Origin of the sequence: Arthrobacter sp. ZGTC212 (assembly GCF_002929255.1) — a bacterium.
In the GTDB taxonomy this organism is placed as follows: Bacteria; Actinomycetota; Actinomycetes; order Actinomycetales; family Micrococcaceae; genus Arthrobacter_B; species Arthrobacter_B sunyaminii.
This window is the reverse complement of record NZ_PJIJ01000004.1, coordinates 1-57671: the sequence shown is the minus strand read 5'-3', so window position 1 is coordinate 57671 and position 57671 is coordinate 1. Positions and strand designations below refer to the sequence as shown.

Below are 57671 nucleotides of genomic sequence, written 5' to 3'. Positions count from 1 at the left end.
TGCGATCAGAAATAGTGCGGCTAGTACCAGGATCGATAGAAGTTCAATAGACATTTACACTTCTCCCACGTCGTTGAGGGTCGCCATGATCCATATGCCGCGACAGGTCGCACAGCCCTGGGAGCCGCGATCTTTGATGTCCGGAAGGAACACGCCGTTGGGGGAGAGTATGGAGAGGCGGACAGCGTCGCGTCAAGGACCCGCAAATAGGCTGCCTGGTCCATTTCGCGGCGGGCCAACGCATCGGAATCCTGGTTAAAGACGATGCTGGACGGGGTTGGACCCCACTGCTAACGTTCACCCATGCGATAAAAAAATTCCATTCAGAAGCTTGGCCGAGGGCGCAGTGAAGCGCCATCTTGGAGGACGGCAGCATGGAAACTTCTCGACCCAGGGCCACAAGCGGCCGCCACTATTTGCAGATTCCCGGACCAACAAACTGTCCCGATGAAGTGTTGAGGGCCATTGCGGCGCCCACCATCGATCACCGCGGCCCGGACTTTCAAGAGCTCGGGCGGCATATTCTCTCGGCCATCGGCCCGGTGTTCGGAACAACGCAGCCGGTCATTATTTATCCGGCCTCGGGGACAGGAGCCTGGGAAGCAGCACTCGTCAATACCCTCAGCCCGGGAGACCGCGTCCTGTGTTTCGAGACCGGCCATTTTTCGGCGCTGTGGAAGAAAATGGCAGAGGAGCTGGGCCTGGTTGTTGAACTGGTACCCGGGGACTGGCGCCACGGCATAGATCCCGCGGTTGTTGAAGAAAGACTCTCGGCGGACCGGGAACATGAGATTCAGGCCGTCTGCTGTGTGCACAACGAAACCTCCACCGGAGTGACCAGCCGGATTGCCGAGGTACGGGCGGCAATGGACGCCGCATCACATCCGGCTTTGCTGCTGGTGGACACCATTTCCTCCCTTGGCGCGATCGACTACCGGCACGATGAGTGGGGTGTGGACGTCACCATCTCCGGGTCGCAAAAAGGGTTGATGCTTCCCCCGGGGCTGAGCTTCAATGCGGTCAGCGCCAAGGCACTCAGAGCCAGGGAAACGGCAGGGTTGCCCAAGTCCTTCTGGGACTGGCTGCCCATCCTGGCAGCAAACGAAAACGGGTTTTGGCCGTACACGCCCTCCACGAATCTCCTTTACGGACTCAAAGTTGCGCTGCGCATGCTTGCTGACGAGGGTCTGGAGAACGTGTTTGCCCGGCATCAGCGGCATGCCCGGGCAACACGGGCGGCGGTGGAAGCCTGGGGGCTGGAAGTACTGTGCCAGGATCCGCGCGAATATTCCGGATCTCTGACGGCGGTCCTGGTCCCGGACGGCTTCAATGCCGATGATCTCCGAGCCACTATCCTGGACCGCTTTGATATGTCCCTCGGAGCGGGACTGTCCAAGCTGAGCGGCAAGGTATTCCGGATCGGGCATCTTGGCGCCTTCGAGGACCTGACACTGATCGGCACGCTGGGAGGAGTGCAGATGGGCCTGAACCTCAGCGGAATACCCATCAAGCAGGACGGATTGGAAGCAGCCATGGCTGTCCTGGAACAGGGTTAATAAAGACAGCGCAAGGTCCGGGACACCGGTACAGGCGGCAACGAAGCCGCGGAAGCGAGGCACGTCAGTATGACCACCACTGAAATTTCGGCTGTGGACGCGGCGCTGCCCGCCGGGTTCGCCGAAGAACTCACGCAGGCACTGACCGGAGAGGTGGCCTTCGACGATTACAGCCGGCACATGTTCTCGCGGGACGCCAGCATGTACACCATGCGCCCGGTGGCCGTTGTTTATCCGGTGGACGGGCACGATGTAGCCGAAACCGTCAGGATTGCCACCGCCTACGGCATCCAGGTGACTGCACGGGGGGCGGGAACAAGCCTGGCGGGGCAGACGGTGGGCGCCGGCATCATTGTGGACCATTCACGCCATATGAACCGCATCCTCAGTATTGATCCTGTTGCCCGGACGGCCCGGGTGGAAGTGGGGGCGGTCCAAGATGATTTGAACCGCGCCGCTGCGCCGTACGGGCTGATGTTCGGGCCTGATACTTCCACCAGCAACCGGGCAACGATTGGCGGGATGCTTGGCAACAACTCAGCCGGTTCCGGCTCGCTGCGCTACGGCATGACGATTGACCACATTCGAAGCATGGACGTGGTGCTCGCGGACGGGACCACTGCCAGGCTGGAACCCGTCGACGGAGAAGAGCGGATCCGTCGGGCAGCAGCGCAGACAAGGGAAGGCGAAATCTACCGCCGGCTGCCTGAGATCCTGGAAGAGAATGCCGAGGCCATTGCCTCCGGCTTCCCGCCTTTCTGGCGCCGGGCCAGCGGATACCGGCTCGACCGCCTGTCCCTGGACGATTTCAACCTGGCCAAATTTGTTGTGGGCTCGGAAGGAACCCTCGTCATTGCAACGCAGGTAGAAGTGGATCTGGTGCCCAAGCCCCGCCACACCGTCTATGCGGTGGGGCACTTCGCCACCACCCAGGAAGCAATCGAAGCCACCGCGGACTCGCTGAGCTGCGAACCCGCGCAGGTGGAACTGATGGACAAGACGATTCTGGATCTGTCCCGCCAAAAGATCGAGTACTCGAACCTGGGCCGAACGCTGCAGGGGGATCCTGCAGCCCTTCTTTTCGTTTCTTTCACCGGAGACGACAAGGAAGAGATAACCGGACGGCTGGAAGCGCTGATTTCGCTGTGGGAAAGGAACGGCCGGGGTTATGCAACGCTGAAACTTGTCACGGCGGCGGAACAGGCGGACCTGCTCAAGGTGCGCAAGTCCAGCCTCGGCCTGCTGATGGCTGCCAGCGAAGGGTCCAACCGTCCGCTGGCTTTCGTCGAGGACACCGCCGTGCCGCCCGAGCGCTTGGCGGAGTACACCGCGAGGTTTGCCCAAATCCTGGATCAGCATCAGATGAGGGCCGGTTTCTACGGTCACTGCTCTGTGGGATGCCTGCACATCCGGCCCTTTGTCGATCTGGCCAAACCAGACGAAGTCCTGCGCATGAGGGCAGTTGCCGTGGAGGTCAAGAACCTCGTGAAGGAGTTTGGCGGAGTGAACTCCAGCGAGCACGGCGACGGCCTTGCCCGCAGTGAATTCAACCGGGAAATTTTCGGCGACCGGCTCTACGAGGCCATGCGGGAAGTGAAGCGGGTCTTTGATCCCGGGAACATCATGAACCCCGGGAAGATCGTTGACGCCCCGAGCATGACGGACAATCTGCGCGATGCGATGTTGCCGGCTGCCGTCGGTTTCCGGACCCGTTTGGACTTCGAAGTGGTTGGAGGCATGCGGGGCGCCGCCGACCGCTGCATGAACATCGGTCTGTGCCGCAAGAGCACCACCGGGGCCATGTGTCCCTCATATATTGCAACCAGGGAAGAAGAGCATTCCACCAGGGGCCGGGCCAATGCCCTCGTCAAGGCACTCTCGGAGCCGGATCCCAAGGCAGCCCTTGGCGACGAGCGGCTGCACGAGGTCCTGGACCTCTGCCTGATGTGCAAGGCCTGCAAAGCTGAATGCCCGTTGGGCGTGGACATGGCCAAGCTCAAAAGCGAAACCCTCTCCCACTACCATGAGCTCCACGGGGTTCCGCTGCGGACGCGGATCTTTGGAGCCATCCGCACCCTGAACAAGCTCGGCTCGGCGTTTGCGCCTGTTTCCAACCTTCCCGGACGTATTCCGCTGCTGCGCGCCGTCATGGAACGCACCGTGGGGATAGCCGCCGCCCGGCCGCTGCCGCACTACCGGTTCATGAACCTCATCCGCTGGTACCGGCGAACCGGACGGCTTGCCGAGCCCGGCAGCCAGGGCACGATCAGTTTCCTGGCCGACTCCTTCACGACCTATTCGGAACCGCACATCGGGCAGGCAGCGGTCAGGCTGCTGCAGGCTTCCGGCTGGAACGTGGAATTGGCCAGCACGGGTTGCTGCGGCAGGTCGGCGCTGTCCAAGGGGCTCGTCGACGAAGCCAAGGCGAAAGCGGCCGCGATGGCAAGGGACCTGAACAGCACCGGGTCTCAGGAATCCCCAATCGTCGGATGCGAGCCTTCATGCCTCTTCACGCTCAGGGATGAGCACGTCACGATGCTGCCGCAGGATGCCAACGTCCAGGCGGTGGCCAAGAGGGTGAGGCAGATCGAGGAGCTGCTGACCGAAGCCATCGATGACGGGCGCCTGGTACTGGCCGAAGATTCCTGGCTCGCCGGGCGGACCATCCTCTACCAGGGGCACTGCCACCAAAAAGCGGAAGTGGGAACAGCCGCCACCATGGCCATGCTGCGGCGCATTCCCGGAGTTACAGTGACGGATTTGGACGCAGGCTGCTGCGGCATGGCCGGTTCCTTCGGCTACGAGTCCGAACACTATGCCGTATCCCTCAAGGTCGGCGAGGACCGCCTGTTCCCGGCAATTAGGGAAGCGGGAGAGGACACGGTGGTTGCGGCAACCGGAACGTCCTGCCGCGAGCAGATCTTTCACGGCACCCAGCGCTCAGCCTGGCACCCGCTGGAGCTTCTTCAGGAGGCATTGTCGAGCAGCACCGGGGAGGGCCGCAGTGCGGATCATTCGGTACGTTGAAGGGAACGGACAGCCGCAGTCCGGAGTCCTCGCGGACGGAACGGTGTACGAGCTGGTTGGCGGGTGGGAAAATCCTTCTGCCGGGCGAAGAAGGGCGGCGGAAGCGGACATTCAGTTACTGAACCCGTGCACCCCCGGCATCATCATCTGCGCCGGGGGAAACTACCGCAGCCAGCTGGCCGAACTCGGTAAGCCGGTGCCGGATGAGCCGCCCATCTTCCTGAAGGGGATCAACACGCTTGCCGGTCCCGGGGATGCCATATTGCATCCCAGGGAGCTGGACCGGCTGGAATATGAAGGCGAACTCGCCGTCGTCCTGGGCCGCACGGCCCGGAACGTGCGGGCGGCCGACTACCGGGACTATGTCCTCGGGTATACCTGCGCCAATGATGTCACCGCCAGCAACTGGCGGGCAGACGGGCAGTGGACCCGTGCCAAGAGCCTCGACACTTTCTGTCCCATGGGGCCCTGGATCGAAACCGGGATCTCCGGCGAGTCACTGCGCCTGCAGACACGCCTCAACTCTGAAACCGTTCAGGACTGCCAAACCTCCGACATGGTGTTTGGCGTGGGTGAACTCCTCGAATGGATTACCCGGTGGATTACGCTGCAGCCCGGGGACGTTTTGTTGACGGCAAGCCCCGCCGGAGTGGGACAGATGAAGCCCGGAGACACCGTGGAGGTTGAAGTTGACGGTATAGGCGTGCTGACCAATACGGTGGCCTGGCGGACCTAGAAAACAAAAAAACCCCCGGTTTCCCGGGGGTTTTAGCGCGGAGACGGGGAGATTTGAACTCCCGGTGGGCTTTAGGCCCACACTTCATTAGCAGTGAAGCCCATTCGGCCGCTCTGGCACGTCTCCAATTACCCTCTGGTAGCTTCCGCTGCCAGCCTGACAAGACTACCCATAAGGGCCCGGTAAGAGCAAAACGTCCCGGCCCGGAGAGCCCCGCGCCGCCGGTTGGTTAGGCCGTGCCGGCCCGGTGCAGGCGGCCCGTCAGGGCTTCCCACAGGAACTCATAGGACATGGCGTGCATGCGCGCCGCCTGGCGGTTGTCGGATGCGCCGGCGTGGCCGCCTTCCAGTGCCTCGTGGAACCAGACCTGCTCTACTCCCATCGCTTTCATGCGGGCTGCCATTTTCCGCGCCTGCACCGGGCCCACCCGGTCGTCACTGGTGGCCGTCCAGATCAGCGTGGGCGGATAATCGGCGTCGTCCTTGAGCAGGTGATAGGGCGAAAAAGTCTTAACAAACTCCCACTGCTTCGGATCATCCGGATCGCCGTACTCGGCAATCCAGGAGTACCCGGCGGACAGCTTGGTGTAGCGGCGCATATCCAGCAGCGGCACCCCGCAGGAAACAGCCCCAAAGAGGTGCGGATAGGTGGTGAGCATGTTGCCGACCAGGAGCCCGCCGTTGCTGCGTCCGGTGCAGCCCAGGCGTGCCAGGGAGCTCACGCCGCGGTCGATCAGGTCCTGCGCCACCGCCGCGAAATCCTCGTAGGCCCGGTGCCGGTGTTCCTGCAGCGCCGCGCGGTGCCATTCGGGGCCGTATTCGCCGCCGCCGCGGATGTTCGCCAGTACATAAACGCCCGCGCGCTTTATCCCGGATTCATCGGTGAAGCTGCGTTCCAGCCAGCCGCGGCCCACCATTCCGCTATAAGCGGGGGTGAGAGCCTGTTCGAAGCCGCCGTACCCGTTGAGCAGCGTGGGATTGCCGCCGTCGAGCACCAGGTCCTTGGGCCCCACCTGAAAGTAGGGCACCCGGGTTCCGTCAGCGGAGACGGCAAAGTGCTGTTCAACGGTGCAGGAGGAGGCGTCAAAGAACGACGGCGATTCCTTCACCACCGCTGCCCCGCCGCCTTCAGCCTGGCCGAGGGTTCCGCGTGAGAGCGTGGACGGGGTGAGGAATCCGGTGCTGATCAGCCAGTAGTCATTGCCGGCTTCCTCGTCCTCGTCATCCACGGCATAGGCATCAACACTGTGCAGCGGCGGGCAGGCGTCCAGGGCCGACGCCGTCCAGCCGTTGGCCGGATCCAACACCGAGATCTGCGAAGAAACATCATGCAGCAGGTTCAGCAGCAGGTAGTCCCGGGTCCAGCTCCAGGACTGCAGCGACGTGGCCGGGTCCGGAGTGAACAGCGTGAGAAGATCCCGGCTGCCGGCCAGGAAGACATCAAGATCCGCCGCCAGCAGGGACCCGGCAGGGTGGACGGTTTCGCCCAGCTGCCAGTCCGTGCGGGGACGCAGCACCAGCCACTGCCGGTGCACGTCCACGTTCACGTCCAGCGGCACGTCCAAACGGACCCACTGGTCACCGCGGCGCAGGAAGGTGGAGCTGTTGTAAAAGTCCACGATGTCCACCGCCAGGTCCCGCTCAAAACCGGGCGTCTGGTCGTGCGCCACCACCGCCATCATGTGGTCTTCAGGCACCTCGAAATAGGGAAGGGCATCGGCGAGCTCCATCCCGCGGCGCAGAATCCGGCTGGTCCGCGGATAGGAGGAGCTGGTCATGGACCCGGGGCCAAAGTCGGTGCCGACGTAGAGCTCATCCGGCCCGGCCCAGCTGATGCGGTTTTTCGCCGCAGGAATGTCAAAGCCCCCGGGAACAAAGGCGCGGTCGACGACGTCGAACTCCCGGTAGCGGGCGGCGTCACCGCCGTCCGGGGAGAGAGCCACCAGCGCCCGGCGGTACGGGCCGCCGTCAGTGGGGCGCAGGAACGCCGAACCGCCCCAGACCCACTCCATGTTCTCGGCGAGGCTGAGCTCGTCCACGTCCAGCAGGATTTCCCACTCCGGATTGTCGGTGCAGTAGTTTTCCCACGTGGTGCGGCGCCACAAACCCTTGGGATGCTCGGCGTCGCGCCAGAAGTTGTAGTAATGCCCGCCCCGCTTGGTTGCCATCGGTATCCGGTCGGTGGAGTCCAGGACTTCGAGCAGACGTTTCTCGGTGTCCTCGAAGCCCGTTTCGGAGAGCAGGTCCTCGGTGACCTTGTTCTCCGAGCGCACCCAGTCCAGTTGCTTGTCGCCGTAGATGTCCTCCAGCCACAGAAACTCATCATCAGCGAAGGGACCGGGCAGGTCAGGAGTCGAGGAAGTCATGTGCCCATCCTAGGGGCGGATGCCACAGGCAGCGGCTAGCCTTCGGGCCGGACAGCCATTTGTCCGCCCCGCCGAAAAGGTGAACCTACCGGTTAGATACTCTTGAAGCATGATCAATACCACGCAGAGCTTCCAACTGGCCGTGATCGGAGCGGGCCCGCGGGGGATCTCTGTTGTGGAACGTACGCTGGCCCGGTACCTGGCGCTGCCGGAACCGAGCCGGCCTGCCCTGAAAATCCGGGTCATCGATCCGTTCAATCCCGGTCCGGGCCATGTCTGGCGCACAGGCCAGTCCCGGCTGTTCCTGATGAACACGCCCTGCCTCTTTCCCACCGTGGTTCCGGCCGGCGCCACCGCCGATGAGCTGGCGGCATCGCCGTCGGGCCTGTCCTTCGACCAGTGGCGGATACTGATGACGGATCCGGGCGCCGGCACGGAGCTGCCTGCTGCCGACCGGGACGAACTGGCGCAGCTGACACCAGGCGCTTTTCCCAGCCGCGCAGTGTACGGCCGGTACCTCGAATGGACCTTCGCCCGGTTGCAGGAAGCGGCGCTCGCAGCCGGCGTGGAACTGGCCCACGTCCGCTCCGAAGTCCTCAGCCTCACGAGGCCGGAAACCGGTGCGGGCTGGGTGCTTGAGGTGGCAGGCGAAGACAAGCTGAACGCAGACGCCGTCGTGCTCGCACTCGGCCACCTTCCGGCAGCCCTGAGCGCGGATCAGGATCGGCTGCGTGATGCCGCGGACCGCCACAACCTGCGCTACCTGCCGCCCGCAGTTCCTTCCGACGTTGATTTCAGTGTGTTTCCCGCCGGCGAGCCCGTACTTGTCCGCGGCCTCGGACTGAACTTCTTCGACATCATGATTCAGGTGACCACCGGCCGCGGCGGACGCTTCCTGCCCAGCGGACTGCCTGCGGGCCGGGCGCTTCGCTATGAGCCCAGCGGGCGTGAACCGGTCCTGGTGGCAGCCTCGCGGCGGGGAACCCCGTACCGGGCTAAGGCGCGGCTGGACTCTTACGTGCCGCGCAGCGTTCACCTGCGGTACTTCACTGAAGAAGCCGCAGCAGCCTTCAGGCAGCAGGGAATCCTGCCCGGCTTCGACCATGATCTCTGGCCGCTGCTGCACCGCGACGCCGTTTGGGCCTACTACTCCACACTTGCCCGGGTGGCGGCGGACGAGCTGCTGGAACCCGCAGAGCTGTTCCTCGAAGAGCTCCGCGCGGCCCTCGATCTTCCCGGTACCGAATGGGATTCGGTCAAGGAAAAAGTTCTGGACCGCTTCGTGCCGGCGGACCGGCGCACCAACCTGGAAGCTTTGGCCCAGCCGCTGGGCAGGCGCCCCTACCGCGGCGCGCATGATCTGGACAACGCCGTCCTGGCCTATTTGGAGGACGACGCCGCCGGTTCCGCGGCAGGGGAGGACGATCCCCTGAAAATGGCGATTGGCGCCCTGAACGCCGGACGCACGCTGCTGAAATCCATAGTGGCCGACGGCGGACTGGCCGATGCATCCTGGCTTTCCGAACTGCGCGGCTGGTTTGAGCCGCTGGTGGAAGGGCTCGCGAGCGGACCTCCACCAGAGCGGATCGAACAGCTGGCCGCTCTGGTGCGGGCCGGCGTCGTGCACTTCGTGGGTCCGGACCCGCGCTTTGACATCGACGAAGCGCGCGGTGTGTTCACCGGTTCCTCGCCATGGTCCGGCACGGAATACGCTGCCAGGACGCTGGTGGAAGCGATGATGCCGCCCAACCGCGTGGACCGGAACATCTCCCCGCTGCTCGGCGGGATGCTGCGCGACGGACTGGTGCGGCCCAAGGTCATGATGGCGGCGGACGGAACGGCTGTGATCACCCCCGGCCTGGATGTCACCCTGCCGCCGTACCGGCCGGTGGGGATCAGCGGTGAGCCGCAGGAGAACCTGTATGTACTGGGGCTCCAGCTTTCATCGGTGCAGTGGGGTACCGCAATCGCGGCTGAAGCGGGTTCCCCGGCTGGCGCAGGCGCCCGAACACTGCGGGACGCGGACGATATTGCCTCGGCCCTTCTGGCCTCAGCGGCCGGCCGCGGACAAACCGGCGGGGCAAGCAAGTACGAGCGGGCGAACGCCGGCAGTTCGAGCTGACCCGTTCCTTGCCTGCGCGCGCGGGCTTGCCTATGCTCAGGCGATGTCTGCGAAAACGATGCCGGGGGACTCAGGTAAGGCACTTCGCCGGGAACGGGCTGCGCTGCTGGCGGCCGGGCTCACCTACGGTCCTGCTGAGCTGATCGATTTCCTTATCCCGCTGTGGGCGGGAATTGCCCTGGGGGCAAGTGCCTCGCAGGTGGGGTTGCTGATCGCGGCGGAACTGCTCGTCTCGGTTCTGGCCCGGCCTCTGGCGGGACGCTTGGCCGACAGCAGGGAACGGCGGACTCTTGCCGGGATCGGTGCAGTCATTTACGGGGTGTCCTGCTGCGGCTACGCCCTTGCAGATTCCCTGCCGACGGCGTTTGCCGCTGCGGTTGTGGGTGGTGCCGGCGGAGCCGTCCTGTGGGTGTCCCTGCGTGCCATCGTGAGCGAAAGGCTGGCGGCAGACTCCGGAGTCTTTGCCCGGTTTATGTCCGTGCAGTCCACCGGTTCATGGATCGCCTTTGTCGCCGGGCTGACGCTGCTGGGACAGACGGACCTCTTCGCTCCGGTGCTCGCAGGATGCGGTGCGGCCTGCATGGTTGGTGCGGTGGCGCTGTTTACCAGCCCTGTCCGGCTTGCCCGGATTCCGGACGGCACGGGAACGGCCGGGGGAGAAAGCGGCGGGTCCCGGGCCGTCGCCCGGCGGGTGCGGCCCATGCTGATTGCTTCAGCCACTACCACTGTGGCAGAAGCCGCTGTTTCCGTCCTGCTGTTGCTGCACCTGCAGCGGGGATTCGGACTGGGTGTCATTGAAGCCGCTTATGTCTTTCTTCCCGGAGCCATTGCCATGATGGTCCTTCCTCCCGTGCTGCATAAAGCCGTCCTGCGGATCGGGCGGCGGCGGGCGGTCATGGCGGCGTCCGTTTTTAGCGCGGTCTTTGCCGTATCGCTGGCGTGGGTCGGCAGCCCGGTGCTGGTGTCGGTCCTGTGGATTCTGAGCGGCGTGGCTTTTGCCGTGCTGATGCCGGTTGAACAGGCCGTGGTTGCCGAGGCAGCGCCGAACAGTGTCGGCACTGCCATGGGCATCTACACCGCCGTGGGACTGCTCAGCGCAGCTGCCGGCGCCCTTGCCGCAGGGGTGCTCTACGAGTTCAGTTCCTGGCAGGTAGCCTGCCTGGTTTCCGGGGCCTTGATTCTCAGCGGTGCAGTGCTGGGCCCGTGGGCAATCCGGAAACTGGGTGTTGCTGATGTCCCGGCCGACGCATCACCGGTTCTTCCGGGCTGATCCTGACCGGGGCTCCGATCCGGTGTCCCGGGGGTGCCGCTTACCGCGGGATATTTTCGCATCGCCTCTTCACTCGAGGGCTTGTTCCGGCGACGCGTTCTGCCGCAGCATCCGGCAGAAGGCGGCACTGTTCTCGGCGGGCCACCAGTGTCCGCCGTCGACGGCGCTGATCCGCAGATCCCGAACCTCCTCGCGCAGCCCGTCCGTCAGCCGCGGAGACAGGAACGGATCCTGCAGCGGAACCACCACGTGCACGGGAACGCCGATGAGGGGTGGGAGTCCTCCGGCCGGAACACCGGACCCCAGCAGGTTGGCCCGGTACAGCTGCAGCCCGCGGATACCGTTGTCTGTGGCGGTTTCGGCGCTGGTTCCCGCACGCTTCGCGTAGCGCGGCCCGAGAAGCCGCCACAGGAACTCCGGCAGCACGGGAAGCTGGAAGAAGGCCACATATGTACTGCGCAGTGCCTGCCCCGCAGCCAGCAGCCACCGGCGCGGAGACCGCAGGGACGCGGCAAACCAGCGCCGCAGGTGACCGATGTCCGGACCGGAAATGCTGGTGAAGCCGAGGATCGTGCCGCCGGCGCGGCTATCGCGGACTGCAGCCCAGCACTGGATGGACCCCCAGTCATGGCCCACCAAACGGACCGCCCCGGCTTCCGCCGATGCCAGCACCGCATAGAGATCATTGACGAGCAGCGGCAGCCGGTACGGAGCCAGTGGACTGCTTTCCGGGTTGCTGTCCACCCGTGACGCACCCGCATTGCGGGTGTCGTAGGCGAGGACCCGGTGGTCCGCAGCCAGATCCTCGATCACACTGCGGAACACCGTGTGGTCATCCGGGTAACCGTGCACCAGGAGCACGGTGGGTGTCATCGGTGCCGCCGGCAGCCCGTACTCGAAAACGGCCAACCGGGCGCCGTCGTTCTCCACTGTCCACTGCCGCCTCGCCTGCATCGGCTCCCCCTTCATCTGCGTGGTACCCGGCAAAAGAACGATGCCGTCCCGGCAATCAGCCGGGACGGCATCCTTTCAGCTTTCAGCTCCGGGTGGAAGCTGCACCCGTTAGAACGGGTACTGCCGCGGCTCACGCTGCAGGGTCACCGTGTGATCGGTCGTGAATTCCTCAATGGCCCATTCCCCGTTGAAACGTCCCAGACCGGAGTTCTTCTCGCCGCCGAAGGCAACATGAGCTTCATCCTGGACCGGAATGTCATTGACGTGGGTCATGCCGGCCTTGATGCGGCGGGCAAACAGAACGCCCCGGTCCAGATCCGAGGTGAAGACGGAGCTTGCCAGCCCAAGATCACTGGCATTGGCCAGCGCGAGGGCGTCTTCGGCGTCGGCCGCGCGGATGATGCCGGCGATCGGACCGAAAATCTCCTCCTGGAAGAGCTCCATGTCCTTGGTGACATCGGCAAAGACGTAGGGGGAGAGGACCTGTCCGTTGGTTTCACCCTCCACCACCAGCCGTGCACCCTGCTCCTGAGCCAGCTCAATCTTCTTCTGCAGGCCTTCGAGCTGCTTAGCGTTGATGATCGGGCCCACTGTGGTCTGCGGGTCCGTGGGATCCCCGGACTTCAGCGTCTTGGCGTGTGCGGCAAACTTTTCCACGAACTCGTCATAGACGGCGTCCTCGACAATGATCCGGTTCACGGCCATGCAGATCTGCCCCTGGTGCAGGAACTTGCCCATGATGGCGGCCTTGACGGCCTGGTCCACGTCAGCGTCGGCGAGGACCACAAAGGGGCTGTTGCCGCCGAGCTCGAGCGCCACATGCTTCAGCGTGGGACCGGAAGAAGCGAGGGCCCCGAGGTTCTTGCCCACCGGGGTGGAACCTGTGAAGGAGATGAAGGAGGGGACCGGGTGCTCCACAAAGGCGTCACCGATTTCAGACCCGGCGCCAACGACGACGCTGAGGACGCCTGCGGGAAGCCCGGCTTCCTCGAAGATGCGGGCGATCATCAGGCCGCCGGTCACCGGGGTGTCCGAAGCGGGCTTGAGGACGACGGCGTTGCCCAGTGCCAGCGCGGGTGCCACGGAGCGCTGGGACAGGTGCAGCGGGAAGTTCCAGGGGCTGATGACGCCGACGACGCCGAGCGGGCCTCGGTAGACGCGGGACTCCTTGCCGGGGACGTCGGACTGCAGGATCTTGCCGGACACCCGGTGCGGGAAGGTGGCCGACTCCTTGGTGATGGCGCGGGCGGAATCAACCTCGATGTTGGCCTTGATCACGGTGCTGCCGGATTCGGCGGCGAGCCAGGCGATGATCTCGTCGCGGCGCTCGTCGAAGATTTCCGCTGCGCGTTCCATGACGGCGCGGCGGGCCGCAGGTGTCTGCGCCGCCCACTGAAGCTGGGCCTTGGCCGCTGCGGTGTAGGCCTCGTCCAGGTCTTCCCGGGACGCCTGGCGGATACTCATCAGTTCGGTGCCGTCAAACGGGCTCTTGTCCGAGAGGGTCTTTTCCGAGCTGCCGTCGCGCCACTGCCCGGCGATGTACTGCTTCGAAGGAATCCAGTCCGTGAGGGCCGGAGCTGGTGACTGAACCTGCGTTGTCATGTGTTTCTCCTTGGAGTCTCGAGGCATGTCCCCGGTTCAACCGGGTGCCGGTCGCTTTCATTCCCCACTGTTGGACGGCACCGCTTCGAGCCGGTGGGCTGCGGAAGGTTCCTGCAGCCTCTGGACGGCGGTGAAAGAGGAGACCTACGATACAGACACGGCGGGCTCCGAGGGGATCGCTGGAAGTACGTTGTTCTGGCCACTGCACCCAAGGATGGCACTGCATGTCGACGCTCAAGTACTCCACTGATGAATCCGGCACCTTCGTTGCGCCGCGCGTCGTTCCGCTGTCCAAGGGACGCATCGTCGTCAACTGGATCACCTCGACGGATCACAAGACGATCGGGTACATGTACCTGATCGCGTCGTTCATCTTCTTCTGCCTGGGCGGGGTGATGGCCCTGGTGATCCGCGCCGAGCTCTTCGAGCCCGGAATGCAGATCCTGCAGACCAAGGAGCAGTACAACCAGCTGTTCACCATGCACGGCACGGTAATGCTGCTGATGTTCGCCACGCCTCTGTTCGCCGGCTTTGCCAACGTCATCATGCCGCTGCAGATCGGGGCGCCGGATGTTGCCTTTCCCCGGTTGAACGCGCTGGCTTTCTGGTTTTTCCTCTTTGGCAGCACCATTGCGGTCAGCGGGTTCATCACGCCCCAGGGCGCGGCGTCCTTCGGGTGGACGGCCTATGCGCCGCTGTCCAACACCACGTTCTCGCCCGGGATCGGCGGGGACCTGTGGGTGTTCGGGCTGGCCCTGTCCGGGTTCGGCACTATCCTGGGCGCAGTCAACTTCGTCACGACGATCATCTGCCTGCGCGCCCCCGGCATGACCATGTGGCGGATGCCGATCTTCACCTGGAATACGCTGGTCACCGCCATCCTGGTCCTCATGGCGTTCCCGCCCCTGGCAGCAGCACTGTTCGCCCTCGGAGCGGACCGGCGGTTCGGAGCACACATCTTTGACCCCGACCGCGGCGGCTCCATCCTGTGGCAGCACCTCTTCTGGTTCTTTGGCCACCCTGAGGTTTACATCATTGCCCTGCCGTTCTTCGGCATCATCTCGGAAGTGCTGCCGGTCTTCAGCCGGAAGCCGATTTTCGGGTACAAGGGGCTCGTCTTTGCCACGATCGCCATTGCGGCCCTGTCCGTCACCGTGTGGGCCCACCACATGTACGTCACCGGTGCGATCATGCAGTCCTTCTTCGCCTTCATGACCATGCTGATCGCCGTGCCTACGGGCGTGAAGTTCTTCAACTGGATCGGCACGATGTGGCGGGGATCCATCACGTTCGAGACGCCCATGCTGTGGAGCATCGGCTTCCTCATCACGTTCCTCTTCGGCGGCCTGACGGGCATCATCCTGTCCTCGCCGCCGCTGGACTACCAGGTCTCTGACACCTACTTTGTGGTGGCACACTTCCACTACGTGATCTTCGGAACCGTTGTGTTCGCCATGTTCGCCGGCTTCTACTTCTGGTGGCCCAAATTCACCGGGAAGATGCTTAACGAGCGTCTGGGCAAGATCCATTTTTGGCTGTTGTTCATTGGTTTCCACGGCACGTTCCTGATCCAGCACTGGCTGGGCGTTATCGGCATGCCGCGCCGCTACGCCGATTATTTGGTGGAGGACCGCTTTACCGCCATGAACCAGCTGTCCACGATTTCCTCCATGATCCTGGGTGTCTCAATGATTCCGTTCTTCTGGAACGTGTACATCACCTGGCGCCGGGGACGCCGGGTGGACGTGGATGATCCCTGGGGCTTCGGGTGTTCGCTGGAGTGGGCCACGTCCTGCCCGCCGCCGCGCCACAACTTCACCTCCCTGCCCCGCATCCGGTCCGAGCGTCCTGCCCTGGACCTGCATCATCCGGAGCTGAAACCGCGGGCCAACGAGGACACGGACAACCCCATGGTCAAGGTCTTCGGGGCTGCGGATATGGGCAGTGAGAAGCCCAATGATCCGGACCCGCGGGACTAGCTGTCTGAAGGCAGCCAGCGGGTCTGGACCTGCCGCCGCGCGGGGTCCAGCGCGGTTCTAGACTGGAGCCGAGGGTTCTCGAACGATCGTGCGGACCACAGCGCATGTGCGGGGTCTGCCGCCCTCGACCCCGTCGGAAGGACACCAGTCATGAGAGCTTGGCAGTACATGGGGAAGCAGCAGCCGATCCAGCTGAATGAGGTTGAGGAGCCGGTTCCCGGTCCCACCCAGGTCATTATTGATGTGTTGGCTGCAGGCCTGTGCCACTCCGACGTGATGTACATGGAGGTCGGGGATCAGGCCATGCCGTTCCTGCCGATGACGCAGGGTCATGAGAACGCCGGCGTCATTACGGCGCTGGGCTCGGAAGTCACCGGCTTCAAAGTGGGGGACGTGGTGGGCGTGAATTCCGCCGGCGTCCAGCCGCCGCTGGGCATGTTCACCCCCGGCGGCTTCGCGGACAAGCTGGCCGCGGATTACCGCGATCTGGCCCGCGTTCCGGACGGCCTGGACATCTCCCTTGCCGCTTTGGCCACGGACGCCGGCATGACCTCCTATCACGCGATGATCAAGGCCGGCGGCGCCAAGAAGGGCATGAAGGTCGGCGTCATCGGCTTCGGTGGACTGGGGCAGATCGGTGCCCGCGCTGCGGTCCTGGCCGGGGCCGAGGTGCACGTGGCTGAGATGAAGGAAGAGGCCTGGCCCGCGGCCAGGGAAGTCGGTGCAGTTTCCTGCGTGAAGGATGCCGCGGAATGGGTGACCGATCGGCGGCGGGGCGGCGACTTTGACCTCGTGGTCGATTACGCCGGTTTCGATACCACCCAGAAAGCCGTGAATGCGATTAAGCGCGGCGGCAAGGTTGTCCAGGTCGGTTTGGGCAAACAGACGTTCACCATCCTGACCACCTCGATCCTGGGCAAGACCATCGAAGGTTCGCTCGGCGGCACCGTGGCCGACATCGAGGAGGTCTTTGACCTGATGCTCCGCGGCGAGATCACTCCGGGCTACGAGGAAATCACGTTCGACCAGATCGGCGAGGGCCTCGAGCGGCTGAAGAACAACCAGGTTCTCGGCCGGCTCGTCGCCCGCTTCGGGAACTAGACGCCGCAAACAAGAGGCGGTGCTGCCGGGACCCAGGGTCCCGGCAGCACCGCCTCTTATTTGTCTCAGGCTCTATTGATCAAGCAGCCCGGACTAGCCCCGCTGACTCAGGCAGACCAGGTACTTGGCCCACTCAAGGGCGTACCGGAGCCAGCCCCGGACATCCCACCAGTGCTGGGGCGGAACCGGAGCCTTGCAAACCGGAGCCGGCGGAACTGTCGGAGCAGCCTCCACCGTGACAGGAAGCGTCACCGTGGTACCGGACGGAGCCGCGGTGAGCACCAGGGTGCCCGAACCGGAAGCCGACGCCGGCAGGGTCACGTTCACAGTTGCCGTCCCGGTTGCCACAGGGGCTGTTCCCAGAGCGGTGGCGGTGCCGGCCGCATTCACCCAGCTGGCGGCCAGCCCGGTGTTCGCGGGGCTGCCCAGCGAGGTCAGATCCAAACCGGACACGGTGAAGGACGCCGCGGTTCCGGCCGTTGCAGTTGTCGGGGCGCCCTTGACGATGACGCCCTGGCGGGCAAAGTCCGGGGAGAGCGGGCTGTTGGCTTCGATGTAGCTGATCCAGGCATCACGGTCCACCAGTCCGGAGTCACGGGTGTCAGTGCCTTCGGAGAAGACGGTGAAGTTATCGCCGCCCTGGGCCAGGAAGCTGAAGGTGCCCACCCGGTAGGCGCGGGACGGATCCATGGCGGCACCGTTGATGGTGACGGTCTGGATCCGGGAGCCGCGCGGCTGGTCCGGATCATAGGTGTAGGTGATGTTGTCGGACAGGCCCAGCGCCAGGAAGGCACGTGAGCTTCCGTCGGGCTGCCACTGCTGTTCCAGCATCGTCTTGAGCTGGGCACCGGTGAGCGTGGTGGTCCACAGGTTGTTGACGAACGGCAGCACTGCGTTGGCTTCGGCGTAAGTGATCACGCCGTCGTCGCCGTAGTACAGCTCGGCGCGCAGACCGCCGGGGTTGGTGACGCCGATTTCGGCGCCGCCGCGCTCGGCGGAGGACAGCGTGTTCAACAGGGAGTCTGCCACGAGGTTGCCCAGCGTGGATTCCGAGCTGCGGTCATCACGGACGGTGCCGTTGAACGCCGTCGTAATGTCAGCCGTCACCGAACCGACCGGCTGGTTGCCGATCTCGGCAGCGGAGGCCAGCGCCGCATCCACAATGGACTTGACCTCTGCCACCGCGGGGTAGGCGGCAATGAGTGACTCAGCGCTCGCGGTGGTCCGCGGAACGTTGGTCGCCGTGTAGGACAGCACCTCATCCGTGGCCGGGTTGTAATCCAAGGTGATCTGGCCGACAAACTCGCCGTAGGAACCGGTCTGCAGCACCGGACGGGTCTTGCCGTCAGTGCCGGGAACGGGGGCATCCCAGGCGTACTGCTTGTGGGTGTGCCCGGTGTAGATGGCGTCCACCAGCGGGCTGGTGCCGTTCACGATCTCGGCAAACGCACCGCCGTCGGCCAGTTCATCGGCGAGGGAAGCGCCGTCGGGAGTGCCGCTGCCGGCGCCCTCGTGGTACTCGGCGATGATGACGTCAACATCGCCCTCAGCCTGCAGCTTTTCGGCTACGCGGTTGACGGCTTCCACGGGATCACCGAACTCAAGCGCGGCAATGCCGCCGGGCGTGACCAGCGTGGAGGTCTCTTCGGTGACGGCACCGATGACGGCCACGGAAACGCCGTTGACGTCCAGGACCGTGTATTCGTCCAGGGCCGGGGTGGTGGTGCCCTTGAGGTAGACGTTGGCCCCCAGATACGGGAAGTCCGCAGCGGGATCAACCCGGTCCGTCAGGTCGGCGTAACCGGCGTCGAACTCGTGGTTGCCCACGGCCGAGGCCCGCAGTCCCAGGGCGTTCAGCACATCGATCGTCGGGACATCCTGCTGTACCGAGGAGGCGAACAGCGAAGCGCCGATGTTGTCTCCCGCAGAGAGGAACAGCGAGCTGCCCTCGGGTGCGGCGGCCTTGAGCTGTTCAACGGTTCCGGCGAAATTGACGGTGTTGTCATCAATGCGGCCGTGGAAATCGTTGATGTTCAGCAGGTTCAGTTCCTCGGTTTCAGTTCCGGCCGGGGTCAGGTCCAGGCCGACGAGGATGGGATCGTGGTCCGAGGAACGGTACGGATCCGGTGCGTAGTAGTTGGTGACGTTGGTGTTGTAGCGGCTGTATTCCAGTGCCACCGACTCCACCGAGTTGATGTTCCAGATGTCGGCACCGGTGACGGCTTCCGCTGCTTCCTCAGATGCCAGGATGTGGTCCAGGGAACCGACCATCCCGCTGAAGGCATAGGAGTGCTTGCCGGTGGCCTTGCCCAGATTCACGTAACCGGCCCCGGCCAGAACGTTCATCGGATCTTCGGCGGCGTAGGAGTTGAAGTCTCCCAGCAGGAAGACCTTTTCCGTGCCGGCGGTTTCGGCCGCGCCGTCGGCAAACGCCGCCAGTGCCTGGGCCTGCCGGACGCGGTCTGCGTTCCAGCCGCCCTGCCCGGTGTCGGCGTTTTCGCCGGTTGCCGGAGCCGATCCCTTGGATTTGAAGTGATTGCTCACAGCCAGGATGGTGGAGCTGTCGTCCCCGGCGACAGGCTTGAAGGCCTGCGCCAGCGGTTCACGCGCATTGGAGAAGACGGTTTCATCGTTGAGGATGACGGATTCACCCACCGGCTCGGCAACGGCCGTGCGGAAGATGAAGGCGGTGCGGATGACGTCTTCAGCGTCCGGCAGCGCTGCGGGGGAACGGACATAATCCCAGGTTCCCGGTGCTGCCTCATTCAGGGCGGCGGTCAGGTTGGCCAGGGCTTCATCGCGGTCCTTGCCGAACACTGCGGAATTTTCCACCTCCATCAGGGACACGACGTCGGCGCCCAGGGCGTTGATGGCGGAAACGATCTTGGCCTGCTGCCGTTCCAGGTTCTCCGGGTTGGCAGCGCCTCGGGCGTCGCAGCCTCCGCGCACGGTCAGCGGGGCGCCGGCGCGGTCGTTGTAGTAGGTGCAGCCGGTGAGATCCGTGCCCGTCGTGCTGAAGTAGTTGAGCACGTTGAAGGATGCGAGTTTGAGGTTTCCTCCCACGCTTTCCGGTGCGGCGGTGCGCGTGGCTTCGAACGACGCCGGGGCCACCTCTGCCGCATTGGCAGCTGTGAGCGCGGTGAGCGGCTGGAACTTCCAGGCACTGTTGCGGTAGTCCAGGATGACGCCCGTGGTGAACGTCGCGGCGGCGCCGATGCGCACCGGGTTGTCCAGGGTCAGGTAGGGAAGCGCGATGCCCTGATTGGCGGCGCTGAGGAAATTGATGCTGCTGCCGTCGTCCAGCTTCACGGCGCGGGCCGCGTTGTCGGCGACGACGGCGTCGTGCTCCGGGGTTCCTACGGCAGCCACGGCGGTGGGCTGGACCAGGGGCGAGTCGCCGGCGGCCAGACCGATCTCCGCGTACTGGTTCAGGGAGTAATTGTCGGTCACCGTATAACTGCCCTGCGGTGCCAGCAGCATGCCCTCGAGGGCTTCACGCTCCGCGTCGGAGGCCGGCCAGGCAACAGCGGCAGGCTTGACCTCTTCGGCCGGTTCGTCGAGCTTGGTCATCTGGCCGGCAGCAACCGTGAGCTGGGTGAGTCCGAAGTATTCGCCCACGGCGCCGGTGACCTCAACATAGTCACCGGCTGCTACGGAGCCGACGGTGTCTGCGGAGAAGACGAAGATGCCGTCCGAAGCGGTGTGGGTGGCCGGATCCAGTGCGCCGCCGGTCCCGGGGGTCTGGAGGTAGTAGCCGTTGAACCCGCCGGTGGGATAGACACCGGTGACTTTTCCGCGGGTGGTGACGGTCTGGCCCACCAGCGGACTGGTGTCACCGGTCCCCTGGATCTGGGCAATGGGAATGGCGCCCTCAGGCGGTTCGACGGGCGTGGTGGGCGACGGCGTCGGAGTGGGGGTCGGAGTCGGCTCGGTGGGAACTGTTCCGCCGGTTCCGGTGGGAGTCACGGCTGCGCTGAGCACGAAATCCGCTGCGTTGTTGTTCGTGTCCGCGAATCCGGTCCGGTTCAGGGACTTGGGATCGCTGTTTCCCGCCGGTGCGGCGGCGGCGGAGGTTTCGAAGGTGTTCGAGGTGCCGTAGCCGAGCAGATCAACGACGCCGGCGGCGGCGGTGACCGAACCGGTGGGCAGGGGATCCACCCGGGTGGACTGGCTGGACAGGATCAGGGTGCCGCCCGAGCCGGAGAAGCTGGCGCCGATGTTCGCATCGGCTTCGGGCAGGGGTGCTCCGGTGGCGCCGTTGGAGGCGCCGGAGACCAGATAGTAGCCGCCGGCAGGAATGGTGCCGGACAGTGCGCCGATGCCGGTGGGTGCCGCCGTCGAGCCCGCGGCACGGTACTGGAGCGACCAGCCGTCAAGGCTGACGTCTTCCCCGGTCGGGTTGTACAGCTCCACGAACTTGTTGGCGAACGGCGCGTTGGCGCTGCCGCCGCTCAGGTACGCCTCGTTGATGATGACACCGGGGGAAACAGCAGCACTGCTGTCTTGTGCAAAGGCCGGCAGCGCCGTGATCGGTGCTGCCAGCAGGCCGGCTGTGAGGGTGGTTCCCAGCGCAGCCTTCCAGAATGGTCTTCTCATGCCTCTTGCTCCTTGGTCCGCTGGAGTGCCAGCCGACAGTAGTGACACCGCCGCGCGGCGCCAAGGGGGGGGTAACTGGAGTGACGCACGTAATACTATGTGGTCTGCGTTACGAACACATGACCTGCAGGAGACCAATCGAAGTTATTGCATGTGGGGAGTCCCCGGATAACAAAAAAGCGGCCCCAATACGGGACCGCTTTTCGGTTTTTGGCGGAAGGTAAGGGATTCGAACCCTTGGTACGGGGTTACCGCACACTGGTTTTCAAGACCAGCTCCATCGGCCGCTCGGACAACCTTCCTCACTAGTAGTCTGGCAGAAAGGTGCAAAACACCCAAAATTCGATCAAGCACCGCGGAGGTCAGAATGAGAGCAATTGTCATTAATTCGCCCGGAGGGCCGGAAGCCCTGCAGGTTCAAGAGGTGCCGGCGCCGGTGCCCGGCCCGGGGGAAGTGCTCATTGATGTGGCCGCCGCGGGTTTGAACCGGGCGGACGTGCTGCAGCGCCAGGGGCACTACCCGGTTCCGGCCGGCTCCTCCGAATACCCGGGTCTTGAGGTGTCGGGCCGGATAGCCGCATTGGGAACCGGCGTCGAAGGACTCTCGGTGGGGGCCGACGTCGTCGCCCTGCTGACGGGCGGCGGTTACGCCGACCAGGTGAATGTCCCGGCGGGGCAGGTTCTGCCCGTCCCGGCCGGCCTTGACCTGGTGACGGCGGCAGCCTTGCCGGAAACCGCTGCCACTGTGTTTTCCAACCTGTTCATGGCCGCCGGGGTCACTGAGGGGGATCACGTCCTGATCCACGGGGGAGCGGGCGGCATCGGAACGATGGCCATTCAAATGGTCGCAGCGTTCGGGGCCGTCCCCATGGTCACCGCGGGATCAGCGGAGAAACTGGAACTGGCGCGGTCCCTGGGCGCCCAGGTCCTGATCAACTACAAGACCGAGGATTTCGTGGCTCGGGTGCGCGAAGTCACCGACGGCCGCGGAGCTGACGTCATCCTGGACGTCATCGGAGCGAAGTACCTGCAGCGCAACCTCGAGGCGCTGGCGGTGTCCGGACGCCTGGTTATTATTGGCCTGCAGGGCGGCACCAAGGCGGAGATTGACCTCAACCTGCTGATGCGCAAGCGGCTGGCCGTCATCGGGACCACCCTGCGCGCCCGCCCGACTGAGGAAAAGGCCGCCATCATGCAGGCGGTCAAGCAGTATGTCTGGCCGCTGGTTGAGGCAGGAAAAATCCGCCCGCTGGTGGACAAGACCTTCCCCCTGGCCGAAGCCGCAGCAGCCCACGAGTACTTCGACTCCGGTGTCCACACAGGAAAAATCCTGCTGACAACCTAATGCCGCCCGCAGGTGTTCCTGCCCCTGCGCCTACGGCCCGGCCGGTGACTGCTCCGGACAGTCACCGGCCTGTCTTGTGCCCGGGGTCACAGCGCACTGCTACCCTCTGTGGCAAGAGTCCGGAATCTTCCGGCTCCTGCCGGTTCCACTGCCGGCTTCCACGCTTCATTACCGCAAGCAAAGGGACCCTCCATGAGTGAGAATCGCCGGCGCCGGGCCGCTCCCGGAAAACCTGAGGACAGTGACGTCCTGGAGCAGGATCCGGACCTTCCGCCGGTGGCCCTGGACGCCGAAACGGCAGACGCCCAGGATCGGGAATGGACTCCGCTGAAGATCGCCATTTGGGCCGGCATTGCGCTGCTGGGCGGCGTGAGCTGGTACATGCTGGCGCTGGTCCGCGGGGAAACCGTCAACGCCATCTGGTTTGTGTTCGCAGCTGTCTGCACGTACTTCATCGCGTACCGCTTCTACTCCAAGTTCATTGAGCGCAAACTCCTTCGGCCCAATGACCTCCGGGCCACCCCGGCGGAATACAAGGCGGACGGCAAGGATTACGCCGGCACGGACCGACGCGTCCTTTACGGGCACCACTTCGCGGCCATTGCAGGAGCGGGACCCCTGGTCGGGCCGGTCCTGGCTGCCCAGATGGGCTACCTGCCCGGCACCATCTGGATCATCATCGGCGTCGTCCTGGCCGGTGCCGTCCAGGATTACCTGGTCATGTTCTTCTCCATGCGCCGCGGCGGGCGCTCGCTGGGCCAGATGGCCCGCGAGGAACTGGGACGAGTGGGCGGCACCGCGGCCCTGATCGCCACCCTTGCCATCATGATCATCATCGTGGCCATCCTGGCCCTGGTGGTTGTCAATGCACTGGCTGAGAGCCCGTGGGGCGTCTTCTCCGTGGGAATGACCATCCCCATTGCCCTGTTCATGGGCGTGTACCTGCGGTTCCTGCGTCCGGGCAGAGTCACCGAAGTGTCCCTCATCGGTTTTGTCCTGCTGCTGCTGGCCATCATCGGCGGCGGCATGATCGCGGACACCGCGCTTGGCGACGCACTGACCCTGGACAAAACCGTCATCGCCTGGGGCATCATCATTTACGGGTTCATTGCCGCAGTGCTGCCCGTCTGGCTGCTGCTGGCACCCCGTGACTACCTGTCCACCTTCATGAAGGTGGGCACGATCGTGATGCTGGCGGTGGCCATCATCATTGTCCGGCCGGAAATCACCGTACCGGCCATCAGCGAATTCGCGTCCGCGGACAACGGCCCGGTAGTGGCCGGCCCCCTGTTCCCGTTCCTCTTCGTCACCATCGCCTGCGGAGCCCTGTCCGGGTTCCATGCCCTGATCGCCTCCGGAACCACTCCGAAGATGATCGAGAAGGAACGGCAGACCCGCTTCATCGGCTACGGCGGCATGCTGATGGAGTCCTTCGTGGCCGTCATGGCCCTGGTCGCAGCCATCTCCATTGACCGCGGCATCTACTTCGCCATGAACTCCTCGGCCGCAGCCACCGGCGGCACCGTGGAAGGCGCCGTCGCCTTCGTCAACAGCCTGGGCCTGGCCGGCGTGAACCTGACTCCGGACATGCTCACCAACATGGCCTCAAACGTGGGCGAGGAATCCATCGTGTCGCGCACCGGCGGCGCACCCACGCTGGCAGTCGGGCTCGCCCAGATCATGCAGAGCTTTATCGGCGGTTCCTCAATGATGGCGTTCTGGTACCACTTCGCCATCATGTTCGAAGCCCTGTTCATCCTCACCGCAGTGGACGCAGGCACCCGCGTGGCCCGGTTCATGCTGCAGGACTCCATCGGCAACTTCATTCCCAAGTTCCGTGACACCTCCTGGCGTACCGGAGCCTGGATCTGTACGGCCGTCATGGTGGGAGGTTGGGGCTCGATCCTGATCATGGGGGTCACGGATCCGCTGGGCGGCATCAATACCCTGTTCCCGCTCTTCGGCATCGCCAACCAGCTGCTGGCGGCAATAGCCCTGGCCATCTGCCTGGCCATTCTGGCGAAGAAGAACGTGTTCAAATACATCTGGATTGTGGTGCTGCCGCTGGCGTTCGCGTCCGTGGTGACCATCACCGCCTCCATGTACAAGATCTTCTCCACCGTTCCGGCCGTGGGTTACTGGGCGCAGCACAACGCCTTTAAGGGAGCCCTCGAGCGGGGCGAGACCAGCTTCGGAACGGCCAAGACGGTGGCAGCCATGGAAGCGGTGGTCCGAAACACCTTCATTCAGGGCACGCTGTCCATCGTGTTTGTCACCCTCGCCATCATCGTCATTGTCACCGCCATTCTCGCGAGCATCCGCTCGTACCGGTCCGGCGGTGCACCCAGTGCCGAGGACCCTGCGGTGCCCTCGCGGATGTTCGCGCCCTCGGGTTTCCTCGCCACGCCGGCGGAGAAGGAGATCCAGGCTCAGTGGGATGCCCTCCCCGAGGACCGCAAGGTCGTTCGAAAGGCCCATTCGTGACCCCGGCCGGTGCCCGGACGGCAGGAGTGAGGGACGGGCTTCGCGGGTTCGTCCGGTTGTTCCGCGACGTCATGGGTGAAGACGCCTACCGGAAGTACGTGTCCTTCCACCGGGCCTCCGGATGCACTGGGCCGCTGCTCAGCGAACGTGAGTTCTGGAAGGACAAAATGGACCGCCAGGACGCAAACCCGGCGGGCCGCTGCTGCTGACGGATCCAGTTTCATGACGATGACGGCGGCACCAGCCCTGGTGCCGCCGTCATCGTTTGCGCGGCAGCTGCAGGCAACGGACCGGACAGCCCGAAGCATGTCGTTATGTTTCCCGGCCTTGAGCGTCAGCCGCGCATCGGCCTACCGTGAAGAATGGGACATCACCGGAATGCCGAGAACATGCCGCAGGACGAGCACCTGCGCGATGACATCAACCTCCCCGTCACAGATACGGCCGACAACGGGAATGAACACTTGGCCGAGGACATTAACCTGCCACGGGAATCAGGGGTGGGGCCCGAATTTGATGACCGGCACTACACCGCCGGACAGCTCAATGCCGGCCAGCAGGTCGCGGGCCTGAGCCCGAGCGGGGAGTACGCGAAAATGCGGGAGGAAGAGCTCGAAAACTAGCTCGCCACCGGGTAATCAGGGTCAACCATGAGAGCATTAACGCATGACTGAAGAGAACGGATCCGCCGACCGCGGGACTGCGGCGCGTGCGCCCAAATCCGACGATTCATCACGTGCCGGGAAAGTCGGAGGTGTTGAGGCGCCGTCCAGCAACCCGCCGGTGGGCGTTCCGGGCGCCGGCGGCGGAGCACCCGGCAACGGTGCGGAAAACCCTGCCTCCGGCGGCGACAGCGTAGCCGGTCCGCCAAAGCTGCGCGATCTGGTGGACCAGCCCGCAAAGGTCATGCGGATCGGAACCATGGTCAAGCAGCTCCTGGAGGAGGTCCGGAACGCGCCGCTGGATGACGCAGCGCGTAACCGCCTGGCGGAAATCCATGAGCGGTCCCTCCATGAACTTGAGGACGGACTCGCGCCTGAACTGGTGGAAGAACTCCACCGCATTAACCTGCCTTTCGGAGATGACACCGTTCCCACCGACGCCGAACTTCGCATCGCCCAGGCCCAGCTGGTCGGGTGGCTGGAAGGACTGTTCCGGGGCATTCAAACCGCCATCGCAGCCCAGCAGACCGCCAACCAGCAAATGGCTTCACGTCTGCAGCTGCGCCAGCTCCCGCCCGGCACCGTCCTGGCCCCCGGCGTCATTATCGGCGAGAACGGTGAGCCGCGCCGTGCCGATTCTTCGGCCCAGAGCCGCATCGGATCCACCAACCCCGAACCGCATGCCGGTCCCGGGCAATACCTGTAGGACCAATGGCACTTTTTGCAGCCGCCCGGCAGGGGCGGAAGGACGACACCCAACTCGGAAAAGGCGTGTGGCGCCGGGCCCATGACCGCTTTACCCGCGGTTTGGACCGGTACCACCAGATGCTGGAGGGGGTGGAAGACGACGCCGTTTACAACGAGCTGGTGACGGTGGCCAACAGCTTGTCGGAGCTGCTGCCGCGGGTGCGGGAGGTGTGCATGGCTGCACAGCGCCGGCTGCCCAGCGACGGACAGGACATTCCGGGAGCCCTCATCGCCGTGCACCGCGCTCTCTCCCGCAGCGGCAACTCCCTGGCAGCCACCGCGGAGGCCGCGGCCATGTCCCGGCTTGAGGGCGAACGCTGGGGGTATGCCTCCGCAGGTCTGCAGAACGTTCACCGGCGGGCGCAGCTGGTCGCCGAAGACGTGCTGGAAGCTGAACGCGCATTGAAGGTCGCCGTCCCCGGACCCGCCGGCTCCAGAAAATAAATCCGCAAAACGGGAATAGGGCGGGTGCTTTTTTCGCGTCCAGCATAGAGGCGTCATTCAATGCCGGATACCGCCGGTCATTTGCGAAGATAGGCGAATGACTACATCACCGGTTTTGACTTTCAATGACGGCAACACCATCCCCCAGCTCGGCTACGGCGTGTGGCAGGTTGAGGATGAAGTTGCCGAAAAGGTAGTGGGACAGGCCTTCGAGGTTGGCTACCGCCACATCGACACTGCCAAGATCTACGGCAACGAAGCCGGCGTTGGCCGTGCCATCGCTGCTACCTCTGTTCCCCGCGGGGACATGTTCATCACCACCAAGGTGTGGAACGCGGACCAGGGCTACGAAGAGACCCTGAAGGCCTTCGACGCTTCCATGGAACGCCTGGGCCTGGAAACCCTGGACCTGTACCTGATCCACTGGCTGCAGCCGAAGCAGAACAAGTACGTGGACACCTGGAAGGCCCTGATCGAACTGCAGAAGCAGGGTCGCGTCAAGTCCATCGGTGTCTGCAACTTCACCGTGGAGGCGCTGCAGGAAATCATCGACGCCACCGGCGTTGTCCCGGTCCTGAACCAGGTTGAAACCCACCCGTACCTGAACCAGTCCGAGCTGCGTGCCTTCGAAGCCAAGCACAACATCCTGCATGAGTCCTGGTCCCCGCTGGGCTCCGGCAAGGGTCTGCTGGAAGATCCCAAGCTGGTGGAGATTGCCGCGAAGTACGACGGCGCCACCCCGGCCCAGGTGGTCATCGCCTGGCACCTGGCCCTGGGCAACATCGTGATTCCGAAGTCCGTGACCGAGTCCCGGATTAAGGAAAACTGGGAGTCCCTGGACCTCAAGCTTTCGGATGAGGACATCGACGCCATCAATGCCCTCGACAACGGCACACGCTACGGAGCGGACCCGGCCACAGCCGACTTCGCCTAGGCCGCCGGCGGCCTCCGCCTCAGGAGGCCACCGACGCGACACGCAAAAACCCCTGGAAACTGAGTTTCCAGGGGTTTTTCTGTGGAGCCTCCTGCCAGAATCGAACTGGCGACCTTCTCATTACGAGTGAGACGCTCTACCAACTGAGCTAAGGAGGCGGGCTTCACCTGTCCGCTAAGGGCCAGAATCCACAAGGAACAACTTTATATGCCACAGCCCGGCTGGTCAAAACGGGCGTCATTGGGCCGGAGTTTCCGGCACGGCATAGAACCGGGACCATTTTCGGGCGGCCCCTGTCACCTGGTAGTAAACGTTGGCGAACGTTATGAGTACCACGGTGGTGAGCGCGGACAGTGCGGCCGACAGCGAAGGCACGCTGTCGACGGGCAGCGTGTAGGCCATGAAGATGCGCAGCACGCAGTCGATGATCAGCGCGAGGCCCCATGCCACCGAGGTGACCCGCCAAACCCGGCGGAAACGGGGCACGCGCTCCCAGACAGCGTCCCAGTCGCCGGGCCACCCAAAACGGCCCTGCAGCAGCGGTCTGCTGAACAGGTAGACCAGCGGCCGCCGGGTAAAAGCACTGGCCAGGAACCATGCTCCCGCGAGACCAGTGGCCCATGCACCCCGGGCCAGCAGGAAACGCACGTCGCCGGCGATCAGAGAAACTCCCGTGCTGAAGACCATCAGGGTGATCACGAAGGCCGTCACCGGTCCGAGCGTCCGCCGGCGGACAACGTCGACGGCGGTTCCGGCCAGGGAAACAGCGGTTCCCGCCAGCAGGGCCAGGTAGGCGCTGACACCCATGGCGCGGAGCCCGTAGAACAGCGCCAAAGGCAACAGCAGGTCGGCGGCCAGCCGCAGGCCGCGCATCAGCCGCTTTAGAGCGGAACCGTGCTGTACTGCCGGACGTTTCACCTCGCTCCTCCTTACATTTCGCGCCGGGTGCCCAGCTCAAAAAGCATCGCCAGCTCGCGGGCATAGGCAGTGCAGTCCAGCTCCGGTTCCCGCTCCAGCAGGAACGGCAGCCCGTCCACGCAGCGCTGGACGGCGGCTGCCATCACCAGGGGGTCAAAGGGCCGGAACTCTCCGGCCTCCTGTCCCCGGCGCAGCAGTTGCTCCAGCGGCGCCCCGGCCCCGGCATCATCGGCTGCCGAATAATTCAGGGCTCCCGCCAGGAGAATTTCTGTCAGGGCCTTCATGGGTGCACGGTTGTCGGCAATGAACTGCACGGTCGCTTCGATGTACGCCCGCAGCTGGGCGGCAGCACTGACATGGGACCGCATTTCCCCGCCGGTCCAGTTGCCGATGGCGGTGATGACGTCCGCCGCCACGGCGGCCATCAGGTCGGCTTTTCCTGCGAAATGGTAGGAAATCAGGCGCGTGCTGGAGATTCCGGCGCGCTCAGCGATGCGGGCGAACGACGCACGGTCGTACCCCTGTTCAGCGATGACTTTGATGGTGGCGTCAATGATCTGGGTCCGCCGTGCGGCCCCGGTGACCGTCACCGGTCTTACCTGCATGAGTAAAAAATACGCCGCCGAAGTAACGGCGGCCAGAGGCTTCCACAAAATAAAAAGAGCTGCCCTGCCTGGCCTGGATTCCAGACGCCGGCAGGGCAGCTCTTTACAAAGGGTTAGGAGCAGACCTTGTCCTCGCCGGGCACGGTGCCGTCAATGAAGTAGTCGTCCACCGTATCGGCGATGCAGTCATCCCCGCGTCCATAGGCCGTGTGTCCCTCGCCCTCCCAGGTCACCAGGGTGGCCGAATCCAGCTGTTCGGCCAGTGCCACCGACCACTGGTACGGGGTGGCCGGATCGCCGGTGGTGCCGATGACCAGCAGCTCAGCGGCGCCTTCGGCCTTGATCTCGTGCGGGGTGTTGACCGGTTCGTAGGGCCAGGACTCGCACGTGATGCCGCCGTAACCGAGGAATTTCCCGATCGTGGGGGAGGCTTCTTCGAGTTTCTTCGCGTCCAGGGCCATCTGTTCGTCGTCGGCCGTCATCGGATAGTCCAGGCAGTTGATGGCGCTGAAGGCCACCGTGGTGTTGGACCCGTAGGTGCCGTCCGGCTGGCGGTCGGCGTTGAGGTCTGCAAGGTACAGCATCGTGGACGGATCACCCTGGAGCGCTTCATCAAGCGCCTGCGTGAGGATCGGCCAGTTGTCCGAGTTGTACAACGGCACGATGAGGCCCGTGACAAAGGTGGACACGGTGACGGTCCGGCCGTCCTTGGCCGTCATGGGGCCGGCCTCGACCGAGGCGATCAGGTCCCGGATCGTCTGTACGGCCTCGTCGGTGCTGCCCGACAGGGGGCAGCTAGAGGAGGTCAAACAATCCTCTACGTAGGCACGGATGGCGTTTTCGAAGCCTTCCGCCTGCCCGAGAGTGATCTCTTCATTGCTGGCGGAAGGATCCAGGCCGCCGTCGAGAACCATGCGGCCCACTTTGTCGGGAAACAGTTCGGCGTAAGTGGCACCCAGGAAGGTGCCGTAGGAGAAGCCCAGGTAATTCAACTGCTTGTCACCGGCCACCGCGCGCAGGATGTCCATGTCCCGGGCCGCGCTGACAGTGTCCACGTGGCCCAGCAGTTCGCCGGTCTTCGCTTCGCATTTCGCCGCCAGTTCCCTTGCGTCCTCACGCGCGGCTTCCCGCCCGGCCGGTTCGGCCGGGTCGTAGTATTCTTCGCGAAGCGCGTCCAGCTCGGCATCGGTGAGGCATTCCACCGGGGTGGACCGTCCGACGCCGCGGGGGTCAAAGCCCAAGATGTTGAAGTTCTCCCGCAGCCGGTCCGTGGTTACGTAGTCCACGGACTCACGGACGGTGTCATAGCCGGAGCCCCCGGGACCGCCCGGATTCAGCAGGATGGTGCCCTGCGGCGTGTCATCGGACCGAGCCAGAATGGCGGCCAGTTCAATGCTCTCGCCCTCCGGATCCGCGTAGTCCAGCGGAACCTCCACCGTGGCGCACTGGAAGCTGCTTCTAAAACCCGTCTCGCATTCTTCCCAGGTCACTTCCTGGCTGTAAAACGGCAGCAGGTCCTCGGGAACGTCTCCGATCACGTCAGCCGAGGCTGCCGTAGGAGCAGCGCTGGCGGACGTTGACGGGGAGGCAGTGCCGGTTTCATCCGACGCAGTGTCCCCGGTACAGGCAGTGATGCCCGTCAGCAGGACGACGGCGGACGCTGCAGCCAGCGCGAGTCGGGGAAAGCGGCGGCTGGCTGGGGTCATCGTTGCTCCTGTAAGCGGTGGATGGTGCGATGGTTGTCAGCGGACTGGTGCTGGCCGTGCTGGCTGCGCGGGCTTATAACAGGCTAACCGCCATGGCTTCGATGGCCAGCAGCGGCGCCACGTTGGTGGATACCAGGCGCCTGCGCACCACGTTGATTTCCTCCATCCGCAGCAGTGTCTGCTCCGGAGAGCCCTGCGCGGCGTACTCGGTCAGCTCACGGCGCAGGGATTCATTGACGAGGGTGTCGGCGTTGCCCAGCTGGAGCATGAGCACGTCCCGGTAGAAGGACAGCAGATCGGTCAGAGCCCGGTCAAAGTAGTCGTTCTTCGACCGTTTGGCGCGGCGGACCTGGTCCTCCTCGAGGCGCTTTACCTGGCTTCGGATCGACGGCGGCAGCGTTCCGCTTTCCGGTGCGCCCAGGGAGGCCAGCAGCGACTGCCGCTCGGCGGCGTCTCGCTGCTCAAAGGAACTGGTGGCTTCGGCTTCGGCCAGGGCCACCAGATCGGCCGCCGCTTTCATGGCGCCGGAGACATTGCGCAGGGACAGGGGAAGCCGCACGATGGAGTCCCGGCGGCTGCGTGCGCCCTCATCCGTGGCCAGCCGTTTGGCAATGCCAATGTGGCTTTGGGCGGCACGTGCCGAGGCGCGGGCCACCTCGGGGTCAATGCCGTCGCGGCGGATCAGGAGCTCAGCAACGTCCTCGACCGGAGGCAGACGCAGGCTGACGGCACGGCAGCGGGAACGGATGGTCACCAGGACGTCGCCGGGGCTGGGGGCGCAAAGCAGCCAGATGGTGCGCGGCGGCGGTTCCTCGATGGCTTTGAGGAGCACATTGGTGCTGCGCTCCTGCATGCGGTCGGCGTCTTCGACGATGATGACGCGCCAGCGGCCGGTGGAAGGCTTGTCCTGGGCCTTGCGGACCAGTTCCCGGGCTTCATCGATGCTGATGGTCACTTTCTCCGTGGTGACGGAAGTGACGTCCGCGTGTGAGCCAGCGAGTGCAGTCCGGCAGGCCTTGCATTCTCCGCAGCCGCGCAGGGCCGGGTCCTGCTGGTCGCACAGCAGGGCGGCGGCAAAGGCGCGGGCGGCATTGGAACGCCCGGACCCGGGCGGTCCGGTGAACAGCCAGGCGTGGTTGGGGGTTGCCTGGGCGGCCCCTCGGCGCAGCTGGTCAACCACGGGAGCCTGGCCCTGCAGATCGTCCCAGACACTCACGGCAGCAGCTCCTGCACCTTGGCCAGGATGGTGGCTGCCAGCTCTTCCACCGGCCGTCCGGCGTCGAGCACCAGATAGCGGTTCGGTTCGGTGCGGGCCTGTTCCAGGAAGGCCCGGCGGATGCGCAGGTGGAAGGTGTCCGGCTCGGATTCCAGCCGGTCCTCGGCGGCCTCGTTTGCCGTGCGCCGCAGACGGCCCTGCCCGGGATCAACGTCGAGCAGCACGGTGAGGTCCGGGGTGAAGCCCTCCGTGGCCCAGATGTTCAGCTGCCGCACATCGTCCGTGCCCAGGGACCGCCCGGACCCCTGATAGGCCACCGAGCTGTCGATGAACCGGTCGCAGACCACCACCTCGCCGCGTTCCACCGCCGGGCGGATTACCTGTGCCACGTGCGCGGCCCGCGAGGCCGCAAAGATCAAGGCCTCGGTGCGGGCGTCGATTTCGCCGTTGCCGTGCTCCAGTACCAGGGACCGCAGCTGTTCTCCCACCGGCGTTCCGCCGGGTTCACGCGTGCGGACCACGGTGTGCCCGGATGATTCGAGGGCCGCAGTGAGCTTGGCGGCCTGGGTCGACTTGCCGGCACCGTCGCCGCCCTCGAAGGTTATGAACAGGCCGGGCGTACCGGCTGGGACATCAGAAATACTCACCTGCCTAGCGTACCCAGTCCGGCTGGGAGGCAGCTGCCGGTCCATGGGTCCCTGCGCGAACGTAATGCGCGGACCTATCCCGAATCAGCGCATTAGGCTGGTCCCATGAGCCAAGCGCCGAACCACCACTGGACAGCGAACCTTTCACCGGACACCGTAGTGGTGTCCGCGGGGCGCCCGCCGCGTGAGCCGGATGCCCCGGTCAACCCGCCCATTGTGCTTTCTTCCACCTTCCACGGCGCAGGGACTCCGGCTCCCGGCGACCGGGTGTACGGGCGGTTTTCCAACCCCACCTGGGACCCCTTTGAAACGGTCCTGTCAGAGCTTGAAGGAGCAGCTTTGCCGGCCCTGGTCTTTTCCTCGGGCCTGGCTGCCGTGGCTGCCGCGTTGTCGCTGGTTCCCGCCGGCGGAATCCTGGTGATGCCGCAGCACAGCTATCAGGGTTCCCTGCTCCTCGCCGCGGAAGAGGCAGCCAACGGACGTTTCACCGTCCGGACCGTGGACATTGCGGATACGGAGCAGGTGCTGGCTGCCCTGCAGGGTTCACCGGGGGAATCCGGAACCTCCCGGCCGGCGGACATGCTGTGGATTGAAAGCCCCACCAATCCGATGCTTGAGGTGGCTGAGATCGACGTGCTGGCCCGCGCCGCGCATGACGCCGGTGCGCTCGTGGTCGCGGACAATACCTTTTCCACGCCCCTGGTAACCCGTCCGCTGGAGCTGGGCGCCGACGTCGTCCTCCACTCGGTCACCAAGTACCTTGCCGGGCACTCGGACGTAATCCTTGGAGCACTGGCCACCTCGGATGAGGACCTCCGCGCCCGGCTGCACAACCACCGCTCGCTGCACGGCGCCATCGCGGGACCCTTTGAGGTGTGGCTGGCGCTGCGCGGGCTGCGGACCCTGGCGCTCCGAATCGAAAGATCGCAGACCACGGCGGGCCTGCTGGCGGACCGGCTGCTCGGACATCCCGCAGTGGAGGCGGTCCGCTACCCGGGCCTGCCCGGGGACGCCGGATATGAACGCGCCGTCAAGCAGATGGACGGGTTCGGTTCCATCCTGTGCATCGAAGTTGCCGGCGGGGCCGAGGCTGCGGAAGCCGTGGCAGACAAGGTTCGTTTGTGGCTCCCGGCCACTTCGCTGGGCGGAGTGGAATCACTGATTGAGCGCCGGCGGCGCCAGCCGGGGGAACCGCATGCGGTGCCGGAGAACCTGCTGCGGCTCTCGGTGGGCATCGAGAACGCCGAGGACCTCTGGTCGGACCTGTCCCAAGCGCTGGCAAGGTAGGCTGAAACGGTGATTGCCGTTCTGCTTCTTGAGCCCATCCTGTACCAAGTCCTCGGCTTGGCTACTCTGATCATTGCGCTGTGGGCCTTTTCGGACGCGCTGCGCCGCAAGCCGCAAATGTTCGAGGCTGCGGACAAGCGGACCAAGGGCTTTTGGCTGGGCATGACCGGTGCCTCTACGGCTGTCGGAGTGTTCAGCTCCCTTACCCCCGGCGCGCTGCTGCCCTTCACCCTGGCGGCACTGGTGGCAGCGTGCGTCTACTTGGCTGACGTCAAGCCTTCGGTCAGCGGTTCCGGCCGCGGAAACTCCGGCCCCTACGGGCGCTGGTAACGGCTCCACAAACGCTCAAAAGGCGGCTCAGCTCGGGGCGACGGCGTCCCATGCGACGGTGATTTCGCCCAGCCGCCAGCGGGCCGGGCCGGTCATCAGCGGCCAGCCGGAGGCACGCAGGTCCGCGCACATTGCCAGCCAGCGCTGCCGCTTGCCGTAGGAGGCCTGGGGCGCTGCCGCCAGCCATGCCTGGTCCATGGCCTGCAGCAGGGCATGGACTTTTTCGCCCGGGACGTTGCGGTGGATCAAAGCTTTGGGCAACCTCTCGGCCACGTCCGAGGGCAGCGTAAAAGCACCAAAGCGCAGGGAGATGCTCAGGGACACCGGCCCGTTGGAATCCAGTTCCACCCATGTGGAGCGCCGGCCAATCTCGTCACAGGTGCCGTCCACGAAGATGCCGCCGGGAGCGAGCCGCGAGAGAACCATGTCCCAGTGCGCCCGGTATTCGTCCTCCGAATACTGCCGGAGCACGTTAAACGCCCGCACCATGACCGGACGCCGTCCGTCCGCCGGCAGCTCGAAGCCGCCCTGCCGGAAGGAGAGGCCGTCCCGTTCCAGGGGCTTCGCCGCGCGCACCCGCGCCGCGTCAATCTCAATACCCATGATCTCGACATCGGGACGGACCCGCCCCAGGCGGGCATGAAGCTCGACGGCGGTGGTCGGGGCGGCCCCGTAACCGAGGTCAACAATCAGCGGGTCTGCCGCTCTGCGCAGCCGCCACCCCTGAGGGCCGGCCAACCAGCGGTCCACCCGTCGTAGTCTGTTGGGGTTTGTAGTGCCCCTGGTCACATTTCCTACGGGTTTCTGCAGTTTTTGCACTAAACAATGTTACTTGTCCGCAACCGGGTCCCCGGACCGCGTGCAGCGGACTAAGGCTGTGCCCCGGGAGGGTTCACGTCGCGCAGGCACCCAAAGTAAGCCGTAACGTTGGCCGCCAGGACGCAACCCTGCCCCCGGTGCGGTGTCCTCCGTTACGATGACATATATGACTTACAAACTGATCCTTCTGCGCCACGGCCAGAGCGAATGGAATGAAAAGAACCTGTTCACCGGCTGGGTGGACGTGGATCTGACGGACCTCGGCCGGGCCGAAGCGCTCCGCGGCGGCGAGCTGCTCGTGGAAGCGGACATCCTCCCCGACATCCTCTACACCTCGCGGCTGCAGCGTGCGATCAACACCGCCAACATTGCCCTGGGCGCGGCGGACCGCATCTGGATCGATGTAAAGCGCAGCTGGCGGCTGAATGAGCGGCACTACGGTGCCCTTCAGGGCAAGGACAAGGCCCAGACCCTGGCGGAATACGGCGAGGAGCAGTTCATGCTCTGGCGCCGGTCCTATGACACCCCGCCGCCGCCCCTGCCCGATGACAGCGATTTTTCGCAGGCACATGATCCGCGCTACGCCGATCTGTCGCAGGACGAGCTGCCGCGAACCGAGTGCCTCAAGGACGTCCTGGAGCGGTTCCTGCCGTACTGGGAGTCGGACATCTCCGCCGATATCAAGTCGGGCAAGACGGTCATGATCGCCGCGCACGGCAACTCGCTGCGTGCCCTGGTCAAGCATCTGGACGGCATCAGCGACGCGGATATCGCAGCCGTCAACATTCCCACGGGCATCCCGCTGGTTTATGAACTGGATGAAAACCTCAAGCCGGTCAAGGCCGGCGGCACGTACCTGGATCCGGAGGCCGCAGCGGCGTCCATCAAGGCCGTGGCCAACCAGGGCAAGAAGAAGTAAGCGTCTTTCCCGGCTTCTGCTGGGAACAACAGGAAAGGGCGGCCCCGCGGGGCCGCCCTTTCCTGTTGTTGTTCCTCGATGTTTAGCGGCTGGACTCGGACATCGGCTGCCACTCGCCGGTCACCAGGTAATTAACCTTCCGGGTGACCGAGACGCCGTGGTCCGCGAAGCGCTCAAAGTAGCGGCTGGCCAGGGTGAGGTCAACGGTGCTGACCGCGGACACGTTCCAGTCCGGCGAAGCAATGGCCTTGAAGACGCCGGCGTGGAGCTCGTTGATCCGGTTATTGCAGGCGTAGATGTCATTGCTCAGTTCCAGGTTCCGCGTCTCGAGCAGCTCAGTAAGCAGCTCGGAAATACGGATGTCCAGCCGCGCCATCTCGCTGAAGGTTTCCACCATGGGCTCGGGCACCACATGCTCGGGGTAGCGCAGGCGGGCCAGCTGGGCGATGTGCCGCGCCAGGTCACCCATCCGCTCCAGTGAGGCGCTCATCCGCAGGGAGCCCACGATCATGCGCAGGTCGCTGGCCACCGGCCCCTGCAGTGCGAGGACATCGATGGCCCGCTCATCGAGGTCATTCTGAAGGAAGTCGATGCGCGCGTCGGCGGCAATGACATCCTGCGCCAGTTCAGTGTCGGCGCCTTCGAAGGCTGCGGTGGCTTTCTGCATCGCTTCGGTGACGAGCTCGGAAATCTGGGTCAGCTCTTCGCCAATCTGATGAAGCTCGGCTTGAAAAACCTTACGCACTTCGGCGTCCTTTCGGTTGTGCAGCATCCTGCCCTGGTTGTCCGCAGCTGTTGATCGCGGCCATGCTGGCAGGATTTCAGTTAACGGTTAACGGTTGGGCTTCTTTTGATGAACGTTAGTTTAACGGATCAGCTTATGCCACCGGAGAAGCCTCCCGCATTTCCGCGGTCAGCCTAAGCTAGGAGAGTGAATCCTGTATTGCTGGGCCTGATTGCCGGGGTCCTCGGCCTGGCCGTGGGCGTTTCCGGTGTGCTTGCGTATGTGTCCAGCCGGCGCCAGCGCCAAGAGCTTGCCGCAAACGATGACCCGGCCATCCCCAACGGAGCAGCGGAAGTGCTGGCCGCCATTGGCCGGGCTTACATCGTGGTGGACGCGGTCGACGGCGTGGTGCGGGCCAGTCCGGGCGCCTACGCTTTGGGACTGGTCCGGGGGCACACCCTCGTGCCTCCCGAACTGCTGGCTATGACCTCCAGGGTCCGGCGTGACGGAGTCATTGAGGAACGGCAGCTGGAGCTGCAGCGTGGACCGTTGGGCCAGGGCAGCACCATCCTGCAGGTTCGAGTGGCAACCGTGGGGGAGGAGTACATCCTCATCCTCGCGGACGACCACACCGAAATCGCCCGCACCGAAGAGGTGCGCAATGACTTTGTCGCCAACGTATCCCATGAGTTGAAGACCCCCGTGGGAGCAATCTCGCTTCTTTCCGAAGCTTTGGATGACGCCGCAGGTGACGAAGAAGCAGTGCGGCGTTTTGCGGCCAGAATGAGCAAGGAATCCGCGAGGCTCACGTCGCTGGTCCAGGACATCATCGAACTCTCACGCCTGCAAAGCACCGACATGGTGGACCGGGCCCGTGAGGTGGACCTGAACCAGCTCGTTGCCGAGGCGGTGGAAGCCAACCGGCTGCCGGCCGAGAACCGCAAGACAACCGTCGTCGTCGGCGGCTCCGTTGACGGCGCTGTCTATGGCGACGCGAAGATGCTGACCACGGCCTTCCGTAACCTGATCGACAACGCCATCCGATATTCGCCGGAGGGGAGCCGGGTGGGTATCGGCCTGCGGTCCCGCGACGGTATGGCGCAGGTTTCGGTTACCGACCAGGGGCCGGGGATCAACCCCGAGGACCAGGAACGGATTTTTGAGCGTTTTTACCGCATCGACAGTGCCCGGTCACGGCACACCGGCGGCACGGGCCTGGGTTTGAGCATCGTCAAGCACGTCGTCTCCAACCACGGCGGGGAGGTGAACCTCTGGTCCCAGCCGGGGCAGGGTTCCACCTTCACGGTCCGGCTGCCGGAGATGGAGTCCGCTGAGCCGTCCGCGGAGAGGCAGCAGCAATCGGACGCCGCCGGCGCCCGTGCACGGAAGGCAACCCCGCCGGCCGGCGGAGGAACGCGCGAACAAGGAGTCAGTGCTTGAGCAGGATCCTGATGGTTGAAGACGAAGAGTCCTTCAGCGACCCGCTGTCCTATCTTCTGGAACGGGAAGGTTTCGAGGTCCAGGTCGTGGACAACGGTAATGATGCCGTAACGGAATTCGACCGGCGCGGCGCGGACCTCGTGCTGCTGGACTTGATGCTTCCGGGCCAATCCGGCACTGAAGTCTGCCGGCAACTCCGCCAGCGATCCGACGTCCCCATCATCATGCTGACAGCGCTGGACGGAGAGATCGACAAAGTCGTGGGCCTGGAACTGGGGGCTGACGACTACGTCACCAAGCCCTACAGCTCCCGCGAACTGCTGGCCCGTGTCAGGGCAGTGCTGCGCCGCCGAAGCGACAGCGGGGAACTGTCCGGACCGTCCGTTGAGGCAGGACCCGTGCGCATGGATCTGGACCGCCACGTGGTCAGCGTCAACGGAGAGAACGTGCCGCTGCCGCTCAAGGAGTTTGAGCTGCTCGAGTTGCTTCTTCGCAATTCCGGCCGCGTTCTGACCCGCGGCCAGCTGATTGAACGGGTGTGGGGCGCGGACTACGTAGGTGACACCAAAACACTTGACGTCCACGTCAAGCGGCTGCGCGGGAAGATTGAACCGGATCCGTCGCTGCCGCGCCACCTGGTGACGGTGCGCGGGCTGGGCTACAAGTTCGAAGCCTGACCGGCTCACGGGTCCCGTTACGCCGTGGCCTGCCCGACACGGAAAATCCGTCTCACACTGAAAACGTCGCACACGGAAAAAGGGACCAGGCCCGGTGGCCATGATCCCTTATCCCTGCCGGCATTGCGCCGGCACAAGCTGATGAACTAGTTGGACTGCACCGGCGCAGGCGTTTCCGCAACTCCGGTGTCAACGCCTGTGTCCTGCTCAGCGCCGGCCTCGTCGGAGGGAACCATGGTGGCAACGTCCGACGGCGCAGCCGACGGCGTCGGCAGGTACTCGCGGTAGTCAGCCAGGGTTCCGTCGACAACCGGGATGTTCACTTCGACGGTCTCGGTGCCGTTGCTCGCGTCGCCGCGCAGTCCGGTTCCCGGCTTCACGTCCACGTTCGGCACAGTCACCTCGGCGGCAGCTGCGTCTTCGAAGACCACTTTGTCTCCGGCTTCAATGTTCCAGGTAAGGGTGGTGCCGCCGCTGGCCAGCGAGAATTCAACGTCCTCGGAGGAGGCGTTCACCACTGTGCCCAGGAGGCGGCCCTCTTCGCCGTCGCCGTTGCTGACCATCAGGATGTTGCGCAGCTCCACGTCTCCGACGTTTTCGACGATTCCGTCAGACGGGGAGTACTCGCGCACCGTTGCCTGCTCGTTCACGGCACTGCAGCTGGAGACTCCCAGTACGGCCAGCGCAATTACACCGGCGGCAGCTGCTCGCTGCGCCCGGTTCTTGGGTGTGAATCTCACAGCACAAACTCCTGGGGTATTGCGGTCTCTCGACCGGCGGCGTTTCTTTTGTGCCTAGCCTATCGGCAAACCCTCAAAATGTTGGATTTTGGGCCGTTGCGGGGGACGTAAAGCTGGGCCCAGGAGGACGCATCGCCGCAGGTGGGAATGGGAAATAGGGTCCAAATAATACTCAGCCTGATGACGATCGACTACCTGACCTGCGAAAACTCTACTCGGCGTATCGCACACATGGTAAACTAGAGGTTGGGAAAGGGGAAAGTCCACATGGTTTTTGAGGTTGGCGAAACAGTTGTTTACCCTCACCACGGTGCCGCGAAGATCGAAGAGATCAAGATGCGGACCATCAAGGGCGAAGAGAAAATGTATCTCAAGCTTAAGGTGGCACAGGGTGATCTGACCATAGAAGTACCGGCTGAGAACGTCGACCTCGTTGGGGTTCGGGACGTAGTGGGCAAAGAAGGTTTGGAGCATGTTTTTGACGTGCTGCGGGCCGAGCTCACTGAAGAACCCACCAACTGGTCGCGCCGTTACAAGGCGAACCTGGAGAAGTTGGCTTCCGGTGACGTGGTGAAGGTGGCAGAGGTCGTTCGTGACCTGTGGCGCCGCGACCACGACCGTGGGCTCTCCGCCGGGGAAAAGCGCATGCTCGCAAAAGCCCGCCAGATTCTGATTTCAGAACTTGCGCTGGCCGAAAAGACGGACGAGGATCAGGCCGCAGTTGTTCTGGACAAGGTCCTGGCAAGCTAAGCAGCAGCATCCAAGATAGAACGCAGCACCTACGGCACGCTGCCGGTCCTTTGGGACCGGCATTTTGTCGTTAAAGTACGTCTTTCATGCCCGGCTCCCGGACGTGGCGCCCGAATACGCTGCCCGGCCGAGGGGCACTAGGCTGAAGGGGTGCCAACAACCACTTCATCCCGTCAACGCATCGGTGTCATTTTGGTGGCGGGCGGTTCCGGCCAAAGGCTGGGCTACGGGATCCCCAAAGCCCAGGTGCCGCTGTCCGGCGTCGCACTGTTGACCCGGGCACTGCGGGGTGTGGAAGCATCCGGGGTTGCCGCCGCGGTCAGCGTGGCAGTTCCATCAGGGGACACGCTTTTGCGTTCCCTCTGCGCTGAAGCCGGGATGAGCGTGCCGCTCGCCGTCGTTGACGGCGGGGAAACCCGTGCCCACTCTGTCCGGGCTGCCCTGCAGGCCCTTCCCTCGGACATCGACTCGGTCCTGGTCCATGACGCAGCCAGGCCACTCACTCCGCCTGAGGTGTTCCACCGGGTCGCGGCAGCCTTGGCCGCGGGCGCGGAGGCGGTCATCCCTGCCGTTCCCGTCACCGATACCATCAAGTCAACCGCGCCGACAGCACCCGGGCAGGCAGGCATCGCCTCACGGACTGTGACGGGCACCCCCGACCGTTCCGCGCTTAGAGCTGTGCAGACGCCCCAGGGTTTTGACGCCGCGCTGCTGCGCAGTGCGCATTCGGCAGCTGAAAACTTCGACGCCGCACAGGCCGCAGCAGTCACCGACGACGCCATGCTCGTTGAATCCCTCGGATCAGTGGTTTACGTTGTCGAAGGCTCTCAGACATCCCTCAAGATCACTACGCCGCTGGACCTGCTTCTGGCCGAAGCAGTCCTGGCTCAGGAACAGAATTGTCAGGAGGACTGACCATGCCCGCAGTGAACCTTCCCCGCACCGGCATCGGTGTGGACGTCCATGCGTTCGCTCCCGTCGACGCCCCGCGTCCCCTATGGGTGGCAGGACTGCTCTGGGACGGCGAGCGTGGACTTGCGGGCCATTCCGACGGCGATCCGGTGGCCCATGCGGCGGCGGACGCCCTGTTTTCCGCCGCCGGTCTCGGAGACCTGGGTACCCACTTCGGTACGGACCGGCCTGAATATGCGGGTGCCTCGGGGCTGACGCTGCTGGGCGAAGCCGCCCGGATTGTCCGCAGCGCCGGGTTTGAGATCGGCAACGTGGCGGTGCAGCTGATCGGTAACCGGCCCAAATTCTCCCCGCGCCGCGCAGAGGCTGAAGCAGTGCTCTCCGGTGCAGCCGGCGCACCGGTGAGCGTTTCCGCAACCACCACCGATGCTCTCGGGTTCACGGGACGAGGCGAGGGCATCGCAGCCGTGGCAACCGCCGTCGTCGTATTGGTGCATGAGTCCCTGCGCGACATCTAGATCGCCGCGGAGGCGCCCCGGCGCGATAGCCTAGAGCGGTGAGCTTGAGATTTTATGACACCGCTTCCGCGCAGGTCCGTGACTTTGTTCCCTTGAAGGAGGGCGAGGTCAGCCTGTACTACTGCGGCGCCACTGTGCAGGGCCGGCCGCACGTGGGGCATATCCGCTCCGCCATTGCCTTTGACCAGCTCACCCGTTGGCTGCAGTTCCGCGGCTACCGGGTCACCACTGTCCGCAACGTGACGGACATTGATGACAAGATCCTGGCCAAATCCGCCGAATCCATGGGTGCCGAACCCTCCGCCGACGTCGTTCCCAACGAGCCCTGGTGGGCGCTGGCCTACCGCTTCGAGCAGGAATTCGCCAAGGCTTATGACACCCTCGGCGTCCAGCGGCCCACCTACGAACCACGCGCCACCGGCCATATCCCGGAAATGCATGCGCTGATTGCACGGTTGATCGACGCCGGCCACGCCTATCCGGCGCTGGATGATTCCGGCGACGTCTACTTCGACGTCCGGTCCTGGAACAAGTACGGGTCGCTGACCCGGCAGAATATTGACGACATGCAGGCAGCGCCCGACGCCGGCCCCCGCGGCAAGCGCGATCCGCGCGACTTCGCACTGTGGAAAGGCTCCAAGGAGGGCGAGCCCCAGACGGCTGCCTGGGACAGCCCTTGGGGGAAGGGCCGGCCCGGCTGGCATCTGGAATGCTCGGCCATGGTCACCAAGTACCTTGGCCCGCAGTTCGATATTCACGGCGGCGGACTGGACCTGCGCTTCCCGCACCATGAGAACGAGATGGCCCAGTCGCAGGCAGCCGGCGACGGCTTCGCAAACTTCTGGATGCACAACGGCATGGTCACCTTCGAGGGCGAAAAAATGTCCAAGTCCATCGGCAACACGGTGAGCCCGGCGGACATGCTGGCCGAAGCAACACCCCGGGTAGTGCGGTATTACCTGGGCCAGGCACATTACCGGTCGGTGCTGGACTACCGGCCCACATCTCTGCAGGAGGCAGCAGCAGCCGTGGAGCGGATCGACGGGTTTATCGCCAAGGCGCACGCCAAGGTCTACGGCGCCGGAAACTATGCCTTTGTCCTGAACATTGATGCCATGCCGGCGGCCTTCGCCGAAGCCATGGATGACGACCTCAACGTTCCTCAGGCGCTGGCAGCGCTGCACGATACCGTCCGTGCCGGAAACACCGCCCTGGCCGAGGGCAATACCGACGCCGTCCGTGAGGCGCTGCACGCGGTGCTGACCATGACGGGTGTTCTCGGCCTGGATGACGTCCGGCAGCCGCAAACAGGCACGGGCACCGAACACCGGGCCCTGGACGCACTGGTCCAATCGCAGCTGGAAGAGCGGCGGGCCGCCCGCGCCGCCAAGGACTGGGCCCGCGCCGACGCCATTCGGGATTCGCTCGCAGCCGCGGGCATCACCGTGGAAGACACCGCAGACGGCGCCAGCTGGAGTATGGCCCAGGGCTGATTCCGTCCAGAGGGTGAGCCTGGAATGTTTGCTTTCGGAGTACACTGCGGGGCGTGGAACACGCAGGGCCGTGAGCCTGCGTAAACTAGAAGTAATGCTTTCTTCTAGGTTTAAGGTGTAATCGATGGCCAACAACGGACGTCCCGGCGCAATGCGTAAAGCCAAAAAGGGCCCCAGCGGGGGCACCGGTGGATTGGGCCGCAAGGCCCTTGAGGGCAAGGGACCCACGCCCAAAGCCGAAGACCGCCCCTACCACAAGGCGTTTAAGAACAAGCAGCTCTCCGAGCGTTCGGCAGCCAAGCGCGGGGATTCCCGCGACAACCGTGCCGCCGGCGGCCGCAGCGGCACCAACGTCCGCGGCAAGGTGGCTGAGGAAGTCGTCACCGGCCGCAACTCAGTGGTGGAGGCCCTGCGCGCAGGCATTCCCGCCAAGGCGCTGCACGTCGCTGTCCGGATCGACATGGATGACCGCGTGCGTGAATCCCTCAAGATGGCGGCCGACCGCGGCCTGCCCGTGATGGAAACACACAAGCCCGAGCTGGACCGCATGACGAACGATGCCGTGCACCAGGGCCTCGTGCTGCAGATCCCGCCGTATGAATACGCTGACCCCACGGATTTGGCAGCAGAAACGATCGAGGCCTGGAAGAAGGGCCACATCCGCAACGCACCGTTGTTTGTGGCGCTGGACGGTATTACCGATCCTCGTAACCTGGGTGCCATCATCCGCTCCGCGTCCGCCTTCAGCGCCCACGGCGTTGTTGTTCCGGAACGCCGCGCGGTGGGCATGACTGCGTCCGCATGGAAGACCAGCGCCGGTGCAGCCGTCCGCGTTCCGGTGGCCCGCGCAGGCAACCTGAACAACACCCTGAAGACCTTCAAGAAAATGGGCATCTTTGTCCTCGGCCTGGATGGCGACGGCGACGTGTCACTGCCGGACATCGTCCTGGCCAAGGACCCGGTCTGCATTGTCGTTGGTTCCGAGGGCAAGGGACTGTCCCGCCTGGTCCGCGAAAACTGCGACCAGATTGTGTCCATCCCCATTGATTCAGCCATGGAGTCGCTCAACGCCTCCATGGCGGTAGGCATCAGTTTGTACGAGATTTCACGGCAGCGTTCCGCCTGATCCAAGGCGGAGTCATCCCGGAGGCAGCATGGCAGACTTGACCAGCATTAAGCAGGGCCAAGCCGCCGCGCGGCGGGTTTCACGGCCCTTTCCCCTTGGCGTAAGGAATTCCGTTCCCGGTGTTGATGAGGTGCCGGGAACCGCCAATGTCTCTGTTTACGCACCCGGTCTCACCGGCGTCGAGATCCATTTTGAAAGGGCGCCGGGAGACTGGTCCTCGGCGCCCCTGGGTGAATCCGTTGCGGGAATCCACCACGGCCGCGTGAGCGGTCTGTCCTACGGCAGCCGTTACGGATTCTGGCCTGCGGGAAAGGAGCTGCCGGGCAGGCCCGGCAGCTTCCAGCTCCTGCTGGACCCCTACGGCCGCGGAATTGACGAAGTTCCGCATCCGGACGGCGTCCCCCTGTACTTCTCCGTCCATGTGGATCCGTCCTTTGACTGGGGCGAGGCACGCCAGCCTCATATCCCGTGGCGCGACACCGTCATCTACGAGGCCCACGTCCGGGGACAGACGATGCTCCATCCGGACATCCCCGAGGAGCTGCGCGGCACCTACGCCGGCATGGGGCATCCCGTGATGGTCAATCACTTCAAAGAGCTTGGCATCACCGCGGTGGAGCTGCTGCCGGTGCACTTTCACACCGACGAAGCCCATCTGCGTGAGCTCAACCTGACCAACTACTGGGGCTACAACACCCTCGGCTTCTTCGCCCCGCACACCGCCTACGCCACCAAGGCAGCGCAGGCGGCAGGGCCCAAGGCGGTGCAGGACGAGGTCAAAAGCATGATCAAATCCCTGCACGAGGCAGGCCTTGAGATCATCCTGGATGTTGTCTACAACCACACGGCCGAAGGCACCAAGGACCAGCCGGCGCTGAGCTGGCGGGGCCTGGGCGATAAACAGTATTACCGGCACGACGGCGAAGGCCGCTACCTGGATACCACCGGCTGCGGCAACACCTTGGATTTCAGTCAACCGCGGGTGATCCAAATGGCCCTGGACTCGCTGCGCCACTGGGTCCAGGACTATCAGGTGGACGGGTTCCGCTTTGACCTTGCACCTGCGCTCTGCCGCGATGAAGACGGCCGTTTTGACCGCCGGCATCCGTTCCTGGTGGCAGTCGCGGCTGATCCCGTGCTCCAGGGGATCAAGCTCATCGCCGAGCCCTGGGACATTGGACCCGACGGGTGGCAGACGGGAAACTTTCCGCCCGGCTGGGCCGAATGGAATGACCGGTTCCGTGACACCACCAGGGACTTTTGGCTCCGGGATCAAGCCGCGCTGGACGCCGGCGGCATGGGAAGCTCGGTGGCACGGATCGCCGGTTCGCTCGCAGGATCGGCAGAGGTGTTCGCCGGCTCCGGACGCACCGCGCTGTCTTCAATCAACATGGTTACTGCCCATGACGGTTTCACCCTGGCGGACCTCACGTCCTACGAGCTCAAGCACAACGAGGCCAACGGTGAAGACAACCGGGACGGCAGCAGTGAGAACCGCAGTTACAACCACGGTGTCGAAGGCCCCACCCCGGACGGGGATGTCCTGGCCCGAAGGGCGCAGAGCGCCCGGAATATCATGGCGACCCTGCTGATGTCCCTGGGAGTTCCCATGATCACGGCCGGCGATGAACTTGGGCGCACGCAGCAGGGCAACAACAACTCGTACTGCCAGGACAGCCCCCTCACGTGGCTGGACTGGAACCTGGACGAGGGCGGCCGCCGGATGCTGGCAACCACGCGCACATTGCTGCGCCTGCGCCATGAGTTCCTCGCCTCGCAGCCGTACCGTTTCCCGGCGGACGCCAATGAAGCATCGTTGCTGTGGTTCGATGTTTTCGGCCAGCCCATGGCGCTGGACAGGTGGGAGGATCCAAGCTCCCGGGTGGTCCAGCTGCTGGTGAGCTCCCGGAACGGGATGCTGAAGGGCCTCATGGTCCTGAACGGCTCGCTGGAGGATACCGAATTCACCCTGCCCGAGGCTCAGGCCCTGGAGGGATCAGGTGCAGCCCGCGACGAAAACCACTCCTATGAACTGCTGCTGAGCACCGCCGCCGATGCGCAGGAGCGCACCGGCTTGCGGCTGCGCGGAGGGGAGAAGGACATCCTGCCGGCCAACTCAGTGAGCCTGTACCGGCATCTGGGTTGTCGCCCAGATGCCGGAAGGGCCAACTAGGCGTTGGCCACCAGCCCCAGTTCCGCTTTGGAAGCCAGCCCTGCGTGCACCGGAAGCACCCTCACGGTGTACCCGAAGGGGCCGGCCTGCTCAATGCCGATCGTGCCGGAGAACATGTGGCGGCCAGAGCCGAGGTCCTCTGCCTGGACCAGCTCCTCGGTCCGCGGGTCCGCCAGCTGGTCATTTTCCAGGGCCTTGCCGTACGCCACTTCCACGCTAACGTCCTCCGGACGCAGGGAGCCCAGTGATACGTAGGCCTGCACTTTCAGCTGGTCACCGATTTGCGGGTCATCGGTGATGCCGATGGAATCCACATGTTCCACCGAGACAGCGGACCAGCCGTCGCGGATTCGGGTGATCCATTCCGCCAGTTCCTTCGCTGCTGCGTACCCGTTGGCGGAAGCAGCACGCCCGGACTGTCCGGCGGGGCGGTAGAGCTGGTTTACGTAGTCGCGCAGCATGCGGTTCGCAGACACCGCCGGCCCCAGATCGGCCAGCGTGTGCTTGACCATTTCCAGCCATTCGCTGGGCAGGGAGCCTGTCGGTGCATCCGAAGGGCCGGCGGAACCAGCCTCCGCGGGCGGTTCCTTTCCGTAGAACATGGGCGTCACGGCGTTTTCCAGCAGGTCATACAGTGCTGCCGCTTCCAAATCATCGCGCTGGTCCGGTCCGTAAACCTCCCTCGTGCGCGCTCCCTGGGTCGGGTTGGCGGAGGGAATGGCCCAGCCGTTGCCGCCGTCGAACATCTCGTCCCACCAGCCGTCCAGGATCGAGAGGTTCAGTCCTCCGTTGATCGCAGACTTCATGCCCGAGGTGCCGGATGCCTCCAGCGGCCGCAGCGGGTTGTTCAGCCACACGTCGCAGCCGGGAAACAGCGTTCGTGCCATGGCGATGTCGTAGTTGGGGAGGAACACAATGCGGTGCCGGACCTCCGGATCATCGGTAAACCGGACGAGATCCTGGATCATGCGCTTGCCCTGCTCATCGGCGGGATGCGATTTGCCGGCAACCACCACCTGAAGCGGATGGGTGGGATGCAGCAGGAGGGCTTTCAGCCGGGCGGGATCCCGGAGCATAAGGGTCAGACGCTTGTAAGTGGGGACCCGTCGGGCGAACCCGATGGTAAGGATGTCCGGGTCCAACACGTTCTCGGTCCAGGCAAGCTCGGCATCAGTGGCACCGCGCTTGCGCCAGGCGGCACGCACCCGGCGGCGCACGTCATCGATCAGGTTGGAACGCAGCCGGCGCCGAAGGTCCCACAGATCTCTGTCGCTGATCTCGTAGGCCCGGCTCCAGTCGCGGTCGTGAACCGTGGCGACACCGAACTTCTCGCGGGCCAGTTTGGTGAGTTCCGGATCAACCCAGGAGGGCACGTGCACGCCGTTGGTCACCGAGGTGATGGGCACTTCGGAGATATCGAACCCGGGCCACAGGCCCGAGAACATTTCCCGGGACACCTTTCCGTGCAGCTTGGCCACGCCGTTGGCACGCTGGGCCAGGCGAAGGCCCATTACGGCCATGTTGAACTTGCCGGGATCACCGCCGTCATAGCTTTCAGCACCCAGGGCGAGGACCTTGTCCGTCGGGACCGACTGCGCCAGCCCGGCGCTGAAGAAATGCCGGATCTGGGACTGGTCAAAGCGGTCAATGCCCGCAGGGACGGGAGTATGAGTGGTGAAGACAGTGTTGGCACGGGTTGCGGTCAGGGCTTCTTCCCAGCCCATGCCGTTGTCCATCAGTTCGCGGATGCGTTCAACGCCCAGGAACCCGGCATGGCCTTCGTTCGTATGAAACACCTCAGGGGCCGCAGTGCCGGACAGGCGCTCGTAAACCCGCAGCGCCTTGACGCCGCCCATGCCCAGCAAAAGCTCCTGTTGCAGGCGGTGGTCTCCGCCGCCGCCGTAGAGCCGGTCCGTAATGCCGCGGGCGGCGTCGTCGTTGCCGGTAACGTCCGAGTCCAGCAGCAGCAGCGGAACGCGTCCGACGTCGGCACGCCAAATCTGCGCGGAAAGCCGGCGGTTATTGGGCAGCGGGAGGTTGACCCGGGCGGGGGTGCCGTCTTCTTCGCGCAGCAGTGTCAGCGGCAGGCCGTTGGGATCCAGCACGGGGTAAGTTTCCAGCTGCCAGCCGTCGCGGGACAGCGCCTGCTTAAAGTACCCGGCCTGATAGAGCAGGCCGACCGCTATCAGGGGGACACCCAGATCCGAGGCCGACTTGAGGTGGTCGCCTGCAAGGATGCCCAGGCCGCCGGAGTACTGGGGCAGGACGGCACTGATGCCGTACTCGGGGGAGAAATAAGCCACGGCATGCGGTGCGTCTTCACCCAGTGTTTGATACCAGCGCGGGGCGGTCAGGTAGGCATCCAGATCGGCACCGAGATCCTGGATACGCTGAACGAGTCCAGCGTCCTGTGCCAGCCGTTCGAGGCTGCCGCGGCTCACTGACCCGAGGAACTTGACCGGGTCATGCCCGCTGGCCTTCCAAGCCGCCGGGTCAAGGTCGGCGAAGAGCCGGGTGGTGGGCTCATGCCAGGACCACCTCAGGTTTGAGGCCAGCTTACTCAGGGGAGCAATGCTGTCGGGGAGGACGGTTCGGACGGTAAACCTTCGAATTGCCTTCACCCGGGTTACGCTAGCGCAAAACGAACCCCGAATGGCATGGGTAGTGCTTGGAATCTGTTAGATTTCTGCCAATTAAGTCTCTGTGTCGGTGCTGCGCGAAAAACTCGCCAATACCCGCCGCCACCTGCGGCAAAACCCCAGAAAGTACGTTGGCTTAGCATTCTGCCCGGAATGTCGCTAACGTCTAGTCTGTGACCAGTTCCAGTGCGATGCCATCCAATGACCTGCCCGCTGAGGAACTCCGGTTCGGCCGGATTCCCATCATCAACGTGACCCCGGTGGTTGAATGCGGCCGCATTCCGGCCAAAGCCATACCGGGTGAGGACCTCGTCATCGGGGCCACGGTCTTCCGTGAAGGCCATGACCTCGTGGGCGTCAGCGCAGTGCTGTATGACCCTGAAGGCACCGAGATACAGCGGGTGCGGATGCACCCGGTGGGCATCGGCCTGGACCGGTGGGGCGGTTTGCTCCGGCCTGAAGGTACCGGCTCCTGGAGCTTCGCCGTCGAGGGCTGGGCTGACCTGTACTCCACCTGGCACCACAACGCTGAAGTGAAGATCAATGCCGGCGTGGACACAGACTTGATGCTCGCGGAAGGGGCTGCCCTGTTCCGGGATGCCGCGCAGGAGCGCACCGGTGACAGCGCACGGATTTTTGAGGCTGCGGCAGCAGCGCTCGCCGACACCGGTCTGCCCGTGGAGGACCGCCTGGCGGCAGCAGCTTCCGATGCTGTTCTTGCGGTCCTCGACCGGGAACCGATCCGCGACCTGGTGACCAGCAGCCCCCGTTTCCCCCTCCACGTTGAGCGTGAGCTTGCCGGCCGCGGTGCCTGGTACGAGTTCTTTCCGCGCTCCGAGGGCGCAAAACTGGATCCCGCAACCCGGGAGTGGACTTCCGGGACCTTCCGCAGTGCCGCGCGCAGTCTGCAGCGGGTAGCGGATATGGGCTTTGACGTGATCTACCTTCCGCCGGTGCATCCAATTGGCGTGACCCACCGGAAGGGGCCCAACAACACGCTTGTCGCCGGCCCCGGAGACCCCGGCTCCCCCTGGGCCATCGGTTCCGCTGAGGGCGGCCATGACGCCATCCATCCGGATCTCGGTACCTTCGAGGACTTCGACGCGTTCGTGGACACGGCCCGTGAACTGGGTCTGGAAGTGGCTATCGACCTTGCCCTGCAGGCGTCCCCGGACCATCCCTGGGTGACCAGCCATCCGGAATGGTTCACCACACGCGTGGACGGCACAATCGCTTACGCCGAAAACCCGCCGAAGAAGTACCAGGACATCTATCCCCTGAACTTCGACAACGACTTCACCGGCTTGTCGGAGGAGATCCTGCGGATCGTGCTGATGTGGATCGGCCACGGCGTCAAGATTTTCCGCGTGGACAATCCGCACACCAAGCCCCTGAGGTTCTGGGAATGGCTGATAAAGACGGTCAATGAAAAGCATCCGGAGGTCATCTTCCTGGCCGAGGCATTCACCCGCCCGCCCATGATGCATGCCTTGGGCATGGCCGGATTCCAGCAGTCCTACACGTACTTCACCTGGCGGAACACCCGCAAGGAACTGGAGGAGTACTTCACCGAGGTCTCGTCTGAGACTGCGGCATTCTTCCGGCCGAACTTCTTCGTAAACACTCCGGATATCCTGACCGAGTTCCTGCAGTACGGTGGACCGGCGGCCTTTAAGATCCGGGCCGTTCTGGCCTCCACAGCCAGTCCGCTCTGGGGCGTTTACGCCGGCTACGAGTTGTTTGAGCATGTGGCCCGTCCCGGTGCCGAAGAGTACATCGACAACGAAAAGTTCGAGTACAAGGAGCGTGACTTCGCTGCGGCGGAGGCGGAGGGCAGGAGCCTGGCCCCGTACATCACCCGGTTGAACGAAATCCGGCACACACATCCGGCCCTGGGGGATCTGCAGAACCTGACGGTGCATTCCAGCACAGACGAGTCAATCGTGGTGTACTCCAAGCACAAGGAGGTCCGCCCCGGGGACCCCGCCAGCCGGGACACCCTGATTATCGTGGTGAACACGGACCCGCACAGCGCCCGGGAATGTGGCGTGTCGCTGGACCTGGGGGCACTGCACCTTGATCCGAAGGACTTCAACGACGACGGAACCTTCTGGGTGGATGATCTTCTCAGCGGCCAGAGCTGGCGCTGGGGAGCTCACAACTATGTCCGGCTGGACGCCCATTTTGAACCTGCACACATCCTGTCCGTTCGGAGGAACTCCTAGTGCCCAACCCGTTTCAGCTGCACGCCCCAGGTCTCACAAATGACCCGCACTGGTACCGCAAAGCAGTTTTCTATGAAGTGCTCGTGCGCGGCTTCGCGGATGCCAACGGGGACGGGTCCGGCGACTTCACCGGCCTGATCGACAAACTCGACTATCTGCAGTGGCTCGGCGTTGACTGCCTCTGGCTTCCCCCGTTCTTTAAGTCCCCTCTTCGGGACGGCGGATACGACATCTCTGATTACTACGATGTCCTGGACGAATTCGGAACCATCAGCGACTTCAAACGGCTGGTGGCTGAAGCCCACGCCCGCGGCGTGCGCGTGATCATTGACCTTCCGCTGAACCACACCTCGGACAAGCATCCGTGGTTCGAAGAATCCCGCAGCGATCCGGACGGCCCTTACGGCGACTTCTATGTCTGGTCCGACACGGACCAGAAGTATGAAGACGCACGCATCATCTTCGTGGACACCGAAGAGTCCAACTGGGCCTTTGACCCCGTGCGGCGGCAGTTCTACTGGCACCGTTTCTTCAGCCACCAGCCGGATCTCAACTTCGAGAATCCCAAGGTGGTTGAGGCGATCTTCGACGTCGTCCGGTTCTGGCTCGACCAGGGCATTGACGGGTTCCGCGCCGATGCCATTCCTTACCTGTTTGAGGAGGACGGCACCAACTGCGAGAACCTTCCGGCGACACACCGCTTCCTCAAGGACCTGCGCACCATGGTGGATGAAAACTACCCCGGACGCGTCATCGTGGCGGAGGCCAACCAGATGCCGCATGAGGTCGTGGAGTACTTCGGCGACGAAACCGGACCCGAATGCCACATGGCGTTCCACTTCCCGATCATGCCCCGCCTCTTCTACGCGCTGCGCGACCAGAAGGCTGCGCCCATTGTGCAGACGATGGAGGAAACCCCGGACATTCCGGCGGGTGCCCAATGGGGAACCTTCCTGCGCAACCACGATGAGCTCACCTTGGAAATGGTCACCAATGAGGAGCGCCAGGCGATGCTCGGCTGGTACGCACCGGATTCACGCATGCGGGCCAACGTCGGTATCCGCCGGCGGCTCTCGCCGCTTCTGGACAACTCCCGTTCGGAAGTGGAACTGATCCATGCGCTGCTGCTTTCGCTTCCCGGCAGCCCGTTCCTCTACTACGGCGACGAAATCGGGATGGGCGACAACATCTGGCTTGAGGACCGGGACGCCTCGCGAACCCCCATGCAGTGGAACCCGGACCGCAACGCCGGCTTCTCCACCGCCGATCCCGGAAAGCTGTACCTGCCCGTGGTGCAGTCGTTGGTCTACCACTACAACCACGTAAACGTGGAAGCCCAGCTGGCGAGTTCCAGCTCGCTCCTGCACTGGATCCGCCAGATGATCATGGTCCGCAGGACCCACCCCGCGTTCGGGCTCGGTTCCTACCGGAATGTGCCCACCGAGGCGGAGTCCGTCCTGGCGTTCCTGCGCGAACTGCCGGCGGATAATCCCGAAGGCGAGGTGGGAGAAGTCATGTTCTGCATTTTCAACCTCTCCCAGCACCCGGTTTCGGCCACGGTGAGCCTGCCCGAGTTTGCCGGGCGCGGGTTGCGTGACGCCTTTGGCGGTACCCCGTTCCCGGCCTTCGGTGCGGACGGTTCCGTCACCCTGACCCTGGGCAGCCACGATTTCTACTGGTTGCGCCTGCGCTCTCCGAAATCAAACACTTCCTCGCCCCTGACCGAAGCGATTCCCCTCATTCCCATTTCGGAGGCCGTGAAGAAATGAGCCAGTTGACTCCGTCGCTGCCTGAACTCCTGACCGCCTGGCTGCCGCAGCAGCGATGGTTCCCCGCGAAGGGCCGCGAAATTTCCCTGGACAGGGTGGGCGGCATCCGCTTGGAAGACCCGGCGGGGGCTGTGGAACTGGAAGTCCATCTCATCGCCGTGAGCTCGGGTCATCGAACGGACGTCATCAATGTCCCTGTCAGCTACCACAGCACCCCGGTGCCCGAATTGGCCGATTCGCTGCTCGGACGTGCCCAGCACGCCGAGCTGGGAGAGCGCTGGCTCTATGACGGTACTGCTGACCCGGTATTCGTTACGGCGTGGCTGGAACTGATGCGTTCGCAGTCGTCCTCGGTGGACGGCCACACCCACGGCATCGCGTTGGCCGGGTTTGCCGAGTGGCCGCCCTTTGACAGCGTGGTGGATGCCAAGCTGATGAAGGGCGAGCAATCCAACACTTCCGTGGTGGTGCCCGCCCGGCCCAACCAGCTGATCATCAAGTTCTATCGGGTCCTCGCTGCCGGAGAAAGCCCCGATGTACAGGTCAGCGCCAAGCTCACTGCCATGGGTTCCGCCGACGTGCCGACCACCTTTGGCTGGGTGACGGGGAGCTGGCGGGATCCGCTGGCCGACGACGGCGACTGGGTCGCCGGGGACCTCAGCGTCCTGCGCGAGTTCATCCCCAACAGTGAAGATGCCTGGCGCCCCGCTTCCGCTGCCGCCCTGGCGAATTCCGATTTCACCGCCGAGGCTGAAGAGCTGGGGGCAGTCACCGGGCGCATCCACCAGCAGCTGGCACAGGCTTTCGGCAGCCAGCCTCCCAGCGCGGCGGAACGCTCCGATTTCCTCGAGTCCCTTGAAAACCGGATCCGCTGGGCATGGAAAGAAGCCCGGAGCTATGTGGGGGAGTACGACGAACCGCTGGAGTACCTGCTCCGGCAGATCAGCAACCTCGAAAAGCTGCCAAACCTCCAGCGCATCCACTCCGATTACCACTTGGGCCAGGTGCTGAAATCAGGCACCCATGGCTGGATGGTGCTGGACTTTGAAGGAGAGCCGCTGCGGCCGGCCGCTGAGCGCAGCGTTCCGGACGTGCCGCTGCGCGACGTGGTGGGCATGCTCCGGTCCATTGACTACGCCGCCGGCGTGGCGCTCGTCGAAGGCCCCGGAGAAGGTGACGCTGCCAGTTCCAAAGATCAGCAGCGCCGCGGCTTGGAAGCCGCACGCTGGGCCGCTACGGCGTCCGAAGCTTTTCTCCGCGGCTATGAGAAGGAAACAGGCACACAGATCAACCGCAGCGATCCGCTGTACCTTGCCCTGTGGCTGGACAAGGCCCTTTACGAAGTTGTCTACGAAATACGCAACCGCCCCGACTGGGTCCGCGTGCCGGTCGCTGCCGTTCGGCAGATTCTGGAACAGGCACGCAGGCAGGTCCACGGAACGAGCAGCCAGGAAGAGAATTCAGTGACTAAGACTCCACCCTCCGCTCCTAAGGGGAACCGTCCTTCGGAATCCGCGCTGCCCGCGAAAGCGGACGACGTCGTCGTACCGGCCGCCGGCGAAGCTGCCGTGGTGCCCGCGCACCGCAACCCGCTGCCGGTTTCCACGGATGTGCTGCAGGCCGTGTCCGAGGGCCGGTATCACCAGCCGCACGCTGTGCTGGGCGCCCACGTGGATGACCAGGGCCTCGTGACGATCCGCACCCTGCGTCCCCTTGCCCAGCAGGTAGTCGCTGTGACTGCCGGCGCACGTGTTGAGCTTCAGCACGAGTACAACGGCATTTGGGTTGGCACACTTCCTGCTGATCGTCCGGGCCAGGTTCCCGATTACCGGCTCGAAGTGACCTACGAGGGTCTTGGCGCGCAGCGCTTTGATGACCCGTACCGGTTCCTGCCGTCGCTGGGGGAGATTGATCTGCATCTCATCGGCGAAGGCCGGCACGAGAAGCTGTGGACGGTGCTTGGAGCGAACCTGCACCATTACAAATCTGTCCTCGGTGATATCGACGGCGTCAGCTTCGCCGTTTGGGCACCCAACGCACAGGCGGTGCGCGTCAAGGGCGATTTCAACGCCTGGGACGGCAGGATTCACGCCATGCGCTCCCTGGGCGGCTCCGGAGTATGGGAATTGTTCATCCCCGACGTGGAACCCGGCGCGCGTTACAAGTATGAAATCCTCGGCAGCGACGGAATCTGGCGTGACAAAGCCGACCCCCTGGCCCAGGCCACGGAGGTTCCGCCGTTGACCGGTTCCCGGGTGGTGGAGTCCACCTACGTGTTCCAGGATGCCGAGTGGATGGAAGCCCGGGCGGCACGGGACCCGCACAATGCACCCATGAGCGTCTACGAAGTGCATCTCGGATCGTGGCGCCTCGGCCTGGACTACCGCCAGATGGCGGACCAGTTGGCGGAATACGTGAAGTGGCAGGGGTTCACCCACGTGGAGTTCATGCCAGTCGCTGAGCATCCGTTCGGCGGCTCGTGGGGTTACCAGATCACCTCCTACTTCGCTCCCACTGCGCGCTTCGGGCATCCGGACGACTTCCGTTACCTGGTGGACAAGCTGCATCAGGCGGGCATCGGCGTCATCCTGGACTGGGTGCCGGGACACTTCCCCAAGGACGAATGGGCGCTGGCCAAATTCGACGGGCAGACGCTGTACGAACACGGAGATCCGCTCCGCGGCGAACAGCCCGACTGGGGCACGCTCATTTTCGATTACGGCCGCCGGGAGGTCCGCAACTTCCTCGTCGCCAACGCGATCTACTGGCTTGAAGAGTTCCACATCGACGGCCTGCGAGTGGATGCCGTGGCCTCCATGCTGTACCTGGACTACTCCCGGCCCGCCGATCAGTGGCGTCCCAACGCCTTTGGCGGCCGGGAGAATCTCGAGGCCATCTCCTTCCTGCAGGAAGTCAACGCCACCGCGTACCGCCGTGTCCCCGGCATCGTGATGATTGCGGAAGAGTCCACCGCGTTCCCGGGCGTTACCCAGCCCACCAGCAGCGGAGGCCTGGGATTTGGCCTGAAATGGAACATGGGGTGGATGCACGACACCCTGGAGTACATGTCCGAGGACCCCATCAACCGGATGTACCACCATGCCAAGCTGACGTTCTCCCTGGTGTACGCCTATACGGAGAACTTCCTGTTGCCGATCAGCCATGACGAAGTTGTGCATGGCAAGGGTTCACTGCTGCGGAAGATGCCCGGCGACCGCTGGCAGCAGTTGGCCAACGTTCGGGCCTATCTGGCGTTCCAGTGGGCACACCCGGGTAAGCAGCTCATCTTCATGGGCACGGAATTCGCCCAGGAAGCGGAATGGTCGGAACAGTACGGTCTGGACTGGTTCCTCACCGACACCCCTCAGCATAAGGGCGTGCAGCTGCTGGTCCGCCAGCTCAACGAGATCTACCGGAATACACCGGCTCTTTTCGACCGCGACAACGAGCCAGCCGGATTCCAGTGGATCAACGAGAACGACGGCGCCCGCAACGCACTGTCCTTTATCCGGTACGACCATCAGGGCAACCCCCTGGTGTGCATCGCCAACTTTGCCGGCGCCCCGCATGAGAACTTCAGGCTCGGCCTGCCGTGGGCCGGCGAATGGGTGGAGGCATTGAATACGGATGCGGCCGAGTTCGGTGGATCCGGTGTGGGCAACCTGGGCGTTGTCACCGCTGAAGAGGGAGCCTGCAACGGACAGCCTGCCTCGGCGACGCTGACTGTACCGCCGTTGGGTGTGCTGTACCTGTTGCCCAAGGACGTCTAGGCCGGGCAATTTAGGGTGATCAGGCCCGGGGCGCAGCCGCTCCGGGCCTGATCACCGCAGCCGCAAAACCGTGCTAGAGTTAATACCCGCGCTGATCGAGGCAACGAGAACAGCTGAGCGTCACGGAGCCTAGGCTCCATCCGGTTCGCCGGAAGGACGAACAGCCGTTTTGACAGACTCTGATCAGGGCGGTAAGATTGAAAAGTTGCTCCGGAGCGATGCAGAGTGGAAGATCCTTGGATCTGAGCCTGTTGGTGCCGGAAGCAGTCTGTTGTTTGAGAACTCAATAGTGTGCCAAGTTTATTGATACCAATTATTTTAATTGGTTGAACTGGTTGTTTCCG

General features: G+C 64.2%; 42 protein-coding genes and 3 tRNA genes (1 of these 45 running past the window's edge). 28 read left to right on the top strand and 17 right to left on the bottom strand.

Translation table 11 applies throughout. The features are described 5' to 3' along the window. Nucleotides 1–54, bottom strand: partial view of an SLC13 family permease gene (locus CXQ89_RS15835; RefSeq protein ID WP_104161971.1) — the start only. The gene continues 1320 nt to the left of window position 1, outside the view; 54 of the gene's 1374 nt are visible here — the first part of the coding sequence; it begins with the start codon at nucleotides 52–54; its stop codon lies beyond the left edge, outside the window. Nucleotides 55–374: 320 nt separating this feature from the next. Between CXQ89_RS15835 and CXQ89_RS15830 the strand changes: the two genes are divergently transcribed. From CXQ89_RS15830 to CXQ89_RS15820, 3 genes are all read left to right on the top strand, one after another. Continuing rightward, nucleotides 375–1556, top strand: a complete 1182-nt coding sequence (locus CXQ89_RS15830; RefSeq protein WP_104162066.1) for an alanine--glyoxylate aminotransferase family protein — start codon at nucleotides 375–377, stop codon at nucleotides 1554–1556. Nucleotides 1557–1625: 69 nt separating this feature from the next. Next, nucleotides 1626–4583 carry an FAD-binding and (Fe-S)-binding domain-containing protein gene (locus tag CXQ89_RS15825; protein ID WP_104161970.1) on the top strand — a complete coding sequence of 986 codons (2958 nt, stop codon included), beginning with the start codon at nucleotides 1626–1628 and terminating at the stop codon, nucleotides 4581–4583. Beyond that, a complete protein-coding gene (locus tag CXQ89_RS15820; RefSeq protein WP_104161969.1) occupies nucleotides 4561–5319 on the top strand; it encodes a fumarylacetoacetate hydrolase family protein in 759 nt (252 codons plus the stop codon). Before CXQ89_RS15825 ends, CXQ89_RS15820 begins: the two co-directional genes overlap by 23 nt. Nucleotides 5320–5357: 38 nt before the next feature. Here the strand turns inward: CXQ89_RS15820 and CXQ89_RS15815 are convergent. Together CXQ89_RS15815 and CXQ89_RS15810 are read right to left on the bottom strand one after the other, a co-directional pair. After that, nucleotides 5358–5445: transfer RNA gene (locus CXQ89_RS15815), tRNA-Ser, on the bottom strand. A 103-nt stretch (nucleotides 5446–5548) separates the two neighbouring features. Then, nucleotides 5549–7684 (bottom strand): prolyl oligopeptidase family protein, encoded by a 2136-nt coding sequence (locus CXQ89_RS15810; RefSeq protein ID WP_104161968.1) that lies wholly within the window; start codon nucleotides 7682–7684, stop codon nucleotides 5549–5551. A gap of 109 nt (nucleotides 7685–7793) precedes the next feature. On the opposite strand from CXQ89_RS15810, the gene CXQ89_RS15805 reads away from it, so the two are divergent. Together CXQ89_RS15805 and CXQ89_RS15800 are read left to right on the top strand one after the other, a co-directional pair. Further along, nucleotides 7794–9806, top strand: a complete 2013-nt coding sequence (locus tag CXQ89_RS15805; protein ID WP_258060157.1) for an FAD/NAD(P)-binding domain-containing protein — start codon at nucleotides 7794–7796, stop codon at nucleotides 9804–9806. A gap of 43 nt (nucleotides 9807–9849) precedes the next feature. Further along, nucleotides 9850–11076 carry an MFS transporter gene (locus CXQ89_RS15800; protein WP_104161967.1) on the top strand — a complete coding sequence of 409 codons (1227 nt, stop codon included), beginning with the start codon at nucleotides 9850–9852 and terminating at the stop codon, nucleotides 11074–11076. Between the two features lie 69 nt (nucleotides 11077–11145). Here CXQ89_RS15800 and CXQ89_RS15795 read toward each other — a convergent pair whose 3' ends face one another. Further along, complete coding sequence (locus tag CXQ89_RS15795) at nucleotides 11146–12030, bottom strand: alpha/beta fold hydrolase (RefSeq protein ID WP_104161966.1); 885 nt, start codon at nucleotides 12028–12030, stop codon at nucleotides 11146–11148. A gap of 108 nt (nucleotides 12031–12138) precedes the next feature. Beyond that, nucleotides 12139–13632, bottom strand: coding sequence for an aldehyde dehydrogenase family protein (locus CXQ89_RS15790; RefSeq protein ID WP_104161965.1), 1494 nt, complete (start codon nucleotides 13630–13632; stop codon nucleotides 12139–12141). 224 nt (nucleotides 13633–13856) lie between these two features. On the opposite strand from CXQ89_RS15790, the gene ctaD reads away from it, so the two are divergent. Both ctaD and CXQ89_RS15780 read left to right on the top strand, forming a co-directional pair. After that, nucleotides 13857–15611 (top strand): cytochrome c oxidase subunit I, encoded by a 1755-nt coding sequence (gene ctaD / locus CXQ89_RS15785; protein WP_104055875.1) that lies wholly within the window; start codon nucleotides 13857–13859, stop codon nucleotides 15609–15611. Nucleotides 15612–15761: 150 nt separating this feature from the next. Next, entirely contained in the window at nucleotides 15762–16712 is a 951-nt protein-coding gene (locus tag CXQ89_RS15780) for a zinc-binding dehydrogenase (protein WP_104161964.1), read from the top strand. Nucleotides 16713–16805: 93 nt separating this feature from the next. On the opposite strand, the gene CXQ89_RS15775 is transcribed toward CXQ89_RS15780, so the two are convergent. Both CXQ89_RS15775 and CXQ89_RS15770 read right to left on the bottom strand, forming a co-directional pair. Further along, a complete protein-coding gene (locus CXQ89_RS15775) occupies nucleotides 16806–21308 on the bottom strand; it encodes an ExeM/NucH family extracellular endonuclease (RefSeq protein ID WP_104161963.1) in 4503 nt (1500 codons plus the stop codon). A 211-nt stretch (nucleotides 21309–21519) separates the two neighbouring features. Beyond that, nucleotides 21520–21610, bottom strand: a tRNA-Ser gene (locus tag CXQ89_RS15770). Between the two features lie 65 nt (nucleotides 21611–21675). Between CXQ89_RS15770 and CXQ89_RS15765 the strand changes: the two genes are divergently transcribed. The 7 genes from CXQ89_RS15765 to CXQ89_RS15735 all read left to right on the top strand — a co-directional run bounded on the left by CXQ89_RS15765 (nucleotide 21676) and on the right by CXQ89_RS15735 (nucleotide 27924). After that, nucleotides 21676–22653, top strand: coding sequence for an NAD(P)H-quinone oxidoreductase (locus CXQ89_RS15765; RefSeq protein ID WP_104161962.1), 978 nt, complete (start codon nucleotides 21676–21678; stop codon nucleotides 22651–22653). Between the two features lie 192 nt (nucleotides 22654–22845). Further along, on the top strand, nucleotides 22846–25137 hold the full coding sequence (locus CXQ89_RS15760; RefSeq protein WP_104161961.1) for a carbon starvation CstA family protein: 2292 nt from the start codon (nucleotides 22846–22848) through the stop codon (nucleotides 25135–25137). Further along, nucleotides 25134–25346, top strand: a complete 213-nt coding sequence (locus CXQ89_RS15755) for a YbdD/YjiX family protein (protein ID WP_374952995.1) — start codon at nucleotides 25134–25136, stop codon at nucleotides 25344–25346. The genes CXQ89_RS15760 and CXQ89_RS15755 overlap by 4 nt, the downstream gene beginning before the upstream one ends. A gap of 153 nt (nucleotides 25347–25499) precedes the next feature. Continuing rightward, nucleotides 25500–25760, top strand: a complete 261-nt coding sequence (locus CXQ89_RS15750; RefSeq protein WP_104055882.1) for a hypothetical protein — start codon at nucleotides 25500–25502, stop codon at nucleotides 25758–25760. Nucleotides 25761–25803: 43 nt separating this feature from the next. After that, nucleotides 25804–26505 carry a bacterial proteasome activator family protein gene (locus CXQ89_RS15745; protein ID WP_237685782.1) on the top strand — a complete coding sequence of 234 codons (702 nt, stop codon included), beginning with the start codon at nucleotides 25804–25806 and terminating at the stop codon, nucleotides 26503–26505. Between the two features lie 5 nt (nucleotides 26506–26510). Continuing rightward, nucleotides 26511–26990 carry a hypothetical protein gene (locus CXQ89_RS15740; RefSeq protein WP_104055884.1) on the top strand — a complete coding sequence of 160 codons (480 nt, stop codon included), beginning with the start codon at nucleotides 26511–26513 and terminating at the stop codon, nucleotides 26988–26990. Nucleotides 26991–27087: 97 nt separating this feature from the next. After that, entirely contained in the window at nucleotides 27088–27924 is an 837-nt protein-coding gene (locus tag CXQ89_RS15735) for an aldo/keto reductase (RefSeq protein ID WP_104161960.1), read from the top strand. A gap of 82 nt (nucleotides 27925–28006) precedes the next feature. Here the strand turns inward: CXQ89_RS15735 and CXQ89_RS15730 are convergent. The 6 genes from CXQ89_RS15730 to tmk form a co-directional block, all read right to left on the bottom strand. Continuing rightward, nucleotides 28007–28082 (bottom strand) — tRNA-Thr (locus CXQ89_RS15730). A gap of 79 nt (nucleotides 28083–28161) precedes the next feature. After that, nucleotides 28162–28842, bottom strand: coding sequence for a VC0807 family protein (locus tag CXQ89_RS15725; RefSeq protein WP_104161959.1), 681 nt, complete (start codon nucleotides 28840–28842; stop codon nucleotides 28162–28164). A gap of 11 nt (nucleotides 28843–28853) precedes the next feature. Further along, on the bottom strand, nucleotides 28854–29447 hold the full coding sequence (locus CXQ89_RS15720; RefSeq protein WP_219815627.1) for a TetR/AcrR family transcriptional regulator: 594 nt from the start codon (nucleotides 29445–29447) through the stop codon (nucleotides 28854–28856). Nucleotides 29448–29560: 113 nt separating this feature from the next. After that, entirely contained in the window at nucleotides 29561–31153 is a 1593-nt protein-coding gene (locus tag CXQ89_RS15715) for an alpha/beta hydrolase (RefSeq protein WP_104161958.1), read from the bottom strand. A 73-nt stretch (nucleotides 31154–31226) separates the two neighbouring features. Next, nucleotides 31227–32369: a DNA polymerase III subunit delta' gene (locus tag CXQ89_RS15710; protein WP_104161957.1), complete on the bottom strand. Its 1143-nt coding sequence runs from the start codon at nucleotides 32367–32369 to the stop codon at nucleotides 31227–31229. After that, a complete protein-coding gene (gene tmk, locus CXQ89_RS15705) occupies nucleotides 32366–33016 on the bottom strand; it encodes a dTMP kinase (protein ID WP_372434204.1) in 651 nt (216 codons plus the stop codon). Before tmk ends, CXQ89_RS15710 begins: the two co-directional genes overlap by 4 nt. 105 nt (nucleotides 33017–33121) lie before the next feature. Here tmk and CXQ89_RS15700 point away from each other — a divergent pair, with 105 nt between their 5' ends. Both CXQ89_RS15700 and CXQ89_RS15695 read left to right on the top strand, forming a co-directional pair. Beyond that, complete coding sequence (locus tag CXQ89_RS15700; RefSeq protein WP_104161956.1) at nucleotides 33122–34303, top strand: PLP-dependent aspartate aminotransferase family protein; 1182 nt, start codon at nucleotides 33122–33124, stop codon at nucleotides 34301–34303. Nucleotides 34304–34312: 9 nt separating this feature from the next. Next, nucleotides 34313–34633: a DUF2516 family protein gene (locus CXQ89_RS15695; protein ID WP_104055898.1), complete on the top strand. Its 321-nt coding sequence runs from the start codon at nucleotides 34313–34315 to the stop codon at nucleotides 34631–34633. 27 nt (nucleotides 34634–34660) lie between these two features. On the opposite strand, the gene CXQ89_RS15690 is transcribed toward CXQ89_RS15695, so the two are convergent. After that, a complete protein-coding gene (locus tag CXQ89_RS15690) occupies nucleotides 34661–35383 on the bottom strand; it encodes a class I SAM-dependent methyltransferase (protein ID WP_258060156.1) in 723 nt (240 codons plus the stop codon). Nucleotides 35384–35618: 235 nt separating this feature from the next. On the opposite strand from CXQ89_RS15690, the gene CXQ89_RS15685 reads away from it, so the two are divergent. After that, complete coding sequence (locus CXQ89_RS15685; protein ID WP_104055902.1) at nucleotides 35619–36371, top strand: phosphoglyceromutase; 753 nt, start codon at nucleotides 35619–35621, stop codon at nucleotides 36369–36371. Between the two features lie 82 nt (nucleotides 36372–36453). Here the strand turns inward: CXQ89_RS15685 and phoU are convergent, their stop codons facing one another. Next, a complete protein-coding gene (phoU, locus tag CXQ89_RS15680; RefSeq protein WP_104055970.1) occupies nucleotides 36454–37116 on the bottom strand; it encodes a phosphate signaling complex protein PhoU in 663 nt (220 codons plus the stop codon). 186 nt (nucleotides 37117–37302) lie between these two features. On the opposite strand from phoU, the gene CXQ89_RS15675 reads away from it, so the two are divergent. Together CXQ89_RS15675 and CXQ89_RS15670 are read left to right on the top strand one after the other, a co-directional pair. Further along, entirely contained in the window at nucleotides 37303–38535 is a 1233-nt protein-coding gene (locus CXQ89_RS15675; RefSeq protein ID WP_104104883.1) for a cell wall metabolism sensor histidine kinase WalK, read from the top strand. After that, nucleotides 38532–39212: a response regulator transcription factor gene (locus CXQ89_RS15670; protein ID WP_104055906.1), complete on the top strand. Its 681-nt coding sequence runs from the start codon at nucleotides 38532–38534 to the stop codon at nucleotides 39210–39212. Before CXQ89_RS15675 ends, CXQ89_RS15670 begins: the two co-directional genes overlap by 4 nt. A gap of 146 nt (nucleotides 39213–39358) precedes the next feature. Here the strand turns inward: CXQ89_RS15670 and CXQ89_RS15665 are convergent, their stop codons facing one another. After that, nucleotides 39359–39952, bottom strand: a complete 594-nt coding sequence (locus CXQ89_RS15665; protein WP_104161954.1) for a hypothetical protein — start codon at nucleotides 39950–39952, stop codon at nucleotides 39359–39361. 267 nt (nucleotides 39953–40219) lie between these two features. Here CXQ89_RS15665 and CXQ89_RS15660 point away from each other — a divergent pair, with 267 nt between their 5' ends. From CXQ89_RS15660 to glgX, 6 genes are all read left to right on the top strand, one after another. Continuing rightward, nucleotides 40220–40702 carry a CarD family transcriptional regulator gene (locus CXQ89_RS15660; RefSeq protein ID WP_104055910.1) on the top strand — a complete coding sequence of 161 codons (483 nt, stop codon included), beginning with the start codon at nucleotides 40220–40222 and terminating at the stop codon, nucleotides 40700–40702. A gap of 150 nt (nucleotides 40703–40852) precedes the next feature. Further along, a complete protein-coding gene (gene ispD / locus CXQ89_RS15655; RefSeq protein WP_104161953.1) occupies nucleotides 40853–41617 on the top strand; it encodes a 2-C-methyl-D-erythritol 4-phosphate cytidylyltransferase in 765 nt (254 codons plus the stop codon). Between the two features lie 2 nt (nucleotides 41618–41619). Further along, a complete protein-coding gene (gene ispF / locus CXQ89_RS15650) occupies nucleotides 41620–42132 on the top strand; it encodes a 2-C-methyl-D-erythritol 2,4-cyclodiphosphate synthase (protein WP_104161952.1) in 513 nt (170 codons plus the stop codon). A gap of 38 nt (nucleotides 42133–42170) precedes the next feature. Then, nucleotides 42171–43625 (top strand): cysteine--tRNA ligase, encoded by a 1455-nt coding sequence (gene cysS / locus CXQ89_RS15645; protein ID WP_104161951.1) that lies wholly within the window; start codon nucleotides 42171–42173, stop codon nucleotides 43623–43625. 124 nt (nucleotides 43626–43749) lie between these two features. Next, entirely contained in the window at nucleotides 43750–44751 is a 1002-nt protein-coding gene (gene rlmB, locus CXQ89_RS15640) for a 23S rRNA (guanosine(2251)-2'-O)-methyltransferase RlmB (protein ID WP_104055918.1), read from the top strand. Between the two features lie 28 nt (nucleotides 44752–44779). Further along, the gene (gene glgX, locus CXQ89_RS15635) at nucleotides 44780–46924 is read left to right on the top strand and encodes a glycogen debranching protein GlgX (RefSeq protein WP_104161950.1); all 2145 of its coding nucleotides are present in this window, start codon (nucleotides 44780–44782) and stop codon (nucleotides 46922–46924) included. Here the strand turns inward: glgX and glgP are convergent. Then, on the bottom strand, nucleotides 46921–49545 hold the full coding sequence (gene glgP, locus CXQ89_RS15630) for an alpha-glucan family phosphorylase (protein ID WP_104161949.1): 2625 nt from the start codon (nucleotides 49543–49545) through the stop codon (nucleotides 46921–46923). The two genes, glgX and glgP, sit on opposite strands and share 4 nt — an antisense overlap. A gap of 209 nt (nucleotides 49546–49754) precedes the next feature. On the opposite strand from glgP, the gene CXQ89_RS15625 reads away from it, so the two are divergent. Genes CXQ89_RS15625 through glgB form a run of 3 tightly spaced genes read left to right on the top strand, consistent with a single transcriptional unit; the run spans nucleotide 49755 to nucleotide 57327 of the window. Beyond that, complete coding sequence (locus tag CXQ89_RS15625; RefSeq protein ID WP_104055972.1) at nucleotides 49755–51788, top strand: alpha-1,4-glucan--maltose-1-phosphate maltosyltransferase; 2034 nt, start codon at nucleotides 49755–49757, stop codon at nucleotides 51786–51788. Then, nucleotides 51788–53557: a maltose alpha-D-glucosyltransferase gene (treS, locus tag CXQ89_RS15620; RefSeq protein ID WP_104055924.1), complete on the top strand. Its 1770-nt coding sequence runs from the start codon at nucleotides 51788–51790 to the stop codon at nucleotides 53555–53557. The genes CXQ89_RS15625 and treS overlap by 1 nt, the downstream gene beginning before the upstream one ends. Continuing rightward, nucleotides 53554–57327: a 1,4-alpha-glucan branching protein GlgB gene (gene glgB, locus CXQ89_RS15615; protein WP_104161948.1), complete on the top strand. Its 3774-nt coding sequence runs from the start codon at nucleotides 53554–53556 to the stop codon at nucleotides 57325–57327. The genes treS and glgB overlap by 4 nt, the downstream gene beginning before the upstream one ends. Nucleotides 57328–57671: the final 344 nt, after the last annotated feature.

Bases quoted from the DNA above. Each gene is read 5' to 3' on its own strand.
- CXQ89_RS15830 (WP_104162066.1), top strand. From the start codon at position 375: ATGGAAACTTCTCGACCCAGGGCCACAAGCGGCCGCCACTATTTGCAG.
- CXQ89_RS15825 (WP_104161970.1), top strand. From the start codon at position 1,626: ATGACCACCACTGAAATTTCGGCTGTGGACGCGGCGCTGCCCGCCGGG.
- CXQ89_RS15810 (WP_104161968.1), bottom strand. From the start codon at position 7,684: ATGACTTCCTCGACTCCTGACCTGCCCGGTCCCTTCGCTGATGATGAG.
- CXQ89_RS15805 (WP_258060157.1), top strand. From the start codon at position 7,794: ATGATCAATACCACGCAGAGCTTCCAACTGGCCGTGATCGGAGCGGGC.
- CXQ89_RS15800 (WP_104161967.1), top strand. From the start codon at position 9,850: ATGTCTGCGAAAACGATGCCGGGGGACTCAGGTAAGGCACTTCGCCGG.
- CXQ89_RS15795 (WP_104161966.1), bottom strand. From the start codon at position 12,030: ATGCAGGCGAGGCGGCAGTGGACAGTGGAGAACGACGGCGCCCGGTTG.
- CXQ89_RS15790 (WP_104161965.1), bottom strand. From the start codon at position 13,632: ATGACAACGCAGGTTCAGTCACCAGCTCCGGCCCTCACGGACTGGATT.
- ctaD (WP_104055875.1), top strand. From the start codon at position 13,857: ATGTCGACGCTCAAGTACTCCACTGATGAATCCGGCACCTTCGTTGCG.
- CXQ89_RS15780 (WP_104161964.1), top strand. From the start codon at position 15,762: ATGAGAGCTTGGCAGTACATGGGGAAGCAGCAGCCGATCCAGCTGAAT.
- CXQ89_RS15775 (WP_104161963.1), bottom strand. From the start codon at position 21,308: ATGAGAAGACCATTCTGGAAGGCTGCGCTGGGAACCACCCTCACAGCC.
- CXQ89_RS15765 (WP_104161962.1), top strand. From the start codon at position 21,676: ATGAGAGCAATTGTCATTAATTCGCCCGGAGGGCCGGAAGCCCTGCAG.
- CXQ89_RS15760 (WP_104161961.1), top strand. From the start codon at position 22,846: ATGAGTGAGAATCGCCGGCGCCGGGCCGCTCCCGGAAAACCTGAGGAC.
- CXQ89_RS15750 (WP_104055882.1), top strand. From the start codon at position 25,500: ATGGGACATCACCGGAATGCCGAGAACATGCCGCAGGACGAGCACCTG.
- CXQ89_RS15745 (WP_237685782.1), top strand. From the start codon at position 25,804: ATGACTGAAGAGAACGGATCCGCCGACCGCGGGACTGCGGCGCGTGCG.
- CXQ89_RS15740 (WP_104055884.1), top strand. From the start codon at position 26,511: ATGGCACTTTTTGCAGCCGCCCGGCAGGGGCGGAAGGACGACACCCAA.
- CXQ89_RS15735 (WP_104161960.1), top strand. From the start codon at position 27,088: ATGACTACATCACCGGTTTTGACTTTCAATGACGGCAACACCATCCCC.
- CXQ89_RS15720 (WP_219815627.1), bottom strand. From the start codon at position 29,447: ATGCAGGTAAGACCGGTGACGGTCACCGGGGCCGCACGGCGGACCCAG.
- CXQ89_RS15715 (WP_104161958.1), bottom strand. From the start codon at position 31,153: ATGACCCCAGCCAGCCGCCGCTTTCCCCGACTCGCGCTGGCTGCAGCG.
- CXQ89_RS15700 (WP_104161956.1), top strand. From the start codon at position 33,122: ATGAGCCAAGCGCCGAACCACCACTGGACAGCGAACCTTTCACCGGAC.
- CXQ89_RS15685 (WP_104055902.1), top strand. From the start codon at position 35,619: ATGACTTACAAACTGATCCTTCTGCGCCACGGCCAGAGCGAATGGAAT.
- CXQ89_RS15660 (WP_104055910.1), top strand. From the start codon at position 40,220: ATGGTTTTTGAGGTTGGCGAAACAGTTGTTTACCCTCACCACGGTGCC.
- ispF (WP_104161952.1), top strand. From the start codon at position 41,620: ATGCCCGCAGTGAACCTTCCCCGCACCGGCATCGGTGTGGACGTCCAT.
- rlmB (WP_104055918.1), top strand. From the start codon at position 43,750: ATGGCCAACAACGGACGTCCCGGCGCAATGCGTAAAGCCAAAAAGGGC.
- glgX (WP_104161950.1), top strand. From the start codon at position 44,780: ATGGCAGACTTGACCAGCATTAAGCAGGGCCAAGCCGCCGCGCGGCGG.
- CXQ89_RS15625 (WP_104055972.1), top strand. From the start codon at position 49,755: ATGCCATCCAATGACCTGCCCGCTGAGGAACTCCGGTTCGGCCGGATT.
- glgB (WP_104161948.1), top strand. From the start codon at position 53,554: ATGAGCCAGTTGACTCCGTCGCTGCCTGAACTCCTGACCGCCTGGCTG.